Raw genomic sequence first — 56,636 nt, forward strand, 5'->3', positions numbered from 1 at the left:
GCGGATCACCGTGCCGTCCGGGTTCACGACCTTCAGCGGCAGGCCGAGGCCGTTGTACTCCGCCCGCGCCTCGCGGCCGTCCGGACGGACCACCCGTGTGAGGTTGCCCGGCTCGTCGTACTCGAACGTCGTCGTGTGGCCCAGGGGGTCCGTCGTGGACAGCAGGCGGTTCTAGCGGTCCCGGCGGTGGTGGGTCGTCGCGCCCAGTGGGTCGGTCTCCGCCACCACCTGCCAGGCGTCGTTCACCAAGTAGCGTCGTGTGTGGCCCTCGGCCGTCGTAGCCGTCGTCGTCCTCAGGCCCGTTGCCGCGTCCGGGTCGCCGTACGTCAGGCGCAGCGCCATGTGACCCGCCGAGCCGCCTTCCGCGACGCAGCGGTCCTGGTCGTCGTACTCGTACGTGTAACTGCGGTCGTTCGTGTCCGTCCAGGAGGTGACGCGGCCGGCCTCGTCGTACGTGAAGCGGAGCGGCAGGCCGGAGGAGTTGACGACCTCCGTGAGGTTGCCGTCCGTGTAGCCGAAGCGCCTCAGTTCCTCGCCGGTCGCGGTCAGGTGATACGCCGTGACGCGGCCGGATTCCGTCGTGATGCGGACACCCTGGCCACCGCTCGTGTGGACGCCCAGCGGGGTGCCCACGGTGTCGTACTCGACGGTGATCCAGTTGCCGTTGCGGTCGTCGACCTGTTCGAGGACCGCGAGGCCGGGGCCTTGGTCGGCGAAGTGCCAGGTGCGGTGGGTTCGGGGGTCGGTGATGGTGTAGTCGTCGTCCACGCGGGCCAGGGGGAGGCGGGGGCCGTGGCTGGGCAGGGTGGGCAGGCCGGGGGCGGGGTGGGGGTAGGACAGCAGGAGGCCGTCCTCCGTGATGTGGACGACTCCCTCCGCGTCGATCTCCAGGCGCTGGTCCAGGGTGGAGGACCAGGAGGGGCCGAACCAGCGGCCCAGGTGGTAGCCCGACTCGACGCGCCGGGTCAGGAGCAGGGGGAGTGTGCCGGGGAGGGTGACGTCCGTCTGGGGCAGGTACATCTTGCCCGTGGCGAGGTCGATCGGGTCGGTGCCCTTGCTCTCCACCGCCTCGCCGGTACGGGAGGGCTGCTGCGGGTCCTCGTTCACCCGGTCCCGGGCCGTCTTCCCCCACGCCGAGGCCGTCCGTGCCGACGAGCTGGGGCAGCAGGCGTCCGCCGAACTCGGAGGGGTCCTTGCGGGCCTCGTCCCACATGAACCAGCGCACACCACCGAAATCCGCCGTGAGGGGCGCGCCACCCTGGTCCACCGGTACGAGCACCGCGGTACGCCGGAACTCGCCGAGCAGCACGGCGAACCGGTGGCGTTCCCGCTCAGGGGCGTCCGTGGTCCCCGGTGGGCCGGGTACGGCCATGTCCGTGTAGTCGTACAGCCGTGACCTGCGTATACGCCCCCCGTCCTCAACCATGGACGGGATCGTCACAGTGCCTGACGGCAGTCGCAACGCGATGCCCGACTGACCGATCAAGTCCGGCCGTCCCGCCGCACAGCACAGCGCCCGGACCCAAAGGCCCGGGCGCTGGGTGGAGCCCAAGGTCACGTCACGGGAGTGCGTGGACGTGGGGTCCGACCGTGTTCGACCATGCGTTGCCCGCCGTCGCGTCCCAGTTCGTGGACCAGGTCATGGCGCCCCGGAGCGCGGGGTACGTCTTGGACGGCTTGAAGGTGCCGCAGTTCGTGGCCGCCGTCAGGCAGTCCAGGGCGTTGTCGACCACCGTCGGGGAGACGTAGCCGCTGCCCGCCGCGCGGGTGGAGGCGGGGACGCCGAGGCCGACCTGGGACGGGGAGAGACCGCCCTCCAGCTGGATGCAGGCGAGGGCCGTCAGGAAGTCGACCGTGCCCTGGCTGTAGACCTTGCCGTCGCAGCCGAGCATGGAGCCGCTGTTGTAGTACTGCGTGTTGACGACCGTCAGGATGTCCTTGATGTTCAGGGCCGTCTGGAAGTACGTGTTCGACGTGGACTGCATGTCGATCGTCTGGGGGGCCATCGTGATGATCAGCGAGGAGCCCGCCTTGGACGACAGCGAGCGCAGCGCCTGCGTCATGTAGGTCGCGTTCAGGCCGTTCTCCAGGTCGATGTCGACGCCGTCGAAGCCGTACGTCTGCATCAGGGAGTAGACCGAGTTGGCGAAGTTGGCGGCCGAGGACGCGTCGTTGACCGACACCGAGCCCTTCTCGCCGCCGACCGAGATGACGACCTTCTTGCCGGCCGCCTGCTTGGCCTTGATGTCGGCCTTGAACTGGTCGACGGTGTAGCCGTTCAGGCCGGCGGAGTCCAGGGTGAAGGAGACGGCTCCCGGGGTCGACGTGGCGTCGGCGAAGGCCACCGCGATGATGTCGTAGGACGACGGGACGTCCGAGAGCTTCTGGACCGTGGCGCCGTTGTTGAAGTTCTGCCAGTAGCCGGTCACCGCGTGCTTGGGCAGGGAGCCGCCGCCTCCGCCGCCCGTGCCGGAGGCCGTCGTGCCCGTCACCGTCGCGGACTTGGCCGACTCGCCGGCCGCGTTGGTCGCCGTGACCTGGAAGGAGTACGACGTGGACGCGGTGAGGCCGGTCACCGTCGCGGACGTGCCGGTCACGGCGGTGACCTTCGTGCCGTTCCGGTAGACGTTGTAGCCCGTCGCGCCCGACACCGCCGACCAGGACAGGGAGACCGCGGAGGACGTCGTACCGGTCACGGAGAGGCCGGCCGGGGCCGCCGGGACCGTCGGGGCCGGGTCGCCGCCTCCGCCGCCGTCGGGGCCGTAGACCGAGAGGTCGTCGGCGTAGTAGGCCGCCTGGCCGTACCAGCCGTGGGTGTAGACCGTGACCGAGGTCGTGGACGAGCCCGTCGTGAACGTCGTAGACAACTGCTTCCAGGAGGCCGAGTCGGGGGTCCAGGTCGAGACGTCCGTCGTGCCGGTGCCCGTCACGCCCAGGTAGGAGTAGCCGCCCTGGACCCACGCGCTCAGCGTGTACGTCGAGTTCGGCTTGACCGCGACCGCCTGGGTGCACTGGGCGTTGTCCTGGCCGGCCGGGGTCGCCTTCAGGGCCGCTGTGCCCCCGTGCACCGGGGACGTGACCGTCGTGCCGCTGCCGGCCGTACACGTCCAGTTGGCCAGGCCCGACTCGAAGCCCGCGTTCTTCACGTTGTTGACGTCCGCGGCGGACGCGGGGCCGGCCGTGGCGAGGCCCGCGACCGAGAGGGCCAGGGCGGTGGCGGCGGACCATGCCGCGAGCCGCCGTCCGCGGGGTCTGGGTGTGCCTGGTGCGCGGTCCACTGGAGCCTCCGTGGGGAGTGGGCGGTGAGGGGAGGAGAGGGGCGGTGGCCACCGCTTGCGCCCTTAAGTTGGTCCAGACCAATCCGGGTGTCAAGAGGTCCAGACCAAAACCGTCTTCGATCGGCGGCTCAACCTGTCCAGGTTTGGCGGGACTTGCTACGGGAGAGTTCCACACCGGCTTCACAAACGCTGTTCTCCGGCCATACGCCCGTGGATACAGTGCTCAGGTAGTCACGCAATGAAGTCGTCCTGGCGCACGGGAGTGACACCGGTGGGCCGGGCGGGTGTGAAGAGCGGGGAGCTGCGCGTGCCAACTGCCATTGCCGTGACCAGTGCCGACATGGCGCTGCCGGCGCAGGACGAGCGGACCATGCCCGCCGTCGTGCTGGCCGGCCTCGACCACAAGCCGCTGGACCAGGCCCTCACCGAAGTCAACACCCTCACCGAGCAGTACGGCTATGTGGTCGTCGTCTGCTCACAGGCCACCCCGGAGCCGGTCGTACGGCGGCTCCACACCCTGCGCTCGCTGCTGGAGAGCGACCGCATCGCCCTGTTCCGGCCGGAGCTTCCGCCCCTCGGCATCGCCGTCCTGGCCCGGCAGCTGCGCCAGCTCGCCTCCTGCGACCTGAGTCCGGGCGTCCTCGCCTCCGCCGGCCGGCTGCTCACCCACTACATCCACGCCGGCGCCGTCCTCGGCTCCGTCGCCAAGCTGGACCGGGTCCCCGTCGGCCTCAAGGCGCACGCCAGGTCCTGGATGCCGGGCAGCCAGTTCGCCGTCCTCGCCCACCCCGAGCCCCAGCTCGTCAAGGTGGCCCCCGACGCCGTGCTCAAGGGGCCCGAGTTCAGCACCTGGATGCTGGTCGCCAAGGGCCAGTTGCAGAGCGACTGGGCCGCCGGGCTCGGCACCCGGTGGGGTGTGCACGGGCTGCGCGAGGTCCCGCTGCCCGCCGAGTCCCCGGTGTGGTGGGGGACCGGCCGCGTGGTCGAGTTCTGCGGCTACCTCGCCGACCTGTCCGTGCTCTACCAACTGGTCACCTCCGTACGGCAGACCAGCTGTCACTGGTGCGGCCTGGACGTCATCGGCGACCGCTGCGTCTTCTGCTCCGCCATCCCGCCCGCGTACGGGACACCCCGCGCCCTGGAACAGCGAACGCCCGCCTGACCTGCGCGAACCTGACCCGTCCCGCTCGACCGATTCCCCCAATGAGGTTGCACGGTTCATGAACTCCCGTCAGCGCCGCGGCGTGATACTCCTGATCCTGTCGGTCCTGTGCGCGCTGGGCGCGTTCGCCGGCGTGCTCTCCGTCATCCACGACGCGAACTCCAAGGTCGGGCCCGAGGTCGCCGCCTACCGGGTCAGGTCCGAGGTGAAGCCGTACACCGCCCTGGACACGGGCCAGTTCGAGAAGATCGAGATGCCGAAGCGGTGGCTGTCCGGCAACGCCGTCACCGACCTCCGGCAGATCCGCGGCAAGATCGCCGTGACCACCCTGCACGCCGGCTCCCTGCTCCAGACCGACATGATCGTGGACCGGCCCGCCCTCCAGCCCGGCCAGCAGGAGGTCGCCATCATGATCGACGCGGCGACCGGCGTGGCGGGCAAGATCACCCCGGGGTCGCGGGTCAACGTCTATGCCACCTTCGAGGGAAAGAAGGAGGGCGACCCCGACCAGTCGAAGATCATCGTGACCAACGCCCGCGTCATCGACGTCGGCCGGATCACCGCCCTCGAACCCGACCGCGACAAGGACCGGCAGCCCACCGAGGCCGTCCCCATCACCTTCGCGCTGTCCACCATCGACGCCCAGCGCGTCACCTACGCCGAGTCCTTCGCCCAGCGCGTCCGGCTCGCGCTCGTGGCCCCCGGCAGCGAGACCAGCGTCCCCGACAAGGACCGCACCTACGAACTCGCGACGGACAAGTGAGAGGCGGCCATGCCCACCAGGATCCTCCCGGCCGGCGCGGACCCGGACGCCGTCCGCTCCCTCACCACCCTGCTCAGCCAGCTCCCCGACGCCGAGCCGCAGCCCCCGGTGACCGACTCCACCCAACTGGTCGACACCCTCGCCCGGCTCGCCGCCGAGTCGGTCGACGAACTGCCCGAGGTCGTGGTCGTCCACGAACGGATCGGCCCGGTCCCGGCCCTGGAACTGATCCGCGAGGTCGCCCTGCGCTTCCCGGCCGTCGGCGTCATCCTCGTCACCACCGACGCGAGCCCCGGCCTGTTCGCCGCAGCCATGGACTCCGGCGCCCGCGGCCTGGTCGCGCTCCCGCTGTCGTACGAGGAGCTCGCCAACCGCGTGCAGGCCGTCGCCCAGTGGTCGACGGGGGTACGACGGCACCTCGGGCACGGCGCCGAGGTGCTCGCCGGGGCCGGCGGCACCGTCGTCACCGTCAGCGGCGCCAAGGGAGGGGTGGGCGCGACACTGACCGCCATCCAGCTCGCCCTCGCCGCCCAGGCCTCCGGCCGCGCCACCGCCCTGGTCGACCTCGACCTCCAGACCGGCGACATCGCCTCCTACCTGGACATCCAGTTCCGCCGGTCGGTGGCCGACCTGGCCGCCATCACCGACATCTCGCCCCGCGTCCTCGCCGACGCCGTCTTCCGCCACGACACCGGGCTCGCCCTGCTCCTCGCGCCCGGCGAGGGCGAACGCGGCGAGGAGGTCACCGACCGCGCCACCCGCCAGCTCGTCAGCGCCCTGCGCTCCCGCTACGAGGTCGTCGTCGTCGACTGCGGCGCCCAGCTCAGCGGGGCCGGCGCGGCGGCCGTCGAGATGGCCGACACCGCGCTGCTCGTCACCACCCCGGACGTCATCGCCGTACGCGCCGCCAAACGGACCGTACGGATGTGGGACCGGCTCCAGATCCGCAAGGCCGAGGAGACGACCGTGGTCGTCAACCGGCACACGCGCAGTACGGAGATCCAGCCCGCGCTGGTGCAGCGCATCACCGGGACGGCGCTGGCGCGTACGGCCGTCCCCGCCAACTTCAAGGAGCTGCAAGGCGTCGTGGACGCCGGGCGGGTCCACGAACTCGACGCCAGGAGCACGGTCAAACAGGCGCTGTGGGGGCTCGCGGGCGAGCTGGGGCTGGTGAAGGCCGCGGAGGGAGCCTCCCACCGCGGGAGCGGACGCGGTTCCGTGAGCCTGCGGCGGCGGAAGGAGTGAACCCCTGATGAGAAGGCCGGACGGGGACCGGGGACAGGTGAGCGTCGAGTTCCTGGGCATGACCCCGCTGATCGTCCTGACGCTGGTGCTCATGTGGCAGGCCGTGCTCGTGGGATACACCTTCACGCTCGCCGGGAATGCTGCCGACGAGGCGGTGCGGGCGGGAACGGCCGCACCACGGGGAGGCGCGCGCCAGGCCGCGTGCACGGAGGCGGGGATGAAGCACCTGTCGGGAGCGTGGAAGGGGGACGCGTCGGTGCAGTGCAGCGCGTCCGGCTACGTCACGGCCGATGTCTCCCTCAAGGTCCCGGTCCTCTTCCCGGGCGTGATCTCCTTCCCCGCCACCGTGCACGGCCACGCCGGCGCCGTCGAGGAGGTGAAGGACTGAGATGCCGTACCGCCCGGGACGCGACCGGGGCCAGGTCGCCATCGAGTACCTGGGGTTCATCCCGGTGCTGCTGATCGTCGGGCTGGCCGGAATCCAGCTCGGCGCCGTCGCCTACGCCGCCGAGCAGGCCGGTACGGCGGCCAGAGCGGGGGCGCGGGCGGCCTCGCTTGACCAGTCGTACGCCCAGGCCTGCGCCGACGCGGTGAGCGGCGGCCTGAAGGTGTCCTGCTCCTCCGCCCCGGGGGGTGACTCGGTCACCGTCACCGCGACCGTCCACATCCCCACCATCGTCTGGGACCTCGGCTCCGCCACCAAGTCCGCCACCATGCCGCTCGACCACTGACCGAGGAGAGGCGACCCCATGAGTCTGCGGGCACGCATCAGCACCCCGGAGGAGCACGGCAGCCGGGGCGAGGACGGGCACCTCGTCGCCTCCTACCGGGCCAAGCTGCTGGAGGAGATCGACCTCGCGGAGATGAGTGCGCTGGCCGCCGCCGAACGCCGGGCGCGGCTGGAGCGGGTGCTCGGGCACATCATCAGCCGCGAGGGCCCGGTGCTGTCGACGGTCGAGCGCTCCCAGCTGATCCGCCGGGTCGTGGACGAGGCGCTGGGCCTCGGCATCCTGGAGCCGCTGCTGGAGGACGCGTCGATCACGGAGATCATGGTCAACGGCCCGGACGCCATCTTCGTGGAGCGCGGCGGCCGGGTCGAACAGCTCCCCCTCCGGTTCGTCTCCGCCGACCAGCTCATGCAGACCATCGAGCGGATCGTGTCGACGGTCAACCGCCGCGTGGACGAGTCGAACCCGATGGTGGACGCCCGCCTGCCCTCCGGCGAGCGGGTCAACGTCATCATCCCGCCGCTGTCCCTGACCGGCCCCATCCTCACCATCCGCCGCTTCCCGCGCTCCTTCACCCTCCAGGAGCTGATCGGCTTCGGCTCGCTGGACGAGCACATGGTGTACCTGCTGGCGGGCCTGGTGCAGGCGAAGTTCAACATCATCGTCTCCGGCGCGACCGGCACCGGGAAGACCACGCTGCTGAACGCCCTGTCCGGGCTGATCCCGGCGCACGAGCGCATCATCACCATCGAGGACTCCGCCGAACTCCAGCTCCAGCAGACCCATGTGGTCCGCCTGGAGGCCCGCCCGCCGAACGTGGAGGGCAAGGGCCAGGTCACCATCCGGGACCTGGTCCGCAACTCCCTGCGGATGCGCCCCGACCGCATCGTGGTCGGCGAGGTCCGCGGCGGCGAGTCCCTCGACATGCTCCAGGCGATGTCCACGGGCCACGACGGCTCGCTGGCGACCGTGCACGCCAACAGTGCCGAGGACGCGCTGACCCGGTTGCAGACCCTGGCCTCCATGTCCGACGTCGAGGTGCCCTTCGTCGCCCTGCACGACCAGATCAACAGCGCGGTCGACGTCATCGTCCAGCTCACCCGGTTCGCCGACGGCGCCCGCCGGATCACCGAGATCGCACTGCTCGACAGCCACGGCGGGGAGCCGTACCGGCTGGCGACCGTGGCGCGCTTCGACGCCCGGCCCATGACCCCGGACGGCCGCGTGTACGGCGACTTCCGGTACTTCCCGCTGCCCCGCCGTACCGCCGACCGCCTCTACATGGCGAGCCAGCCCGTCCCGCAGGCCTTCGGCGTCGCCCGCTCCGCCGACCAGCTCGCCACCCGAGAAGCCAGGTAGGACCCAGGACCATGGAACTGCACACCCTCGTCCAGCTCACCACCGGTGTGACGCTGCTGACCTGCGTCCTGGCGGTGGCCGGCGTGCACGCCTACGCCTCCGGCCGGGCCCGGCGCGCCGCCCTCGTGGACCGCCTCGCGCACACCGGCGCGCCGCCCGCGACCGGCCGCACACGCCGCTTCCGCGACCTGGACCGGCGGCTGCGCCGCACCCGCCTCGGCCGCTGGCTGGAGCGGCGCCTGGCGGCCACCGGCCTGGACGTCACACCGGGGGAGTTCTTCGCCGCCGTGCTCGCGACGGTGGCCGCGCTCTGGCTGATCGGCCAGGCCACCCTGGCCCCGTTCTTCGGACCGCTCGCGGGCCTGCTGGGCGTCTGGGCGGCGGTCCAGTTCCTCAACTGGCAGCGGCAGAAGCGCATCGAACGCTTCATCAACCAACTCCCGGAACTGGCCCGCATCCTGGCCAACGCGACCCAGGCCGGCCTCGCCCTGCGCACCGCGATCGGCATGGCGGCGGAGGAGCTGGAGGCCCCGGCCGGCGAGGAACTGGCCAAGGTCGCCGACCAGCTGGCCGTCGGCCACTCCCTGGACGACGCCCTCGGCGAGCTGGCCGACCGCCTCCCCTCCCGTGAACTGGTCGTGCTCGTCACCACGCTGGTCCTGTCGAACCGGGCGGGCGGCCAGGTGGTCTCCGCGCTCCGCAACCTGACCGAGACGCTGGAGGAGCGCAAGGAGACCCGGCGCGAGATCCGCACCCAGCTCTCCCAGGTGACCATGACGTCGTACGCCGTGCCCGTCCTCGGGGTCGGCGCGTTGTTCCTGATGAACGGGGTCAAGGACGGCGCGCTGGACCGCATGACCGGCTCACCGGTCGGCCAGGCGTGCGTGATCGTCGCGTTCGCCATGTACACCGTCGGCTTCGTCCTCATCCGCCGCATGAGCCGGATCGACGTCTGAGGGAGGTGACCCGATGGCATACCTGCTCGCCCTGCTGATGGGCCTCGGCGTCTGGGGCGTCTTCGCCGGCATCCGCATGTACCGCGCGGACGCCCGGCTCCCCGGCGACCTCGCCGTCGCCCTGGAGGTCGGCGCCACCCGCACCGGCGCGGTCGGCTCGGTCGTCGACCGCATGGGCATGCGCTACGCCCCCGCCGTGCTGCGCCTGATGGGCCCGCGCCTGGTGGCCAGGTACCGCCGGAAGATCGACCTCGCGGGCAACCCCGGCGGCCTGACCATCGACCGCTACGCCGCCCGCCGCGCGGTCTACGGCGCCCTCGGCGGCGTCGGCTTCCTGGTGTTCCTCCTGCGCGGCCAGTGGTTCGTGGCCGTCCTGCTCCTCCTGTTCGGCGCGTTCTGGACGGAGGTCGGCCTCTGGTCGGCGATCCGGGTCCGCAAGGACGTCATCGAGCGCACCCTGCCGGACTTCCTCGACGTCCTCGCCGTCGTGGTCAGCGCGGGGCTCGGCTTCCGGCAGGCCCTGGACCGGGTCGCCTCCCGCTACGAGGGACCGTGGGCCGACGAACTGCGCATCACCCTGCGCCAGATGGACCTCGGCATGAGCCGCCGCGAGGCCTTCGCGGAGCTGCGGCGGCGCAACGACTCCGAGCAGGTGGCCATGTTCGTCACGGCGTTGCAGCAGGGCGAGGAACTGGGCGCGCCCATCGTGGACACGCTGGTCTCCCTGGCGAAGGACATGCGCCGCACCGACGCCCAGAACGCCCGCCGCAAGGCCGCGCGGGCGGTGCCGAAGGCCACGCTGATGATCACCACGTTCATGGTCCCGGCGACGATGCTCCTGCTGGGCGCGGGCCTGCTCCTCGGCTCCGGCGTGGACTTCGGCTCGCTCACGGGGGAGTGAGGACGGCCGTGACGGTGACGGGCTCGACGGTGCTGAGGGGGCGTACGGGCCGGGGCGTGCACGCGGGGCTGGCGCGGGCCGGGGCGTGGCTGCGGGCGGTCGGGCGGAGGCGGGATCCGGGGGCGGCCGGGTCGAAGCGGGATCCGGGGGCGGCCGGTGCCGAGGCGGAGGTCCCACCGCACCCGTCGGCAGCGGCCACGGTGACGGCGGCGCCCCCGGCCGAGCCCTCCGAGAAGCTCCAGATCCGTGCCCTCCAGGCCATGTGCCGCCAGGTCTTCGGCTTCCGCCTGGCGATGATCGTCCTGTCGGCCCCCGCCGCCCTGCTCAACGCGGCCCCCGGTCTGGGGGCCCGCCTGGTCGGCGCGGCCGTGGTCGTCACCTTCATGGTGTCCTACGTCCTCTTCCGCGACTGGGAACGCTTCGGCCCCCTCCTGCTGCGCCACCCCAGCCTCCTGGCCGCCGACACCCTCTTCGGCTCCTTCCTCCTCATCTCGGCCGGCCCGGACACCACCCTCGCCTACGTCAGCGTCTGCACCCCGCTCCTGGCCGGCCTGGTCTACGGCTGGCGCGGCGCCGCCTGCTTCGCCTCGCTCCAGTCCCTGATCCTGCTCCTGGTCCACGCCACGCTGAAGGCCGACCGCCACGCGCCCGTCGCCGAGGCCCTCCTCCTCCCCGGCCTCTGCGTCATCGCCGGTGCCATGGGCTCGACCCTGCGCAACCTGATGCTCCGCTTCGGCGCCGCGACCCAGGCCCTGACGACGGTCCAGGCCCGTCTCGCGGCGGCGGAGGCGGTGAGCGCGGAACGCGCCCGGCTGGCCCGCGAGATGCACGACTCCGTGGCCAAGACCCTGTACGGCGTCGCCCTGGCGGCGGACGGCCTGGCGGCCACGGCGTCGGCCGCGGCCCCCGACCCGGCCCGCATCAGGGAACAGGCGGAACTGGTGTCCCGCTCGGCGCGCAGGGCGGCGGCGGAGTCCCGGGAACTGCTGACGGACCTGCGCCGGGACCGGCCGGACGCGCCGGACGGCATCCCGCTCTGGCGGGAACTGGCACACCGGGCGACGGACTTCACGAGACGCACGGGCCTGGAGGTCACGTGCGGCTGGGAAGGGCGGGAGGGGGACGGCGGGGCGCGCGAGGGCGACGGCGGGGCGAGCGACGAGGACGGCGGGGCGAGGGACGGGACCGGCCTCCCCGCGCTCCCCGCTCTCCCGGCCCCCCTGGCCCGCCACGTCCTCTCCATCGTCACGGAGGCACTGGAGAACGCCCACCGGCACGCGTCCGCGACCCGCGTGGACGTACGGGCGGCGGTCGACGGCCACCTGCTCCGCGTCACGGTCCGCGACGACGGCAGGGGCCTCCCGCCGGGCACCACACTCGAAGAGCTGCGTGGTTCGGGCCACTTCGGCCTGCTCGGCATGGTCGAGCGGGCAGCGCAGGCCGGCGCCCGGATCCGCATCGGAAGGGGCCACCACGAGCGAGGCACGGAGGTCCGCCTGGAGGTCCCGTTGCCGACAGCGCCAACCGGATCCCGACATGCCTGAGAGGAGGCACATGCGCCCCGGACGACCATCACAGCCGTTCCCGCCGCCGGCGCCGGCGTCCCCGCCGCTGCGGCTGCTGGTCGCCGACGACAACCCCGTCGTCCGCGCCGGTCTGACGGCCCTGCTCTCGGGTCACCCGGACACCACGGTGGTGGCGGAGGCGAGGGACGGGCGGGAGGCGTACGAGGCGGCGGTCCGGCACCGGCCGGACGTCATCCTCCTCGACGTCCGCATGCCCGGAGTCGACGGAATCTCGGCGTTGCCCCACCTGGTGGGGCTGGCCCCCGTCATGATGCTCACCTACAGCCACGAGACGGAGACCGTGCGGGAGGCGCTGCGGCTGGGGGCGGGGGGATACCTGGTGCACGGCGAGTTCACGACGGAGCAGTTGGTGAGGGCGGTACGGGACGTACGGGAGGGGCGCCCGCATGTGACGCCGGGGGCGGCGAGGGCGTTGCTGTCGGAGCTGCGAGGGGATGCACCTGCACACGAGCCCGCACAACTACCCGTCACTGAGCCATCTTTATCCCCCCAAACCCTTTCGCAACTGCAACCATCTGTGGGACAGTCGTTCCGGTCACGGTTCCGGCTGAGCAGCAGGGAGGCGGAGATCATGGACCTCATCGCGTCCGGCATGACCAACCAGCAGATCGCCGCCGCCTGCTTCATCAGCGAGAAGACGGTCAAGAACCACATCAACCGCATCTTCGCCAAGCTCCACAGCACGACGAGGTCCCAGGCGACGGCGAAGTGGCTGGGGGTGGCCTGACATGCCACGACGGAAAACAACCCCCCACCCCGAATGGGCCTGGGGTTGGGCCCTGGGGCCCTCTGGCGGGGGCTGCTCCGAGCTTTACGTTTCCGGAAGCCGAAGCGAAGCCGGAGGGGAGCGTCATGAGCGACTGGATGCTGAAGTTGATGGTGGCGATGCAGCGCCGCACCGACGACAAGGGACAGACCGCCGTCGAGTACCTCGGGATCATCGCGGTGGTTGTGGCGATCGTGCTGGCGGTTACGGGTACCAGCATCGGTCAGTCGATCCTGCAAAAGATTCTTTCAAAGATCAACGAAATTACTTGATGCCTTTTCAGAGGCAGCGGGATGACGGGCAGGCCTTCCCCATCTACATCACGGTGGTGGCGGGCCTGCTCTTTCTTGCGTTCGCCTATCTCGCGGTCGGCCAAGCCGCGGTGAACCGAAGCGGCGCACAGACTGCGGCTGATGCGGCAGCCCTGGCAGCGGCTCAGGACGTACGTGATCAACTCGCGGGCCAGTGGGTGAAGGACGTGGCGGATCCCACCAAATGGCAGGACATCTTCGACGGAGACGCGGACATAGCCGACCCGTGCGGGCGTGCCGAACAACTCGCCGCACAGAACGATGCGCATCTCGATCACTGCTACCCGCTCGCGCATCGCAAGTACAAGGCGGAAGTCACGACCAACAAATCCGTTGGTGATTCCGTTGTGCCTACAACAGAAAACATCAAGTCGACGGCTTCTGCCACGGCCGAGATCCAGCCGCTCTGTACATTCAAGCCATTGGGTGGCGACGCGGAAGACGACAAGCTGCCTGAACTCGACTGTGACGGCAAGGTATGGGAGCTGGAGCCGAACGACCCGGCAGGGCTGCCCAAGCCCGAAGACCTCTTCGACGTCCACCTGGCCGACTGACATGCGAACGACGAGGGAAGAAGGAAGCGGAGCGATGAGCATTCGGTGCACCGCGATGGCCCGTAAGGGCGTGATCGCACTGACCCTCGTGGTCGGCTTCACCGTCGGTGTCACCGGCTGCGGTGGTAGCGGGGACGATGCCAAGAAGCCTCACGCGTCGACTTCCGTCTCCAAGGGCGGGGGATCGGACCCGAGTACGCAAGAAGGAGAGTCCACGGCTCCTTTGGCCGAGCTCAAGGGTACTGAGGGACTGCTTCTCCAGATCACTTCGGTGCAGCGTGACTCGGGCGGCTTCGTCACGGTGAACGGCGACCTGAAGAACGACGGAGCGAAATCCGTAGTCGTGCCGCCGCAGATGAGCGGCGATGAAACGGAGATCGTCAAGCACGGTCTGTCCCTGGGCGGCGCCACCCTCGTCGACCCCAAGGGGAAAAAGCGCTACTACGTACTACGCGACACAGAGGGCCGCCCCCTCACCACGACGGGCCTCGGCACTCTCCAGGGGGGACAGTCCCTGCCGGTGTTCATGCAATTCCCCTCCCCACCCCCCAACACCACCGAGGTGACCCTTCAACTGCCCACCTTCGCCAGTGCTTCCGTCAAGATCTCCGGGTGAGGCCCAAGTGATCACCGCGTCCCGGATCGCCCTCACGGCCGCTGTTCTGTTGTTCGTCGTGAATCTGCCCGCCACCCCCGCGATCGCGGACGACACCGGTCCCAGTGAACCCCCCGGTACCGAACCCTCCGCCGCCGCCCCGGTGAAGGTCGACCCCACGGATCCGGATCTGAAGCTTCCGGAAGGGGCCACGCTGGCCGAGGCCAAGGTGTTGGACATCAAGTCGGTCGTGGAGGACCAGAGCGGGGACGAACGGCGCGAGGACACCAACGCCGACGTGACCTTCGCCCTCCAGGCCGAAGTGCTGTTCGACAAGGACAGCGCCAAGCTCGGCGCGGAGGCGAAGGCCCGTATCGCCGGCATCGCCGAGGAGATCAGGAAGCAGAACGCGACCCAGGTCCGCGTCTTCGGCTTCACCGACAACCTCGGCTCCTCCGCCCACGGCGACACCCTCTCCAAACAGCGCGCCAACGCCGTACAGGCCGTACTGGACCAGGACCTGAACGCCCCGTCCATCACCTTCGACGTCCGCGGCTACGGCGAGCAGTACCCGATCGCCGACAACTCCACCGAGGCCGGCCGGAAGAAGAACCGCCGGGTGGAGGTGTCCTTCCCCCGTGTCCGGCAGTGAGGCGGCACCCGGCTAGCACCCCGGGTCCACCCCCGTCTCCGTCTCCACCTCCACCCGCGCTCCCGGCCGCAGCCCCCACCCCGCCATCGCCCCCGCCTCCGCCTCCAGTACGTGCCGTGCCCGCGGGCGCGGCAGGCCCAGGCGGCCGGGGCGCATCGTGCGGACGGCGATGACGGTCAGGCGGCGGTCCAGGTAGGCGACGTCGATCGGGATCCGCATCCCGAACGTGTGCACCCCACTGGCCGGCGACAGCAGCAGCGCCCCGTCGACCGTGTCCCGGCCCAGGAGCCCCTTCGTCCGCGCCCGGTAGGAGGCCGCGATCTCCAGGGGGACGGGGACGGCGGCCTGCCCCCCGCCCGAGCCCGCCCGCACGATCAGCCGTCCCCGTCCGTCCCGCCAGCGCCGCCCCATGCCCCTACCTCCCACGCCCAGCCACCCGTGTCGTCAACTCGCCCGGCCACACAAACGCGTTGTCCTTTGCCGTCCTCCCCACTAGGAAGGGCTCCATGACAGGACTCGGTGTCGTATTCCGCCCCCAGCTTCCTCCCGAGCGGCTGCGGGCCGTCGCCCGCCTCGCTGATGACGTGGGGCTCGAAGAACTGTGGCTGTGGGAGGACTGCTTCCTGGAGGGCGGGGTGTCCACGGCCGCCGCCGCGCTCGCCTGGACCGAGCGGGTGCGGGTCGGCATCGGACTGCTGCCCGTGCCGCTCAGGAACGTGGCCGTCACCGCCATGGAGGCCGCCTCGCTGGAGCGCATGTTCCCCGGCCGGGCCATCCTGACCGTGGGGCACGGGGTGCAGGACTGGATGGGCCAGGTGGGCGCGCGGGCCGCCTCCCCGCTGGGCCTCCTCGGTGAACATCTCGACGCCCTGCGCGCCCTGCTGCGCGGGGAGCGCCTCAGCGTGCGCGGGCGGTACGTCCGATTGGACGACGTCGCCCTCGACTGGCCCCCGGGGCGCCCGGTCGACGTCCTCGCGGGCGCCACCGGACCCCGTACGCTCCGGCTCTCCGGCGAGAAGGCCGACGGCACCCTGCTCACCGCCACCACCTCGGCGGACGGCGTACGGCGGGCCAGGAAGCTCGTCGAGGAGGGGCGGCGGGCGGCCGGACGTGACGGTTCGCACCGGATCGTGGTCTATCTGCTGGCCGCCACGGGCGCCGGTGCCGACGCCCGGCTGCGCGCCGAACTCGCCGCCGAGGGGGTGGAGGCGGGGGCGGACGTGGGGGTCGCCGGCGACGCGGGCGCGGTCGCCGAGGCGGTACGGCGGCTGGCCGGGGCCGGTGCGGACACCGTCGTCCTCCAGCCGACGGCGGACGAGCCCGACCCGGAGGGCTTCGTGCGCTTCGCCGCGCGGGAGGTCCGCCCGCTGGTGCCCTGAGCGGACGGCGCGGGACAGGGAGTCGCCGCAGGTCAGAGGCGTTGTCAGTGGCGGGTGTCACACTGCCCTGCATGACCGACCGACGCGAGCTGGACAAGACCGGTGACCGCGAGACCGCCGCGCCCGACCCGGATCTCCCCGTGGGTCTGCGGGCCGTCACGGACCAGGACCTGGAGGCCCTCTTCGCCTACGAGCACGACCCCGAAGCCGTCCGGCGGTCGAGGTTCACCCCCCGGCCGCGGGACGCCTTCTTCCGGCACTGGCGGGAGCGGGTGCTCGGTGACCCCGACTGCCTGGTGCGGACGGTCACCGTCGGCGGGGAGGCCGCCGGGAGCGTCGTGTCCTGGACGCAGGACGGGCGGCGGTTCGTCGGCTACTGGCTCGGGCGGCCGTACTGGGGCCGCGGGATCGGGACGCGCGCGCTCGGCCGGTTCCTGGAGCTGGAGCCGGTGCGTCCGCTGTACGCGGACCCCTTCGCCGGCAACACCGCCTCCGTGCGGCTCCTGGAGAGGCACGGCTTCGAGCGGACCGGCACGGTCCGCCACGGGACGGACGAGCACGTCATGCTGGTCCTCACGGCGCCGTCCGGGCAGAGCTGAGAGCGGTCCCGGCCCGGGGTGCGGAAAAACAGCGGGACCCGGCGGGGGTCCCGCTGGGATCATGGCCGTATGACTCCGCAGCGTTCCTTCGAGGACCTCGTGGCCGAGGGTGCCGCCGTACCGACCGAGGGGTGGGACTTCTCGTGGTTCGAGGGCCGGGCCACGGAGGAGCGGCCGTCGTGGGGGTATGCCCGGTCGGCGGGGGAGCGGCTGGCCGGCGCCGAGGCCGTGCTGGACGTCCAGACCGGCGGCGGGGAGGTGCTGGACTTCGCGCTGAGCCGGGCCGAGCCCGCCCGGCCGGTGCTGGTCGCGGCCACCGAGGGGTGGCCGCCGAACGTGGCGAAGGCCACCGCCCTGCTGCGGCCCCGGGGCGTCGTGGTGGTCGCCTCCCCGGACGACGCACCGCTGCCGTTCGCGGACGGCGCGTTCGACCTGGTGCTCAGCCGGCACCCGGTGCGGCCGTACTGGGCGGAGATCGCCCGGGTGCTGCGGCCCGGCGGGACGTACTTCGCCCAGCACGTGGGGCCGAGCAGCGTCTTCGAGCTGGTCGAGTACTTCCTCGGGCCGCAGCCGGAGGAGACGCGCGCCGGCCGTGACCCCGAGCGGGAGCGGGCCGACGCCGAGGCGGCGGGCCTGGAGGTGACCGGGGTGCGGGCGGAGCGGCTGCGGATGGAGTTCCACGACATCGCCGCCGTCGTCCACTTCCTGCGCAAGGTGGTGTGGATGGTCCCGGACTTCACGGTCGAGGCGTACGAGCCGCGGCTGCGCGCGCTGCACGAACGGATCGAGCGGGAGGGGCCGTTCGTCGCGCACAGCGCCCGGCACCTCTTCGACGTACGCAAGCCGGGTCGTCGGCCGTAGTCCGACCGGAGTTCGCCCGGGGTTTCCACATCGTTATCGAGCGTGGTTCACATCGGTCGCCTCGATCACGTAAGTTCAGACCAAGGTTATTCGCGTGAGCAAAGCTGCGCGGGCGGTACCGCGCAGTGGAGGGGGCTGCGCGGTGCCGTGGAGCCGTGCGGTCCCGGCTCGGGGGCGTAGCGGAGGCGTCAAGTCCACCCTTCGCCGACGGCGTCGCCCGTCCGGGGGGACCTGGGGCAACTCGCCAATGAACCCCAAGATGGCCTAATCCTTACGAATCCATTCGTATCCGACCGGATTTCCCTGGAATTCCGCTGTGAACTGGCCATGAAGCCCCCATGAATCTCGCATTCCGCGACCACCGGGGCGTCGCCGGATGATTCCGGAGAGTAGTTGTGGCCCGCCGATGCGCCCACCATCCCTCACGAAGGGTTATGGTGGAAACCCCCCCTCGGGCCGGTCCGTCTCCCCCCCCCCACGGACCGGCCCGTTTTTCTTCCCCGCTCCGGGAACCCGTTCAGGGAACGCGCCACGGGAACCCGCTCGGGGAAGCCCGCCAGGGGGGCCCGCTCCGGGAACCTCACGGCCCCGGTCCGCCGTCCCCACTGACGGGGCGGGCCATGACCAACCCCCGAGCAGCGGTAGGCTCAACGGCTCCGGCACCCCATCCCCCGCGCCCAACCCCCGGAGGGTCACGTGAACCTGCGCGACAAGCTGCGCGGTCTGCTCGTCAGGCTCTACGCACGCCGGGTGGAAGGCCACCTGGACCACGCTCAGGTGCCCAAGCACATCGGCGTCATCATGGACGGCAACCGCCGCTGGGCGAAGGCGTCCGGCTCCAGCACCGTCCACGGGCACCGGGCCGGTGCCGAGAAGATCGAGGAGTTCCTCGGCTGGTGCACCGAGACCGACGTCGAGGTCGTCACCCTGTGGCTGCTGTCCACCGACAACTTCGACCGGCCGCAGGAGGAACTCGTCCCCCTGCTCGGCATCATCGAGGACGTCGTCCGCACCCTCGCCGCCGACGGCCGCTGGCGGGTGCACCACGTCGGCACGATGGACCTGCTGCCCGCGCAGATGCAGACGGCCCTGAAGGAGGCCGAGGAGGCCACCGCCCACATCGACGGGATACTCGTCAACGTGGCCATCGGTTACGGCGGCCGGCAGGAGATCGCCGACGCCGTGCGCTCCATGCTGCTCGACGCGCAGGACAAGGGTGTGTCCATGGAGGACCTCGCCGAGTCCGTGGACATCGACATGATCGGCCGTCACCTGTACACCGGCGCCCAGCCCGACCCGGACCTGGTGATCCGCACCAGCGGGGAACAGCGGCTGTCCGGATTCATGCTCTGGCAGACCGCTCATTCGGAGTACTACTTCTGCGAGGTCTTCTGGCCGGCCTTCCGGAAGGTCGACTTCCTGCGCGCCCTGCGCGACTACGCCGCACGTCACCGCCGCTACGGCGGCTGACCCGCCGGCCCCGCCCCGTCGCCGCTCGGTGACGGGGCGTTGTCGTTTACCCCGATTGGCGGGAACGTAACGAGGAGTTCACCGGCGCGCTGGTGGCCGCATTTGCATGGCCGCGCATCATCGAGGGCATAGACCAAGCAGGTCGACGCCCGAACCACGGGCGTCGGATCTCAGCGGGCGGCACGGGGTCGCCCGCCCGGGAGGCCCTTTGCACCAGCCCGACCGTGCGGTCGCCGCACGGAAGCAGCCGCGGAGGGCCGGTTCACGGCCCGCCGTGCGCGGGGGCCGGACACCGGTCCAGCATCACTTCGTCGCTCCCCGACCTCATCCGAGGGGGTACGTCCTTCCGTGGTGACCAGCACAAAGCGCCACAAGCCCGACCGGCGCACGTATGTTCTCGACACCAGCGTCCTGCTGGCCGACCCGAACGCCCTGGCCCGCTTCGACGAGCACGAGGTCGTGCTCCCCATCGTGGTGGTCACGGAGCTGGAGGCCAAGCGGCACCATCCGGAGCTCGGCTACTTCGCCCGCCAGGCGCTGCGCCTGCTGGACGACTACCGGGTGAAGCACGGTCGCCTCGACGCCCCCATCCCGATCGGGGAACTGGGCGGGACGGTCCGGGTCGAGCTCAACCACTCGGACCCCAGCGTGCTGCCCACCGGCTACCGCCTGGGGGACAACGACTCGCGCATCCTCGCGGTGGCCAGGAACCTCCAGGCCGAGGGGTTCGACGTCACCGTCGTGTCGAAGGACCTGCCGCTCAGGATCAAGGCGTCCTCGGTCGGCCTGCTCGCCGAGGAGTACCGGGCCGAACTGGCCATCACGGAGAACTCCGGCTGGACCGGGATGACCGAACTCACCCTGCCGGGCGAGCAGGTGGACGTCCTCTTCGAGGAAGGGCACGTGTACGTCCCGGAGGCGGCCGACCTCCCCGTGCACACCGGCCTGACCATCCAGTCCGAGCGCGGCAAGGCGCTCGGCCGGGTCACCGCCGAGGGCAACGTCCGGCTGGTGCGCGGCGACCGGGAGGCGTTCGGCATCAAGGGCCGTAGCGCCGAGCAGCGCATCGCCCTCGACCTGCTGCTCGACCCGGACGTCGGCATCGTCTCGATGGGCGGCCGGGCCGGCACCGGCAAGTCGGCGCTGGCGCTGTGCGCGGGCCTGGAGGCGGTCCTGGAGCGCCGCCAGCACCAGAAGGTGATGGTCTTCCGGCCGCTGTACGCGGTCGGCGGGCAGGAGCTGGGCTATCTGCCGGGCACCGAGGCGGAGAAGATGAGCCCGTGGGCCCAGGCCGTCTTCGACACCCTGTCGGCGGTCACCAGCCGGGAGGTCATCGAGGAGGTCACCGCGCGCGGGATGCTGGAGGTGCTCCCGCTCACCCACATCCGCGGGCGCTCGCTGCACGACGCGTTCGTGATCGTGGACGAGGCGCAGTCCCTGGAGAGGAACGTCCTGCTGACTGTTCTGTCCCGGATCGGCGCGAATTCGCGTGTCGTTCTCACGCATGACGTGGCACAGCGGGACAACCTGCGCGTAGGCCGCTATGACGGTGTGGTCGCCGTGGTGGAGAAGCTGAAGGGGCACCCGCTCTTCGCGCACGTCACGCTGACGCGTTCCGAGAGGTCCCAGATTGCGGCACTTGTGACCGAAATGCTGGAGGACGGACACATCTGACGCATCTGGTGTGCGGCTGACGGCTGTTGGCGCCGTCCGGCAAAGGCCATGAGCCTAGCCGGGCGGCGCCTTCGTGCGTGGAGTTTTCCTGAAATCCCCAGGGCCAAACAGGATGTGAGCTTTCACACGCAACGCAGAATTGCCACGCGGCGTCCGGTTACGGCAGAGTCTCGTTTCTGTCAGGCCCCGCATACGACACAGCTGTACCCCCAGCGGTACGGCGCCACCTGAGCACCACCAACTCCATAGAGTTCGTCGTATGCCGCCCGAGCACCACACGGCGCTCCCTCCGGGGGAGTTGCCCACCGGGCCCGCGCCTCCGTGACCCCGCAGTTGGGAGGCCAGTGTCAGGGGCACGATCGCGTCCGCCAGGGTCACCGAAGCGGGCGATGCTGGAAGGAAACCGTGTGAGCCGGATTTCGGTCCGGGGATTCGCAGTGGCCTCCGCCACCGCGGTCACCGCTGTCGGAAGCGTCGTCGGCGTTGCCTCGGGCAGCACCGCGCAGACCAACGACGCCGAGGCGACGGCAGCCGACACCACGCTCCTCGCCGACATACCCGCGGGTCAGCAGGCGCAGGTGCAGACCGCGTCCCTGACGCAGCAGGCCGACGCGCAGGCCATCGCCGCGGACGTGAGCGCCAAGAAGGACGCCGAGGAAGCGGCCCGCAAGGCCGCCGCCGAGACCGCGATCGCCAAGAAGGAGCTCGCCGAGAAGGCGGCCAAGGAGGCGAAGGAGCGCGCCGAGGCGAAGGCCGCGGCCAGCCGTGGGACCGACGTCCGCGACTCCTCCAGCTTCCCGGTCCAGAGCAACTACACCGTGGCGCAGATCCAGGCGATGGCGCGCCAGATGGTGGGCGGCGGCCAGTTCCAGTGCTTCAGCAACATCGTGGACCACGAGTCGAGCTGGAACTACCGCGCGGTGAACGCCTCCTCCGGTGCCTACGGTCTCTTCCAGGCCCTGCCCGGCTCCAAGATGTCCTCCGTCGGCGCCGACTGGCAGACCAACCCGGCCACCCAGATCAAGTGGGGCCTCAACTACATGAACAGCCGGTACGGCAGCCCGTGCCAGGCCTGGTCGTTCTGGCAGGCCAACCACTGGTACTGAGCGCTCCGCCGGCGCAGCCCCTTCGCCGGTGCTCTCTCAACCCCGCGCAGCCCCTCCCCGTCCTCAGGGGAGGGGCTTTCGCCCTGTACGGTCGTATCCGAACGACTCCAGCGGGGGAGTGGTGGCAAGCACCCGGGGACGCGGGGGAAGAGGACGGATCATGTCGCGAGTGCCAGGGTGGCTCGGCCGGCTGGGGGCCGGTCTCACCGAGATGAGCGAGCGCCTGGACGAGCGCCGCGCCGAGGTGGAGAAGGAACACGACGAGCCCGCCGAGCCCGCCGATCCGGGGCCGGACGACGCGCCTGCCGCCACGGCGGTGCCCGTCCGCCGGCCCGCGGCGCGGTCCGGTCCCCGCCCCGATCCGGCCGAAGCGGTGCCGTGGGGCGTCCGGGTCGCCGCCGAGGCGGGCTGGCGGCTGCTGGTGCTGGCCGGCACGGTCTGGGTGCTGATGCGGGTCATCAGCGCCATCCAGCTCGTGGTGTTCGCCTTCGTCATCGCCCTGCTGGTCACCGCGCTGCTCCAGCCGACGGTCGCCCGGCTCACCCGGCGCGGGGTGCCGCGCGGCCCGGCCACCGCGCTCACCGCCATCAGCGGCTTCGTCGTCATCGGCCTGATGGGCTGGTTCGTGACCTGGCAGGTCATGGAGAACATCGACACGCTCTCCAACCAGATCCAGAGCGGCATCGACGACCTGCGCAACTGGCTGCTGAAGAGCCCGTTCCACGTCACCGACAAGCAGATCAACCAGATCGCCAAGAACCTCCGGGAGGCGATCGGAGCCAACGCCGACCAGATAACGTCCGCCGGTCTGGAGGGCGTCCAGGTCATCGTGGAGGCCCTCACCGGCATCCTGCTGGTGTTCTTCTCGACGCTGTTCCTGCTCTACGACGGCAAGCGCATCTGGCAGTGGTTCCTGAGGCTGGTGCCCGCCGCCGCCCGCCCGGGCGTGGCCGGCGCCGGCCCGCGCGCCTGGCGCACCCTGACGGCCTATGTGCGCGGCACGGTCCTGGTCGCCCTCATCGACGCCATCTTCATCGGCATCGGCATCTACTTCCTGGACGTGCCGATGGCCGTCCCGCTGGCCGTCTTCATCTTCCTGTTCTCGTTCATCCCGCTGGTCGGCGCGGTCGCCTCCGGCGCGCTCGCGGTGATCGTGGCGCTGGTCACCCAGGGCGTCTTCACGGCCGTCATGACCCTCGTCGTCGTCCTCGCGGTCCAGCAGATCGAGGGGCACGTCCTCCAGCCGTTCATCCTGGGCCGGGCGGTCCGGGTCCACCCGCTGGCGGTCGTCCTGACCGTGGCCGCCGGCGGCATGGTGGCCGGCATCGGCGGCGCGGTGGTGGCCGTACCCCTGGTGGCGGTGACGAACACGGTGGTGGGGTACCTGCGGCAGTATTCGCAGGAGGTCCAGCGGCACGCCCCCGCCGAGCCGGTGGCAGAAGCGGTGGAAGAGGCGGTGGACCGGAACGCGGAGGACCCCGCCCACCAGGGGTGAGCGGGGTCCTCGACGTACGGCCTATTCGGCCAGCACGGCTTCGGCGTCGAGGGTGACGCCGACCGCCTGCACCACGGAGGCGATCTTGAACGCCTCCTGGACGGTCTCGCGCTCCACGCCGGCCTTGCGCAGCACCTGCTCGTGCGAGTCCAGGCACATGCCGCAGCCGTTGATCGCGGAGACCGCGAACGACCAGAGCTCGAAGTCGACCTTCTCCACGCCCGGGTTGCCGATGACGTTCATCCGCAGGCCCGCGCGCAGGGTGCCGTACTCGTGGTCGGACAGCAGGTGCCGGGTGCGGTAGAAGACGTTGTTCATCGCCATGATGGCGGCGGCCGACTTGGCGGCCTGGTACGCCTCCGGCGAGAGGTTCGCCTTCGCCTCCGGCTCCAGCTCACGCAGCACGATCGGGGAACGGGAGGCGATGGCGGTCGCCAGCACCGTGCCCCACAGCTGCTGGGCCGGCAGCTCCGAGTTGCCGATGACCGAGCCCAGGTTGAGCTTCAGGTCCTTGGCGTAGTCCGGGATACGGGACTTCAGGGAGTCGAGCGACACGGGTCACTCACCAGCCAGCAGCGCGACCGGGTCGAGGGTCTGCTCGCCCTTGGTCCAGTTGCACGGGCACAGCTCGTCGGTCTGGAGGGCGTCCAGGACCCGCAGGACCTCCTTGGGGTTCCGGCCCACGGAACCGGCGGTGACCATCGTGAACTGGATCTCGTGGTTCGGGTCGACGATGAAGACGGCGCGCTGCGCGAAGCCGTCCTCGCCCTCGATGCCGAGGTCGCGCATCAGCTCGTGCTTGGAGTCCGCCATCATCGGGAACGGCAGGTCGGTCAGGTCCGGGTGGTCCTTGCGCCAGGCGTGGTGGACGAACTCGGAGTCACCCGAGAAGCCGAGGATCTGGGCGTCGCGGTCGGCGAACTCGTCGTTCAGCTTCCCGAACGCGGCGATCTCGGTCGGGCACACGAACGTGAAGTCCTTGGGCCAGGCGAAGACCACGAGCCACTTGCCCTCGTAGGACTTGTGGTGGATCTGCTCGAACTCCTTGCCCTTCTCCAGCGAGACGCAGGCGGTCAGTTCGAACTCGGGGAACTTGTCACCGACAGTGAGCACGCGCTCTCCTTGCAGCGAAGAAACGTCCCTTTTGGGGTGTTTCCCATGGGTTGGACGTGGTCGATGTTGGCACAGGGAGCATTGATTAGTGAAATAGCTACACTCGGTCGAGTTGATCGGAGGTTGTTATCAGTGACCGTGAGTAACGGCAAACGCAGGCAGCCGAGCCTGGCGCAGCTGCGGGCGTTCGCCGCCGTGGCCGAGCACCTGCACTTCCGGGACGCGGCGGCGGCCATCGGGATGAGCCAGCCCGCCCTGTCGGGTGCGGTCTCGACCCTGGAGGAGACCCTCGGTGTGACCCTCCTTGAGCGTACGACCCGCAAGGTGCTGCTCTCGCCCGCGGGGGAGCGGCTGGCCGTGCGGGCCAAGGCGGTGCTGGACGCGGTGGGCGCGCTGATGGAGGAGGCCGAGGCGGTCCGGGCGCCCTTCACGGGCGCGCTGCGCCTCGGGGTGATCCCCACCGTGGCTCCGTACCTGCTGCCGACCGTGCTGCGGCTCGTCCACGACCGCTACCCGCACCTCGACCTCCAGGTGCACGAGGAGCAGACCGCCAACCTGGTCGAGGGCCTGAACTCCGGGCGGCTCGACCTGCTGTTGCTGGCCGTGCCGCTCGGCGTCCCCGGAGTCGTGGAACTCCCCCTCTTCGACGAGGACTTCGTGCTCGTCACCCCGCTCGACCACTGGCTCGGCGGCCGGGAGGGCATCCCGCGCGAGGCGCTGAAGGAGCTGAACCTGCTCCTGCTGGACGAGGGTCACTGCCTGCGCGACCAGGCGCTGGACATCTGCCGGGAGGCCGGCCGCGAGGACGCGCCGGTCACCACCACGGCCGCCGGCCTGTCCACGCTGGTCCAGTTGGTGGCCGGCGGCCTCGGCTGCACGCTGCTCCCGCGCACCGCGCTGAAGCTGGAGACCACCCGCAGCAGCCAACTGCTGACCGGGTACTTCGCCGAGCCCGCCCCGAGCCGCCGGGTCGCGTTCGCGATGCGCGCCGGCGCGGCGCGCTCCGCGGAGTACGCGGAGCTGGCGGGCGCCCTGCGGGAGGCGTTGCGGGCCTTGCCCGTGAGGGTGCTGGCGGGGTGAGCGCCCGGTAGGGGCGCGGGGAATCCCGTCGACCGGCCACGACGGCGCCGCGGCCGGTCGACGGGATTCACTCGGTACGCAGGCCCTCCGGCCGCATCATCCTCACCAGCGGCGGCAGGCTCAGCGCGGTGACCGCGAGGACCACCGCCGCGCCGGCGCCGGTCAGGGACAGCACGCTCGGCCAGTCGACGGAGACCGGGGTCGCCGCCAGCTTCAGCAGGACCGTACCGAGGGTCAGGCCCACCGCGGCGGCCAGCAGCAGGCCGAGCGTGATCGGCACGGCCGTCTGCCACAGCACCGACAGGCCGAGTGTGCGGCGCCGGGTGCCGAAGGCGAGCAGGGACGACAGCAGCTTGCGCCGCTCGCGCAACTGCTCCAGCTGGGAGACCAGCAGGCTCGCCCCGATCAGCGCCAGCACACAGACCGCGCCGAGGAACAGTCCGGTGCGCAGGGAGGCGTACTGGTCGGACTGGACGGTCGTCGCCCAACGCCAGGCACTGGCGAGGCGGTCCACCCGTGCGGCCGTGTTCCGCACGTACTCGTCCGCGTACGGCACGGACAGGTCGAGGCGGACGAAGACCTCGTGGTACAGCGTCGACCTGGCCCCGGCGGGCAGCGCGGACGGGGTCAGCAGCAGACCGGTGACATCGGACCGGAGCGAGTCCTTGCGGGCGGTCACCTGCCGCAGACCGGCCGGCACCGTCCAGGGGATCTCCCGCCCGCGCTCGCTGGAGTAGGTGGCGTCGATGAAGCCGTGCCGGCCCGGCCGCATGAGGGCCCGCGTGGCGGCGTCGTCGGCCGTACTGGGCAGGACGAAGACGTCGCCGTCCCGGCAGGACGGCAGGCGGACCAGTTCGCGCAGCGCGGTGCAGTCGCCGACGGTGAGGCTCGCCGTGGTGCCGGGGTCGCGGCGCTTGTCGCCGAGTCCGCCGTGGGAGAGGGCCACCGACGCCCGCACGCCCTTGGTGTGGGCCAGCTCGGCGGCGGCCTGCGGCAGCCGGGAGCGGTCCGACAGGTCGACCTCCATCGAGGCCCGGTGGGGATCGCGGCCGGTGTTCTTGGTGTACTGGCCCTCCAGGCCCGCGAACAGCATCTGCAACGCGATCGCCCCGGCCACCGCCACCGCGATGCCGTTGACCATGCGGGCGGCCGTACCGCTGCTCAACTGAAGGCGTCGAACGGCCAGTTGCCAGGAGACCGAGCCCGCGCCGAGCCGGCTGACGAACGCCTCCACCAGCCAGGGCAGCAGCGCGGTGACGCCGACCAGGACCAGCAGCACACCGCCGGTGACGAGGTACTGGTTGAAGTCGCCGTGCGAGCGGCCCTGGCCGATCATCGGGTACAGCATCGCGAGGCCCGCCAGCGGCAGCAGCAGCCGCCACCACAGGCGCCGCCGGGCCTGCTTGGCCGTGCGCACCACGCCGAGCGGTTCCACGACCACCCCGCGCATGGCGAACAGCGTCACCAGCACCGCCGCCGCCGGGACCGCCACCGCGACCAGCGCGGCCAGTGCGGGGGACGGGTCGAGGTAGCTGGGGAAGAAGCTTTCCCCCCTGACCTCCACCGAGCCCGCCGCCTGCCGTCCGATCAGGAAGAACACCGTGCCGACGGCCAGTCCGAGCAGCGACCCGGCCAGCGCCTCGCCCGCCGCGATCCTGCGGGTCATCCGGCTGTCGGAGCCCACCAGCCGCAACGCGGCCAGCCTGCGGTCGCGCCGCTCGCCGCCGAACCGTACGGCCGCGGCGATGAAGACGGCGACCGGTGTCAGCAGGGCGACGAACACGACCAGCGTCATCAGCAGGAGCACCGGGTCGGCCCGCTCGGTCGTCGGGTGCGGATCGCCGAACGCGGTCAGCCGCACCACCCGCGAGCTGTTCTTGGTCACCTTCAGGCCCTCGGCACCGGCGTAGTAGGCCAGTTCGTGCGAGCCGACCAGCCCGGGTTCGCCGATCGTGCCGGTGATCCGGAACGGCAGCCGTTCCCGCAGGAGCTTGCCCCCGTCCGAGGAGAGCAGCTCCTTCAGCGCGGGCGAGGCCACCATCTCGCCCTCCTTCGGGAAGCGGTCGAGGCCGGGCGGCAGCGGCGCCCGCGCGCCCTCGGGCTCCAGCAGCCGGCCCCGGATGCCCTTGGAGTGCCACTCGGTGTCGGTCGTGCCGACCAGCACGGTGTTCTCGCCCCTGGGCGGCACGGCCGCGCCGTAGGTGAGGTCCTGGCGGGCATCTTCGCGCTGGTGCCGGGCCGTCAGCACGTTCGGCAGCGCCGTCGTGAGCAGCAGCAGGGCCACGCCCAGGCCGACGCCGACCGCCGTCAGCAGCATCCGGACCCAGCCCTCGCGTCCGCCGGTGAGGGCGAACCGGGCCCCCATGCCCAGGTCCCTGCACCACTGCCGGACGCTCATATGGCGCGCTCCATGTCGCGGGACCTGCCGTCGCGTACGACGATCTCGCGGTCGGAGTAGGCGGCCACCCGGGCCTCGTGCGTGACCAGGACCACGGCGGCGTTGGTGGAGCGGGCCGCGTCGGTCAGCAGCTCCATCACGCGTTCGCCGTTGAGGGAGTCGAGCGCGCCGGTCGGCTCGTCGGCGAACAGCACCCGGGGCCCGGTGACCAGCGCCCGCGCCACCGCGACCCGCTGGCCCTGGCCGCCGGAGACCTCGCCGGGCCGCTTGCCCTTGAGGTCGTCCACCTCCAGGCGCTCCATCCAGCTCAGCGCGGCCCGTTCGGCCTCCTTGCGGTGCGTGCCGTTCAGGCGCAGCGGCAGCGCCACGTTCTCCACGCAGGTCAGCTCCGGGACGAGCTGCCCGAACTGGAAGACGAAGCCGAACTCGCTGCGGCGCAGGGCGCTGCGTCCGGCGTCGCTCATGCCGGCCAGTTCGCGGCCGTCGTAGGTGATGGAGCCGGAGTCGGGCGGCACGATACCGGCCAGGCAGTGCAGCAGCGTGGACTTGCCGGAGCCGGAGGGGCCCATGACGGCGACGACCTCGCCGGGGTGGATGGAGAACGCGGCGCCGTCGAGCGCGACCGTGGGGCCGTAGGACTTGCGCAGGTTCTCGGCGGCGAGCAGGGTGCCGGGCGGGGGAGTCACTTGGCCACCACCTCCGCGCGGAGCCTGTCGAGGCGCGCGGCGGTCAGTTCCAGCCAGCGCAGATCGGCCTCCAGGTGGAACAGGGCGTGGTCGCAGATCAGCTGGTCCGCGAGGTCGCCCTTGCGCTTGCGGTCGGTCAGGATCCGCATGCTGCGCAGGTGTTCGGCCCGCTGCGTGTCGAGGATGTCGGCCGCGTCGCGGTGGGTGAGCAGGGCGAGGACGACCTTGGTGTAGAGGGTCGACTGGAGGTACTCCTCCGGCTTCTCCGGCGTGGCGAGCCAGTGCTCGACATCGGTGACTCCGGCGTCGGTGATGGCGTACCGCTTGCGCTCGGGGCCGCCGCCGGCCTCGATCCCGTCGACTTCCACGAGGCCGTGCTTCAGCAGCCGGGACATCGTGGAATAGACCTGGCCGTAGTGCAGCGGCCGGTCGTGACCGAACTTCTCGTCGAAGGCCCGCTTGAGGTCGTAGCCGTGGCGCGGGCCGGACTCCAGGAGTCCCAGAAGGGTGTGACCGATGGACATGGCAGCACAGTACACACGGTGTATACGCAGGGTGTATACGCGCTGTGCAGGGAGTGTGGCGGGCGGTACGGCCCCGCAGGTGGGGGCCGATTGTCACGGTTCCGACACAGGCGGCCGGCCCCGCCGCGGCAGCGGTCCGGTGTCCTTCGGCAGGCGCCCCGCCTCCGCGAGGGCGCGCCGCAGCAGGAACTCGATCTGCGCGTTCGCCGACCGCAGCTCGTCCCCGGCCCACCGGGCCAGTGCCTCGTACACCAGCGGGTCCAGCCGCAGCAGCACCTGCTTGCGCTGCTGCGGCCGGCGCTTCGGGGCCCCCGAAGGGTCCTTCACCGGATCCGTCACTGGTAGAGCGTCCCCGTGTTGAGGACCGGCTGGGGGGCCCGGTCCCCGCACAGCACCACCATCAGGTTCGACACCATCGCCGCCTTCCGTTCCTCGTCCAGCTCCACGATGTCCGCGTCCGCGATCCGGGCCAGCGCCGCCTCGACCATGCCGACCGCGCCGTCCACGATCTGCCGGCGGGCCGCGACGACCGCCCCCGCCTGCTGTCGCTGGAGCATCGCCGAGGCGATCTCGGGAGCGTACGCGAGATGCGTGAAGCGGGACTCGATGATCCGCACCCCGGCCGCCTCCACCCGCGCCTGGAGCTCGACGGCCAGCTTCTCGGTGATCTCCTCTGCGTTGCCGCGCAGCGACAGGCCGTCCTCCTCGTGGGCGTCGTACGGGTACTCGATGGCGATGTGCCGCACGGCCGTCTCGGTCTGGGTGGCGACGAACTCGGCGAAGTCGTCCACCTCGAAGGTGGCCTGCGCGGTGTCCTGGACCTTCCACACCACGACCGCGGCCAGTTCGATCGGGTTGCCGTAGGCGTCGTTGACCTTCAGTACGGCGGTCTCGTGGTTGCGCACCCGGGTGGAGATCCGGGTCCGGGAGGTGAAGGGGTTCACCCAGCGCAGGCCGTCCTGCCGGATCGTGCCCCGGTAGCGCCCGAAGAGCTGGACGACCCGGGCCTCGCCCGGCGCGACCGTGTTCAGTCCGCGCATCCCGATGGCGGACGCCAGCAGGACGACGACGCCGGCGGCGACGAGCCCGCCCTCGGCCCCGCCGGAGGGGGCCGCCGTGGAGGCCGCGAACAGCGCGACCGCGGCGCCGAGTCCGATCAGGCCGAGCAGCAGGGCGAGTCCGCCGCCGATGCTGTGGGCGGTGAACTCCCGCACCCGTGGCGCGGGCATCTCGGGGACGTCGGCGGTGGCGGCCGGCTCGGATATGGACATAGGGGACCCCCGCTTGTCGTAGTGCCTATCTTGGCTCTAGCTAAGTGATATCACTTTACCTCGCGGAGCAACCCTGGGCCAGTGACAGCCGTCGGTTCCGATGGGGCGGGTGCTGATTGTCACGTCCGTAAAAGAACGGATCGGACGCCCTTTGTCATATAGAGGGGTGTTAGCTTTCGGAGCTGACCCCGAGACGGAAGCGAGCGTAGGGACCCATGGGACGAGCGGAAGAGAGACGAGCGCGACAGCGCGGCGGCCACCGCGCGGCACCCAAGCGCCGCCGCTCCGCGCCCACGCCCTCGGCGGCCACCGCGTCCGGCGCCTCCGGCGGCGGGCCCGCGTCCGGCAAGCCCGCCAAGAGCCTCATACGCCGGATCTTCGGCTGGAAGAAGATCCTCGGGACCTTCTTCGGCGTGTGCCTGCTCGGCATCCTGGGCTTCATCGGCCTGTACCTGTACGTGGACATCCCCCAGGGCAACGCCGCCGCCCAGCAGCAGAGCAACGTCTACAAGTTCAGTGACGGAACGATCCTGGCCCGCAAGGGCGAGGTCAACCGCGAGATCGTCGACCTGTCCAAGGTGCCCCGCAAGGTCCAGCTGACCTTCGTCGCCGCCGAGAACAAGAGCTTCTACCACGACTCCGGCGTCGACCTGCGCGGCACCGCCCGCGGCCTGATCAACACGGTGTCCGGCAAGGGCAAGCAGGGCGGCTCCACGATCACCCAGCAGTACGTCAAGAACTACTACCTGAACCAGGACCAGACCGTCACGCGCAAGCTGAAGGAGCTGGTCATCTCGCTCAAGGTGGACCGCGAGAAGTCCAAGGACGACATCCTCGCCGGTTACATCAACACCAGCTACTACGGCCGCAACGCCTACGGCATCCAGGCCGCCGCCCAGGCGTACTACCACGTGGACGCCCAGGACCTCAGCGTCGCGCAGGGCGCCTACCTCGCCGCCCTGCTCCAGGCCCCCAGCCAGTACGACTGGGCCGTCGCCACCAAGACCGGCAAGCGGCTGGTCACCCAGCGCTGGAACTACGTCCTGGACAACATGGTCGAGGAGGGCTGGCTCTCCAAGAGCGACCGGGACGGCCTGCACTTCCCCTACCCGAAGGAGCCCAAGGGCGCCCCGGGCCTCGGCGGGCAGAAGGGCTACCTGGTCGAACTCGCCAACCAGCAGCTGGAGCAGCAGCTCATGGCGCAGGAGGGCCTGACCCAGTCCCAGGCGGAGAACGCCGTCGTCGACAAGGGCTGGACCATCACCCTCAACATCGACCGGAAGAAGCAGGCCGCGCTGGAGAAGGCCGTCAAGACCCAGCTGACCGCCAAGCTCGACCCGAAGAAGCGCAAGGTCGACGGCGCCATCCAGGCCGGCGCCGTCTCCGTCGACCCCAAGACCGGCAGGATCGTCGCGCTCTACGGCGGCCAGGACTACTACAAGCACTACTTCGACAACGCCGCCCGCCGGGACTACCAGCCGGCCTCCACGTTCAAGCCGGTCATCCTCGCCGCCGCCCTGGAGCAGAACGCCACCACCCAGGACGGCAAGCCGATCACCGCGAGCACTGTCTACGACGGCACCAGCCGCCGCCAGGTCCTGGACCACGGCGCCCAGGTCGGCTTCGCCCCGCCGAACGAGGACGACGTCGACTACGACAAGATCACCGTGCAGCAGGCGATGAACAAGTCCGTCAACTCGGTCTTCGCGCAGATGGGCGTGGACGTCGGCATGGACAAGGTCATGAGCACGGCGGGCAAGCTCGGCATGAACACCAAGGGCATGCAGGCGGTGCCCGCCCAGACCCTCGGCTCCATGGGCGCCAGCCCGCTGGAGATGGCCGGGATCTACGCCACCTTCGCCAACCACGGCTACAAGGTCACCCCGACGGTCATCAAGTCCGCGGAGAACAAGGGCCGTACGGTCGACATGCCGAACCCGGTCGGCGGCTCGGTGATCAGCCGTACGGCCGCCGACACGGTCACCTCGGTGCTCACCGGCGTGGTCGACGACGGTACGGCCAAGCAGTCCGTGGCGAGCAACGCGCTGCGCGACGGCCAGCAGGTGGCGGGCAAGACCGGTACCTCCGACGAGAACAAGTCGGCCTGGTTCACCGGCTACACGCCGACCCTGGTCACCTCCGTCGGCCTGTTCGGCGAGGACCCGAAGACCAAGGCCCACGTCTCCATGAAGGGCGCGACCGGCCTGCTCCCGCCGCCCGGCCGGATCAACGGCGGCGGCTACCCGGCGCAGATCTGGGCCGCGTACACCTTCGGCGTCACGGACAAGGCGAAGTTCGACCTGAACACCACGCAGGGCGCGGCCGTCGAGCCGACCGAGACGCCGACCTGGACGCACACCCCGACCCAGACGCCGTCGCAGACGCCGACCGAGACGCCGTCGCAGACGTCGCAGTCGCCGACCGAGACCCCGTCGCAGACGCCGACCCAGACCCCCAGCCAGACGCCCACCCAGACCCCGAGCCAGACCCCGACGAGCCCGCCGCCGACGACGTCGACCAGCCCGGAGAACCCGCTCGACCCGGAGAACGTCCCGTAGCCCCACGACAGGACACGACGGCGAAGGGCGCCCGGTCACACCGGGCGCCCTTCGCATGTCGCGGGGTTCGGCGGCCGTTCAGCCGCGGTTCAGCTCGAACCACACCACCTTGCCGGTGCTCAGCCGGGTCGCGCCCCAGCGCCGGGCCAGCCTGTTGACCAGGTACAGACCGCGCCCGCCCTCGTCCGTGGCCCGCGCCTGCCGCAGGCGCGGCAGCTGCGGCACGTCGTCGCCGACCTCGCAGCGCAGCACGTCCGTGCGCAGCAGCCGCAGCGTCACCGGCCGCGACGCGTACCGCACGGCGTTCGTCACGACCTCGCTGACCAGCAGCTCCACCGAGTCCGTCAGGTCCTCCAGGTCCCAGCGGGCGAGCGCGCGCCGGGCCAGCCGGCGGGCCTGGCCCGGGGCGGAGTCCTCCGGCTCCAGCGTCCAGTAGGCGACATCGCTCGGCGCGATCCCGTCGAAACGGGCGGCGAGCAGCGCGATGTCGTCGTCCCGGTCGCCCGGTCCGAGCATGTCCAGCACCTCGTCGCACAGCGCTTCCAGCGGCGGCGGATGGTCCGGACCGGTCAGCCGCGCGGTCGCGGCCAGCTTCTCCCGCAACTGCTCTATGCCGGTCCACACGTCCCGCAGCCGGGACTCCACCAGGCCGTCGGTGTACAGCAGCAGGGTGCCTCCGGCGGGTGCCTCCAGCTCCACCGCCTCGAAGTCGACCCCGCCGACCCCGATCGGCGCGCCCGACGGCACCCGCAGGACCTCGGCGTGGCCGCCCAGGTGCAGCAGCACGGGCGGCGGATGACCGGCGTTGGCGATCGTGATGCGGTGCGTCACCGGGTCGTAGACCGCGTACAGGCAGGTCGCCATGCGGTCGGTGCCCAGGCGCTGCGCCTGCTCGTCCAGGTGGTGCAGCACCTCCTGCGGCGGCAGATCGAGCCCGGCCAGCGTCTGCGCGGTGGTGCGCAGCTGGCCCATGATCGCCGCCGAGGTCATCGAGTGGCCCATCACATCGCCGACGACCAGCGCCACCCGGCTGCCGGGCAGCGGGATCGCGTCGTACCAGTCGCCGCCGACCCGCGCGGTCTCCGCCGCCGGCAGATAGCGGGAGGCCAGCCGGACACCGGTCGGCCGGGGCAGCGTCTCGGGCAGCATGGTGCGCTGCAACTCGTCGGCGATGTACGCCTCGCGGCCGTACAGCACCGCCTTGTCGATGCCGAGCGCGCTGTGCGTGGCCAGCTGCGCGGCCACCAGCAGATCGTCCGCCTCGAACGCGAGCCGGTCCGGGCGGCGCAGGAACAGGGCCGCGCCGATCACCCGGCGCCGGCCGCGCAGCGGCGCGAGGATCGCGTGCCGCTCGCCCGGTACGACCGCCTCACCGCCCTCGCCGAGCAGTTCGGGCAGCGCGTCCCGGGCGGCGGGCGCGTCGGCGAACACGGGGCGCACCCCGCGCAGCACCTCGTTCAGCGCGCCGCCCGGCCGCACCTCGCACAGCTCGGTGGTGAGCGCCGACAGGTCCGACAGCACGGACGGCTCCGGCTCGAACGCCGGCGGCAGCAGCACCCCGTCGGTGTCCCGCTCCGGGGGTATCCGGTCGGTACGGCGCAATCGCAGCACCACCGGACCGCTGGGCCGTTCGTCGCCGACCGGCAGCGGCTCGCGCAGGTAGACCAGTATCGCGTCGGAGAACGTCGGCACGGTGGCCCGGCACAGCCCCATGACGATCTCGTCGAGGTCGAGCCCGCGGGCGATCCGCCGGGTGGCCGCGCCCACGAACCTGAGCCGGTCCCCGTCGCGCCGCATGGGCATCGGCCGCCCCGGCGGCAGGGCCTGCCCGGTACGGCGTTCCTGACCGCCCGGCGACCGCTCCTGCGCGGCGCCGGGCTGCGCCGGGATGCCCTCCGGCGCGGGGCGCGGGCGGTGGGCGTCGGGTTCGGTGCCGGCGGGCTGGGCGTGCTCGGGGCCGTTGACTGGGGGCTCCTTCCCCTGGCCGACCGCGGGTTCCTTCCCCTTGCCACAGGGTGTGGCGGTGCCCGCTGCGGACGGCGTTCCGTCGGCCCGGGCCTGTACGGGTAAGGCCGGATCGCCGAGCTGCGTCGAAGGCTTCTGGGGCTGCTGCTGGGTACGCAGCAGTGCCCCGCGGGACTCCGCGGGGTCGACGCCCGGCTGGGGGCGTTCGAAGGAGGTGGGCTGCTCCGTCACGCGTGTCGCATCCATCCGTCCGGGGCTGTGCGCCGGGTACGCCGGGCGCGCAGTTGGTCCCGCCGACATCCCGATACCCGCAATACGTGCCCCAGGAACGGAATTTCCGCCGTGTCGCGGGCAGGCGCTGTGCCGGTGGCGAGATCCGCGCGGCCGGCGGCCCGGTCGCCGCACGCCTTCGTGGTGGTGCCCTGGTACCCCTCGCTCACGTCCTGCCGCCCCTCGGTGACGATCGGTCAAGCCCGGCGCATGCCCCTGAAGTTGCTCTTCCACGCCCTTGCGGAGGACGATCCTACGGTTCTTGTCTGGGGGCGTATCAAGGCTCTCACGAGGATACGCGCGCGGGTGTGCGGTCCCAGTCCTCGGGGAGGGAAGGTACCGTCCAGGACGGATCCGGGCGCCAGCGCGGCCAGCCGTCGCCGAACGGCGGCCCCCACGCGCGGATCACCTCCACCGCCTCCCGGCCGGCCGCCCGCACCTGCTCGGCGGTGGCCGCGTCCATCAGCCCGTCCCGCTGGGCCTGCGCGAACTCGTCCTCGTCGCGCCAGTGCCAACTGCGGTCCGGCTGCACGGTGATGTCCAGGAAGTGGTCCTCGGAGTCCACCCCGCCCGCCCACCGGACCAGCGGCTCCTCCAGGTTCACGTACCAGTTCTTGAACCGCCAGCCCGGCTCCCAGAACAGCCACACCGACCAGGGCCGGCCGGGCTGGGCCAGCTTCAGCACGCCCGTGCCGAACCAGCGGTCCCGCTGGACCGTGCGCGGCTTGGTGTACCGGGACTCCAGCGGCTCCAGGTGCACGGGCGTGCCGTCGGCCAGGACCGGCTTCACGCACTCGGTGCCGGGGGCCAGCCACACCGCCAGCAGGTCCGCGTCGTCGCGTACGACGGTGACCGGCCGCGCGATGTGGTACCGCTCGCCGCCGTTCGCCCGATAGCGCCACAGGATGTGCGTCCCCGGGGTCCAGTAGGTCGCCGCCGGCCCCGCCGCCACTCGTGTCATCGCTCCGTCGTCCGTCATGGACAGATATTAGGTGCCACGGGCACACGACGCTGCGGCGCGGGTCACGGCGGTACCCGGGTGGCCGGAATGGTTCGCTCCTGGTTACGGGCGCGTCATCCGCAGGACATCCAGCGCCTCGTCCAGCTGCTCCAGCGTCAGGTCGCCCCGCTCCACGTACCCGCTCTCCAGGACGACTTGACGGATCGTCTTGCGCTCGGCGAGGGACTTCTTGGCGACCTTCGCGGCCTCCTCGTACCCGATGTACTTGTTCAGCGGGGTCACCACCGACGGGGACGACTCGGCGTACTCGCGGGCGCGTTCGCGGTCGGCGGTGATGCCGTCGACGGTCCGGTCGGCCAGCAGCCGCGAGACGTTGGCGAGCAGCCGGACCGACTCCAGGACGTTCTTGGCGATGACCGGGAGCATGACGTTCAGTTCGAAGTTGCCGGCGGCGCCCGCGGTGGCGATGGTGGCGTCGTTCCCGACGACCTGCGCGGCGACCATCAGCACGGCCTCCGGGACCACCGGGTTCACCTTGCCCGGCATGATCGAGGAGCCGGGCTGGAGGTCGGGCAGCCGGATCTCGGCGAGACCGGTGCGCGGCCCGGAGGACATCCAGCGCAGATCGTTGGCGATCTTCGTCAGGCCGACCGCGATGGTCCTCAGCTGTCCGCTGGTCTCCACGACGCCGTCCCGGGCGCCCTGCGCCTCGAAGTGGTCGCGGGCCTCGGTCAGCGGCAGCCCGGTCACCCGGGCGACCTCCTCGATGACGGCGGCGGAGAACCCGGGCGGGGTGTTGATGCCGGTGCCGACGGCCGTGCCGCCCAGCGGGAGCTCGGCGAGGCGCGGAAGGGAGGCCCTGAGCCGCTCGACGCCGTACCGCACCTGGGCCGCGTACCCGCCGAACTCCTGCCCGAGCGTCACCGGCGTCGCGTCCATCAGGTGCGTCCGCCCCGACTTCACCACGTCCGCGAACTCCGCGGACTTGCGCTCCAGGGACGCTGCAAGGTGCTCCAGGGCCGGGATCAGGTCATGGGTGACGGCCGCGGTGGCCGCGATGTGGATGGACGACGGGAAGACGTCGTTGGACGACTGCGAGGCGTTCACGTGGTCGTTGGGGTGCACGTCCCGGCCGAGCCGCTCGGTCGCCAGCGTCGCGATGACCTCGTTGGTGTTCATGTTGGACGAGGTCCCCGAGCCCGTCTGGAACACGTCCACCGGGAAGTGCTCGTCCCACTTCCCCGCGGCGACCTCGCCGGCCGCGTCCTGGATCGCCTGCGCGACCTCCTTGTCCAGCACGCCCAGCTCGGCGTTCACCTTCGCCGCCGCCGCCTTGATGCGGGCCAGCGCCTCGATGTGCGCCCGCTCGATGCGCTGTCCGGAGACCGGGAAGTTCTCCACGGCGCGCTGCGTCTGGGCCCGCCACTTGGCGTGGGCCGGGACCCGGACCTCGCCCATGGAGTCATGTTCGATGCGGTATTCGCTCATGTCCCGTACAGCGGTCGCGGGGACCGGAATGTTCCGGGAATTGGGCCGGGCGGGTGGCCGGCTCGCTGATGACGGGTCAGGGCCCGCCACGGCGCCCGTACTCGATCGCCCCCGGGACCGCCCCCGGGACCGGTCCCGGTCCCGGGGGCGACGGCGGGAGGGGGTCAGACCAGGCCGGGACCCCGCACCGGAATGCTCGTGAACGTCGGCTGCGGGGCCGGGTCGGTGAAGAAGTCGTTCCCCTTGTCGTCCACCACGATGAACGCCGGGAAGTCCTCGACCTCGATCCTCCAGACCGCCTCCATGCCCAGCTCCTCGTACTCCAGGACCTCCACCTTCTTGATGCAGTCCTGGGCGAGACGGGCGGCCGGGCCGCCGATGGAGCCGAGGTAGAAACCGCCGTGGGCGGCACACGCGTCGGTGACCTGCTTGCTGCGGTTGCCCTTGGCGAGCATCACCCTGGAGCCGCCCGCCGCCTGGAACTGCTCCACGTAGGAGTCCATGCGGCCGGCCGTGGTCGGGCCGAAGGAACCGGAGGCGTAGCCCTCGGGCGTCTTCGCCGGGCCGGCGTAGTACACCGGGTGGTCCTTCAGGTACTGCGGCATCTCCTCGCCCGCGTCCAGCCGCTCCTTGATCTTGGCGTGGGCGATGTCCCGGGCCACGACCAGCGGGCCGGTCAGCGACAGCCGCGTCTTGACCGGGTACTTGGTCAGCTCGGCGAGGATCGTGTCCATCGGCTGGTTGAGGTCGATCCTGACGACGTCGCCCTCTTCCAGGTGCTCGTCCGTGGTGTCCGGCAGGAAGCGCGCCGGGTCGGTCTCCAGCTGCTCCAGGAAGACGCCCTCGGCGGTGATCTTCGCGACCGCCTGGCGGTCGGCGGAGCAGGAGACGGCGATGGCGACCGGGCAGGACGCGCCGTGCCGGGGCAGGCGGACCACGCGGACGTCGTGGCAGAAGTACTTGCCGCCGAACTGCGCGCCGATACCGATCTTCTGGGTCAGCTCGAAGACCTTCTCCTCCAGCTCCTTGTCCCGGAAGCCGTGGCCGAGCGGCGACCCCTCGGCCGGCAAGGTGTCCAGGTAGTGCGCGGAGGCGTACTTCGCGGTCTTCAGCGCGTACTCGGCGCTGGTGCCGCCGACGACGATCGCCAGGTGGTACGGCGGGCAGGCGGCCGTGCCGAGCGAGCGGATCTTCTCCTCCAGGAACTTCATCATGGAGGCCTCGTTCAGGACGGCCTTCGTCTCCTGGTACAGGAAGGACTTGTTGGCGCTGCCGCCGCCCTTCGCCATGAACAGGAACTTGTAGGCGCCGCCGTCGGTGGCGTACAGCTCGATCTGGGCCGGCAGGTTGGAGCCGGTGTTCTTCTCCTCCCACATGGTGAGCGGAGCCATCTGCGAGTAGCGCAGGTTCAGCTTGGTGTAGGCGTCGTAGATGCCGTGGGACAGGTGCTTCTCGTCCTCGCCGGCCGTCAGCACGTTCTGGCCGCGCTTGCCCATGACGATCGCCGTGCCGGTGTCCTGGCACATGGGCAGCACGCCGGCCGCCGCGATGTTCGCGTTCTTCAGCAGGTCGAGCGCGACGAACTTGTCGTTGCCCGACGCCTCCGGGTCGTCGATGATCCGGCGGAGCTGGGCGAGGTGGGCCGGGCGCAGGTAGTGCTGGATGTCGTGGATGGCCTCCTCGGCCAGCTTGCGCAGCGCCTCCGGCTCCACCTTGAGGAACGTCCGCCCGTCCGGCCCCTCGACGGTGGAAACGCCTTCGGAGGTCACCAGCCGGTAGGGGGTGGTGTCCTCTCCTTGGGGGAGCAGATCGGTGTATGCGAACGCTGGGCGGGGTGGGGGGGAAGTATGCGGCATCTCAGCCCATTCCTCACTCTGACGGACGGCCGCCCGCCGACGCTGGCGGGCCTCCCCAGCGTAGAACCTGCCTCCGACGGCGAACCTGTGAGGTAAGGCTCAGTCGGGGGTGTCGCGATCTATCGTGTGTGGGTACGCTGCCCTCGTGGACCTTCAGAAGCACACCGCACCCACCCCCGCCACCGAGCTGCGCGCCTCCGACGCCGACCGCGACCGGGTCGCCGACATCCTCCGCGAGGCCCTGGCCGAGGGCCGGCTGACCGCCGACGAGCACGCCGAGCGCGTGGACGGGGTGCTGCACGCCAAGACGGTGGGTGAGCTGGAGGTCTTCATCCGGGACCTGCCCGCCGCCCACCAGCGCCCCACCGCCCCCGCCTACACGCCGGTGCCGCCCCGGCCCACCCCGGGCGCGATCCCGGTGGAGGCCGACGCGAACGTGGTGGCGGTGTTCAGCAGCGCCATGCGCCGGGGCCGCTGGCGGGCCGGACGCCGGCTGCACGCGTACGCCGTCTTCGGCAGCGTCGAGATCGACCTCAGCGAGGCGATCTTCGAGTACCAGCAGGTGGTCATCAAGGCGGTCTCCGTCTTCGGCGACGTCCAGATCCGCGTCCCGGAGAACATCTCGCTGCGCGGCACCGGCGGTGGCGTGCTGGGCAACTTCGAGGTGAGCCCGCTGGACTCCGTCGACTCCGACGCGCCGGTGGTCTACGTCGACGGCTGGGCCGTCCTCGGCAACGTGGAGGCGCGGCCCAAGCGGGGCAGGCGGGTGGCGGACATCCTCGATCGCGTCCATGACAAGGTGGACCGCAAGCTGCGCAAACACCTGGGGCACTGACCCGGGGGCGCGCACGGCCGCGCCGCGCGCCAGCGGTCCGGAACGCTGTGCATAGGCGCGCGCACAGCGGGTAGGCCTTGCTGCATCGTCTCTCGCTCGCGAAGCCGTCGTCAGGAGTAGACCGTGCTGCAACCGCCGCATTCGTCCCTGCAGGTCGCTGCCGTTCCGGCCCAGCGGGTGCCGACGCGGGACAGGGACCAAGACGCCCCCTGGCACACCGAGGCGGTGTGCCGACGCGACGAGGCCGGCCTGTTCTTCGCCCCGTCGAAGGAACCGACCGCCGCCCGGCTGTCCCGCGAAGAGGCGGCCAAGCGGGTCTGCTCCCGCTGTCCGGTCATGGTCGAGTGTCGCGAACACGCCCTCCTCCAGCCCGAGCCCTACGGCGTCTGGGGCGGCCTCACGGCGGCCGAACGCCGAGTGGTCCTGGCGAGGCGCCGCCGCAGGGAGCTGGAACTGAAGAAGGCGGCGCGGGCGTCGGCAGACCGCATGGCGGGCTGAGACACCTGGACGAGGAGCGCCCTCACCGCACCGAGGGCGCTTCCCCGCCTGGGGGCGCGGGGCTGCGCGAAGAACCACGGACAACCCGCAGCCGCCGGCGCTCCGCGCGCCCCGGCGCTCCACGCGCCCCCTCCGAGCGGGCGGCCTTACTTGGCCCGGTCGAAGTCGATCGCGCTGTAGGCCCGCAGCTTGCTCAGCCGGTGCTCGGAGAAGATCCTCCGCACCGTCCCCGACTTCGACCGCATCACGATCGACTCGGTCAGCGCGGTCTCCGACCGGTACCGGACCCCCCGCAGCAACTCCCCGTCGGTGATCCCGGTGGCGACGAAGAACACGTTCTCCCCGGACACCAGGTCGTCCGTCGTGAGCACCCGGTCCAGATCGTGCCCCGCGTCGATCGCCCGCTGCCGCTCCTCGTCGTCCTTCGGCCACAGCTTGCCCTGGATGGTCCCACCCAGGCACTTCACGGCGCAGGCCGAGATGATGCCCTCCGGGGTGCCGCCGATGCCGAGCAGCAGGTCGACGCCGGTGCCCTCGCGCAGCGCGTACACCGAGCCGGCCACGTCGCCGTCGGAGATCAGCTTGATGCGCGCGCCGGCGTCCCGGACCTCGCGGATCAGACCCTCGTGCCGCGGCCGGTCGAGGATGACGACGGTCACGTCCTCCGGCGAGGACCGCTTGGCCTTGGCGATGCGCCGGATGTTCACCGCGACGGGCGCGTTGATGTCGACGAAGTCCGCCGCTTCGGGGCCGGTGACCAGCTTGTCCATGTAGAACACGGCGGACGGGTCGAACAGCGCGCCGCGCTCGGCGGCGGCGAGGACGGCGATCGCGTTCGGCATGCCCTTGGCCGTCAGCGTGGTGCCGTCGATCGGGTCGACGGCGATGTCGACCTCGGGACCGGTGCCGTCGCCCACGTGCTCCCCGTTGAAGAGCATCGGGGCCTCGTCCTTCTCGCCCTCGCCGATGACGACCACGCCGTTCATCGACACGGTGGAGACCAGGGTCCGCATGGCGCGCACCGCGGCACCGTCGGCGCCGTTCTTGTCCCCGCGCCCGACCCAGCGGCCCGCGGCCATCGCGGCGGCTTCGGTCACCCGGACGAGTTCCAGGGCGAGGTTGCGGTCGGGAGCCTCCGAGGGGACGTCCAGCTCGGACGGCAGGTGGTGGTTTTCGGTCATCGGAGCGCACCTTTCTGATACGACGACGGCCGGATGAGGGTCTTGGACCCGACTCTATCGTTGAGCAGACAAAATGAGCAGGGGACCCCACGGATGAGCGCTTGGGGCACCTGCGACGATAGGGGGCGTGGCAGGTACGAACGGCAGGCAGAAGACGGCCCGGGACATGATCCTCTCCCTGGTCGTGATCGCTATCGTGGGATTGGTCGTCTACTTCATCGCCATCCCGCACGACGATCACGCTCCCGAGCTCAAGCGGGTCGACTACCGGGTCGAGCTGATCACGGCCCGCCGGGCGGCGAGCTACCCGGTGGCCGCGCCCGAGGGCCTGCCGAGTACCTGGAAGGCGACCTCCGTACGCTTCCAGGGCGAGAAGTCCGACCGCTGGCACCTCGGCTTCCAGACCCCGGACGGCCAGTACGTCCAGGTCGAGCAGTCCACGCAGAAGCCCGCCGACTTCATCGACCAGGCCAGCCAGGGCGCGTCGGCGACCGAGCGGACCGAGGAGATCGGCGGCCGTACCTGGACCCGCTACAGCGGCGGCCGGTACGACGCCCTGGTGCTCAAGGACACGCCCGGCTCCACGACGGTGGTGGCCGGCACCGGCTCCCCCGAGGAGCTGAGGACGATGGCGGCGGCGCTGAAGACGGGGTGACCGTCCGGTCCCGGCGCACGCGAGGACACGCGAAGAGGCCCCCGGCGGTGCTGGGGGCCTCTTCGCGTGCTCGCGGGGGCTCTTGCCGTGCCCGCGCGGCTCAGACGGTCGTGACGACGTCCTCGTAGGCCAGGCGCGGGGAGCGCGGGTACCAGGCGTCCGGGCCCGGCTTGCCGATGTTGACGACCATCAGCGGGGTGTGGTCGTCGTCCAGGAACTCCTTGCGGAGGCCCTCGTGGTCGAAGCCGGTCATCGGGCCGGCGGCGAGACCGGCGGCGCGGACGCCGACGATGAAGTAGGCGGCCTGGAGCGCGGCGTTCAGCGTGGCGGAGCCCTCGCGGGCCGGGCGCTCGGCGAAGAAGACGTCCTTGGCCTGCGGGAAGGCCGGGAACAGGGCCGGCAGCTCCTCGTGGAACTCGTTGTCCGCGGAGAGGATCGCGACCAGCGGGGCGGCGGCGGTCTTGGCCCGGTTGCCCTCGGCCATGTGCTGCACCAGGCGCTCACGGGCCTCGGCCGAGCGGACCAGGGTGATGCGCAGCGGGGTCTGGTTGAAGGCGGTGGGGCCGTACTTGACCAGGTCGTAGATCGCCTGCACCTGCTCCTCGGTCACCGGCTCGTCGGTGAAGGTGTTCGCGGTACGAGCCTCGCGGAACAGCAGGTCCTGGGCGGCGGGGTCAAGAACGAGAGACATGGTGACTTTCCTCGGGGGCGCGTCCGGCCCGGGGTGCCGGACCGGCTGACGTCACCGACCCTACGACAAGTGAGGTTTAACCTTCAACTAAATCGGGGGTGCGGTGACTCGCTTCACACCCCGGCCCCGCACCCCTACTCGCCGTCCCCCTCCGCTCCCCCTTCCTCCTCCTCGGCCAGCGCCGCGTCCAGCCGGGCCCGGGCCCCCGCCAGCCAGCGCCGGCACACCTTGGCCAGCTCCTCGCCGCGCTCCCACAGCGCCAGGGACTCCTCCAGCGACGTACCGCCCGCCTCCAGCCGCCGTACGACCTCGACCAGCTCGTCACGCGCCTGCTCGTACGACAGCGCCTCGTCCACCTTGCTCGTCATTCGCCCACCTTCACTGTGAATTCACCCTCGGCGACACGGGCACGCAGCGCCTCGCCCGCCGTCACCTCGGCCGGATCGCGCACCACGTGCCCGTCCGCCCGTTGCAACACCGCGTAACCGCGCCGGAGCGTCGCCGCGGGGGAGAGGGCCACCACGCGCGCGTGCGTGTGCGTCAGCTCCGATTCCGCGCGGTCCAGCAGGTGCCCCAGGGTCCGCCGGCCCCGGTCGAGCAGCGCGGCCACATGGTCGGCCCGCTCGTCGATCATCCGGTGCGGATCCTCCATCGAGGGCCGGGCCAGCGCGTGCGCCAGCCCCCGCTCCTCCCGGTCCAGATACGCGTTCGCGCAGCGCCGCGCCCGGTCCCGCAGCATCCGCACCCGCTCCAGCTCCTCGCCGACGTCCGGCACGACCTTCTTCGCCGCGTCGGTCGGCGTGGAGGCGCGCAGGTCGGCGACATGGTCCAGCAGCGGATTGTCCGGCTCGTGCCCGATCGCGGAGACCACGGGCGTACGGCACTCGGCCACGGCCCGCACCAGCTGCTCGTCGGAGAAGGGCAGCAGGTCCTCCACGCTGCCGCCGCCGCGCGCGACGATGATCACGTCCACCTCGTCGATCGCGTCGAGCTCCTTCACGGCCTGCACGACCTGCGGGACCGCGTGCACGCCCTGCACCGGGACGTTGCGCACCTCGAAGCGGACGGCGGGCCAGCGGTGCCGGGCGTTCTCCAGCACGTCCCGCTCCGCGGCGGAGGCCCGGCCGCACACCAGCCCGATGAGCTGCGGCAGGAACGGCAGCGGCTTCTTCCGCTCCGGCGCGAACAGGCCCTCGGCCGCGAGGGCCTTCTTCAGCTGCTCCAGCCGGGCCAGCAGCTCGCCGACACCGACCGGCCTTATCTCGGCGGCGCGCAGGGAGAGCTGGCCGCGGGGGGCGTACCACTCGGGCTTCGCCAGGACGACGACCCGGGCGCCCTCGCCCACGACGTCCGCGACCGCGTCGAAGACCTGGCGGTAGCAGGTGACGCTCACGGAGATGTCGTACGACGGGTCGCGCAGCGTCAGGAACACGACGCCGGCGCCGGGACGGCGGGACAGCTGCGTGATCTGCCCCTCGACCCACACCGCGCCGAGCCGGTCGATCCAGCCGCCGATCAGCCGGGAGACCTCGCCCACGGGGAGCGGGGTGTCGGGAGAGGTGTTCACAGCCATGGCGTCGAGCGTAGTGGTCGCCACCGACAGTCCGGCTACGCGCCGTAGGGCTACGCGCCGCGCGGTAGGACCGCGGACCGTTTCCGGCTGCGACTGCCGTCACGGCCGATCGCGCGGTTCCCCGCACCCCCGGGGCGCTGCGCCGGTCAGCCGATCGACGGCTCCCGCCGCCCCCGCTGACCCACCAGCACCAGCAAGCCGGTCGCCAGCCAAGCGGCACCGACGAGCTGCGCCGGCCCCGCCGCCTCCGCGATGACCGCCACCGTGATCGCCGCGCCGAGCACCGGGACCAGCACGTGCCGCCACCAGCTCCACCGCCCGAGCCGCACCACGAAATACCCCACCACGCTCGCGTGCAGCAGCGTGAACGCGGACAGGGCCCCGATGTCCACCACCGACACCAGCTTGTCCAGGCCGTCGTCCCGCCGCGCCGCCCACCCGGCCGCGACCAGCGTGATCACCGCCGCGCACAGCAGAGCCACCCGCGGCACACCGCCGTCCGTGCGGGACAGGGCCCGCGGCAGCCTCCGGTCGCGGCCCATCGCGAACAGCAGCCGCCCGGCCGCCGCCTGCCCGGCGAGCGCTGCGAACGCCGCCCCGATCGCCTTGCTCGCGGCCACCAGATCGTGCAGCCACGTCCCGACGGCGGAGTCCACCGCGTCGTAGAAGGCCGAACCCTGTGCCCCGGGATCCCGTGCGAGCCGCGCGGACGTCGTCGGCTCCAGCAGCGCGACCAGATACGTCTGCGCCACGAACAGCACCCCGGCCAGCGCCAGGCAGAACAGCAGTGCCCGCGCCACCTTCGCGGAGCCCCCGGTGACCTCCTCGGCGAACGTGGCGATCGCGTCGAAACCCAGGTAGGACAGGACCGCCACGGACACCGCGCCGATCACCGCCGACAGCGCGAACGCGCCCTGCGTGCCGTCCCCGGTCAGCGGCGACAGCACCCCCCGCTGTGCCCCGTCCCGCGCCAGCACCACGACCGCCGACACCACGAACACCAGCAGGACCACGATCTCCAGGGCCAGGACGAGGAAGCCCACGCGCGCGGCGGCCCGTACGCCCCACAGGTTGAGGAGCGTGGTGACGACCACGGCCAGCGCCGTCCACACCCACCGGGACACCTCGGGGACCAGCGCGTTCATCGCGATGCCGGAGAAGAGGTAGGCCACCGCGGGGATGAGCACGTAGTCGAGCATCGCCATCCAGCCCGCGACGAACCCGGCCCCCCTCCCGAGCCCCGCGCGCGCGTAGGCGAAGACCGACCCGGCCCGCGGTACGACCCGCACCATCTGCGCGTAGCTGAAAGCGGTGAACGCCATGGCGACCGTGGCCACCACGTACACCAGCGCCACCGCACCGTGCGACGTCGCGTCGAGCGTGCCGAACACCCCGACCGGTGCCATCGGCGCGATGAACAGCAGCCCGTAGACCACGAGGTCCCGGAAGCCGAGGCTGCGCCGCAACCGCTGGTGCGCGTCGGTCGTGGAGGCTGTCGTTCCGGTGTCGGACATACGCACCAGTCTTCCCCCGCGCGGCCCTGGGCACGCGATCTCGGCGCCCCGGACCCGGCCTTACGATGGGACCCATGACCGCTTCCTCTGGCCGCCGTGTCCTGCTCGCCGCCCCCCGGGGCTACTGCGCCGGCGTGGACCGCGCCGTGATCGCCGTCGAGAAGGCCCTGGAACAGTACGGGGCCCCGATCTACGTCCGGCACGAGATCGTCCACAACAAGTACGTCGTGCAGACCCTGGAGAAGAAGGGCGCGATCTTCGTCGAGCGCACGGAGGAGGTGCCGCCCGGCAGCATCGTCATGTTCTCCGCGCACGGCGTCGCCCCCGTCGTGCACGAGGAGGCCCGCCAGGGCCGGCTCGCCACCATCGACGCCACCTGCCCCCTCGTCACCAAGGTCCACAAGGAAGCCGTCCGGTACGCCAAGGAGGACTACGACATCCTCCTGATCGGCCACGAGGGCCACGAGGAGGTCATCGGCACCTCCGGCGAGGCCCCCGACCACATCCAGCTCGTCGACGGCCCCGAGGACGTCGCCAAGGTCGAGGTCCGCGACCCGTCCAAGGTCGTCTGGCTCTCCCAGACCACCCTCTCCGTGGACGAGACCATGGAGACCGTCGACGCCCTGAAGACGAAGTTCCCCGGGCTCGTCTCCCCGCCCAGCGACGACATCTGCTACGCCACGCAGAACCGGCAGCTCGCCGTGAAGCAGATGGGCGCCGACGCCGAACTGGTCATCGTCGTCGGCTCGCGCAACTCCTCCAACTCCAAGCGGCTGGTCGAGGTCGCCAAGCTCGCCGGCGCCCGCGAGGCCTACCTGGTGGACTTCGCCGACGAGATCGACGAGGCATGGCTGGAGGGCGTGACGACCGTCGGCGTCACCTCCGGCGCCTCCGTGCCCGACGTCCTGGTCGAGCAGGTACTCCAGTGGCTCGCCGAGCGCGGCTACGGCGACGTGGAGATCGTCAAGGCCGCCGAGGAGTCGATCACCTTCTCGCTGCCCAAGGAACTCCGCCGCGACCTGCGCGAAGAGGCGGCGGCGCTGGTCGCCGAGCGCGGCGGGAGCGGCACCTCCGTGGCGTGACCGTCAGTGGTCCGTCGTAACGTGGTGCCATGCAGATCTTCGGCGTGGACATCGGCGGATCCGGCATCAAGGGCGCCCCAGTGGATCTGGACCGGGGCGACCTGGCCCAGGAGCGCTGCAAGGTGCTCACCCCGCACCCGGCGACGCCCGACGGCGTGGCGGACGGGGTCAGACAGGTGGTGGACCACTTCGGGTGGACGGGCCCGGTCGGCCTGACCTTCCCCGGCGTGGTCACCGGCGGCGCCACGGTCCGTACGGCGGCGAACGTCGACAAGAGCTGGATCGACACGGACGCGCGCGCGTTGTTCAGCGGCCGGCTCGGCGGCCTGCCGGTGACCGTGGTCAACGACGCGGACGCGGCGGGCGTCGCCGAGATGGAGTTCGGCGCCGGCCGGGGCCGCAAGGGCACCGTCATCCTGCTCACCTTCGGCACGGGCATCGGAAGCGCCGTCTTCGTGGACGGCGTCCTGCTCCCCAACAGCGAGCTGGGCCACCTGGAGCTGGACGGCCACGACGCCGAGAAGCGCGCCTCCAGCAAGGCCAAGGAGGACCACGACCTCAGCTGGGAGCAGTGGGCGCACCGCGTCCAGAAGTACCTGGCCCACGTGGAGATGCTGTTCTCGCCGGAGCTGTTCATCATCGGCGGCGGGGTCAGCCGCAAGGCGAACAAGTTCCTGCACCTCATCGAGGGCGTCAAGGCCGAGATCGTGCCCGCCCAGCTGGAGAACAACGCGGGGATCGTGGGCGCGGCGATGAGAGCGGCCCAGCGCGCCTAGGTGCGCCGTCCCGGGGCGGGGCCGGCGGCGTCAGCTCCGTCGCCGGCGCCGTCGTACCCACCGCACCCGGCGGACGAGCACGATCACCCCGGCGGCGAGTGTCCCCGTGTACAGCCAGCCCGCCTGGGTGGCGAGCCCGGTGACCAGCCCCATCAGGCGCCCGAGCAGCCCCCCGCCGCCCTCCGCGACCGGCAGCAGCCCGACGGTGAATGCGATCGGTACGACGACGGGCGCGGTCAGCACGTCCCCGTCGCGCACCCACAGCGCGGTCAGCACACACACCGGCAGGAACAGCACGCCGTAGACCGTCGGGGAGGCGCCGAACAGCAGCTGGTCCAGCCAGCCGAGCAGGAACATGGCCGCGAGGCAGAACAGACCGGTGCCGAGCCCGGTCAGCCGCGGGTTGGGCAGCCGCCCGCCCCCCGCAGCGGGCCGTGCTTCCCGCACCGGCCGCGCGGCCGGTGCGCCACCCGGCGCGGGCCGGCGCGCACCACGGGGCCCACGCCGGACGCCGCCGAGCGCGGGTCCGCCGCCGGGCCCGTGCTCGCCGTCCGCCCGGCGCCGTCCCTGGGCCGGCAGCGGGGCCGACGGGGGCGTGCCGCGTCGCGGTCCGTCGTTCGGGGGTCGCGATCCGTATTGCTCCACAGGGACCAACCTAGGTCTGTTTATGTGCCGAATCGGCCGTGAGACACGCCGATGGCCAGAGCTTGGCCGGGCGATCACCGCTGTCGTGAGGCGGGCGCGCGGGACGCCGTAAACTGGTGGATCGGCCAGTGTCGGTCTCTGGCCCCTGGCAGCCCCTGGCCCACTCAACTACGGGAAGTCGCAACGTGTCGCTCACGATCGGAATCGTCGGCCTGCCCAATGTCGGCAAGTCGACCCTGTTCAACGCCCTGACCAAGAACGACGTGCTGGCGGCCAACTACCCGTTCGCCACGATCGAGCCGAACGTCGGCGTCGTCGGCGTGCCCGACGGCCGCCTCGCCCGGCTCGCCTCGATCTTCAAGTCGGAGCGCATCCTTCCGGCCACGGTCGACTTCGTCGACATCGCCGGCATCGTGCGCGGTGCCTCCGAGGGCGAGGGCCTGGGCAACAAGTTCCTCGCGAACATCCGCGAGTCCGACGCGATCTGCCAGGTCATCCGTGCCTTCAAGGACGAGAACGTCGTCCACGTCGACGGCAAGGTCTCGCCGAAGGACGACATCGAGACGATCAACACCGAGCTGATCCTCGCCGACCTCCAGACCATCGAGAAGGTCCTGCCCCGGCTCCAGAAGGAGTCGCGGATCAAGAAGGACATCGCGCCCAAGGTCAAGGCCGTCGAGGAGGCCAAGGAGATCCTGGAGAAGGGCGACACGCTCTTCGCGCACGGCATCGTCCAGGGCAGCGAGCGGGCCGAGCTCCTGCACGACCTGCACCTGCTCACCACCAAGCCCTTCCTCTACGTCTTCAACGTGGACGAGGACGAGCTGGTGGACGAGGACTTCAAGAACGAGCAGCGCGCCCTGGTCGCCCCCGCCGAGGCGATCTTCCTCAACGCCAAGCTGGAGGCCGACCTCGCCGAGCTGGACGAGGAGGAGGCCCTGGAGCTCCTCCAGTCCGTCGGCCAGGACGAGCCCGGCCTCGCCACCCTCGCCCGCGTCGGCTTCGACACCCTGGGCTTGCAGACGTACCTGACCGCCGGACCCAAGGAGTCCCGCGCCTGGACCATCAAGAAGGGCGCGACGGCCCCCGAGGCGGCCGGTGTCATCCACACCGACTTCCAGAAGGGCTTCATCAAGGCCGAGGTCATCTCCTTCGACGACCTGGTCGAGACCGGCTCGGTCACCGAGGCCCGCGCCAAGGGCAAGGCCCGGATGGAGGGCAAGGACTATGTGATGCGGGACGGGGATGTGGTGGAGTTCAGGTTCAACGTCTGAGCGGATGGAACAACGACACGTCGCTGACGTGGCAAACACGTAGGTCAGGAGGGGCTGGACTCTTGAGGGCCGGCCCCTTCGTCGATTCCGTACTGGATATTCTGACGTATGGTCAGCGGCTGATCGGGCGCCGTGAACGGTGGATCGGGGTACCACGCGAATGACCCGGACCGCGAGTTGTTCAAGAGGTGGTCGTGGCGAGGGTCGCCGTGGAGGCGATCTACGGGAGTCTTCGACCAGGTACGCCTCAAGCGCATTCCAGTCGAGTTCCCAGCCCAGGCCGGTGCCGGAGACGCCGTACGTGCGGTCGGCGTCTACCCGCCAGAACTGGGCGTAGAGGATCACCTGGGCGTGGTCGGCCAGGTCGTTGATGATCTCGGCGAAGTGGGCCGAGGGCCATCCCGAGGCGCATTCCTCGGCTGCCCAGTCCTCGAAGGAGTTGCGTCCCAGGTCGATGGGACGCCAGGCGGGGGCGGCGGGCGCAGGCCAGAAGGGGGGCACCCCCCGGAGCGGCTCCTTCTTCTTCTCCGTGCTGGAGCGGCGGATCGCCCGTCGGTCATCGCCCCTCCCCCGATGGTGCGAGAGTGGTACGTTATTGGGTACCACTTGATGGAGAGGTCGGGACATGTCTATAACTGCGAGTGAAGCCCGCAGGGAACTGTTTCCGCTGATCAAGAAGGTCAACGAGAACCACGAGGCCGTTGAGATCGTCTCGAAGCACGGCAACGCCGTACTCGTCTCTGCCGAGGACTATGCGGCGCTGCGCGAGGGCTCGTACCTGTTGCGCTCGCCGGCGAACGCCCGGCGGCTGCTCAAGGCATACGAGAACGCTTTGTCCCACATCAACGTGTCGGAGCGTGAGTTGATCGATCTGGGTCCGTCGGATGCTGGTGCGGGTGTCGGGTGAGGCTTGTCTTCGAGGATCAGGGCTGGGAGGACTACACGTCCTGGCTCAAGAACGACCGGAAGATGCTCGCTCGGATCAACAAGCTCATCGAAGATGTCAGGCGTGATCCCTTCACGGGCATCGGCAAGCCGGAGGCGCTGAAGTATCACCTGCCTGGGGCCTGGTCGCGACGGATCGACGACGAGCACCGCCTCGTCTATCTGGTGGCGGACAAGGAGATCGTCATCCTCGCTGCCCGGTACCACTACTGATCAGTGAGTGTCCGGTGTGCTGGGACGTCACTTCCATGATGGGATAACCCAATTCAAACCTCGCTTTTCGCAAGTGGGAACCCTGTGTTCGACGCACCGCTCGGCTGTGGCTGAGTTCCAGCTTTAACCTCTCGTGTGGCGAAATGGGGAGTCGCTGAATGGCTGATGTTACCTTTTTGAGTCAGGCCGAACCAGTTGATGAGTACGGTCGTGCTCTCTACGCGGTATCGCGATCAATTTTGAGGGCCCATTTTGATGAATTGTCGCAAGCAGACCTCGAAGACCTCAATTGTGATCGGGTGGAGGTAACATTTCGGCAGCTCGCTAAGCTCGCTCGCCTCCACCGCGACAAGGGATCGCGCGGAGATGGGTTTGAGTGGGCCGTTCACGAGGCGATTGTCGGCGGCGAACCACGCGTTACCGATCTGGTTAGCGAAGCGCTCAGGAAGGTGAGTCCTAGGGCATTCGCCGACTTGGACAGACCGACGTCCCTGATGTTCGGGCACGAGCGTGCTCGCCATCTCGGGTTCACTGAGGCCGTTGTCAACAATGCGAGTGGCGATGCGGTGTTGTTGCCTGACGGGTCGGGTCGGCCGTTCGCATTTGGATCCTGGGTGCCGATCGCTGCTCGCGGTGTCGCCGCCGAACCGGATCTGCGGGAACGGATCAAGAAGGTGTGGAAGACCGACCTGTTCCTGAGCAGTACGGAGAAGGCGCGGTTTGCCGCCGCGACTATCAAGAGTAATTGGCATCAACTCGAAGATGGCAAGGGGCTCCGAGTGGCAATTGTTCCGCAGGCCCTGGACCTTTCGGCGGGGTATCAGAGGTGGAAAAGTCTCCATCTGATTGCACTGCCAGACCCGGACGGCTTCATGGGCTTGTTCAACGATGCGTATGAGGCAGTTGCTGAAGCGATTCTGACGGTTGGCAGGCATGATCGCGCCCCCTATTATTATAAGCCGAGCGCGAAGGCCCAGAAGATCCAGGCGCAACTGGAGAAGTATGGGAAGGTGAAGGTGGTCGACATACTTGACGCCCTGAACGAAGCGGCGCAGCAGAATCTGATCAGTGTTGATCGAAAGCTCATGTCGGTGGAAGCTCCGACATGGCTCAATATCAATGAAAAGCGCACGCCCATTATCGCGCCAAGGCCGGCGTTTGAGAAGCTCGACTGATCGCGGAGGTGGTGAAGGTATTGTCCGGTCGATGGTCTCGAAGTCGATTCTGACCTCATCCAGTGGTGCGTCGGTCTGGCCTTTATTGCCTTCATTGGCAGGAAGCTGAACCTCCCGCGTCGCCAGGGAGATCCGCCAGCTGGGGGTGTGCTTACGCTCGGAAGGCGGTCCGGTACTCACTCACCGCCTACCAGCGTCTCCCTCAGGATGCCCTCGATCGGTTGGTGGTGGGCAGATTCTTTGTCGCGATCGCGGTCGCGCGTGCTGGATGTGCTGGGTGACCGGGTCCATGAGCGGCCCTGGAGCGTAATGGCGGGCGCGGGCCTTGCCAGGGGGACGAGCCATCCGCGGGTGACGAGCTCTCGGATGTCGCGGATGGCTTGCTGGTCGCTGGGTCGGCGCGGCGGACCTCCGCGTCCGAGAACGCGGGCAGCAGGGCGTAGGCGACCCGTTCGTCCAAGCCGGTTGCCCAGACGCCTTCGACCAGGCGGGTCCAAGCTCGCGACCTCACGTCGAAACGGCGCTGGGCCTGCTGGCCTGGCGTTGCTGGGCGGTCAGGCACAACCGGATCCAGTGCCGGGTGTCCCGCTCCGGCCTCCAGCGTGGGCCCCCACGTCCTCCAGAGCCTGGCAGTAGGCGTACGTGTTCTGACCCCTGCCGAGCCACTCCTCGATGGAGAAGAAAACGGGGCGGCATCAGAGCCTCGCGGCGCGCGACGGCACGGCAACCACTCAGGGAAGGTCGCAGTCCTCCCTCTCTGGGTGGGGAGCGTGTCCATCGCGCGGCAGGCGCGGGCAGGAGAACCTCTCAGCTCGGCTGGCCCGGCCGCGGCCTCCTCGCCCAGGAGCGGACCGGACGCGCTTCCGGCCCCATCGGGTGCCGGAAGGGGCGCAGTGGATCGACCTCGGCCCAAGGGGTGAGCGCGGTCGCCGGGTCGCCGCGTTCGGGGAGCCAGGGGGCGAGCCGTCGCCAGACCTCGCCGGCGTGGGGCGGGCGGTCGTCCGGTGTCTTGGCGAGAAGTTCGAGTACGAGGGCTTCCAGGCCCTCGGGGGCATCGGGGCGCAGGTCGCGCAGGGGGATCGGCGGGTGGTCGAGGATCAGGCCGGGGAGCATGAGTTCCGAGCGGTGCTCGAAGACGGGCTCGCCGGTGAGCATCTTGTGGAGCAGGCAGCCGAGCGCGTACAGGTCGGTGCGCTGGTCGATCGGTTTGCCCAGAATCTGTTCGGGCGCCATGCACTCCAGGCTGCCCGGCCGCTCGCCTGTGGTGGTGAGCCTGGCGGTGCCGGGTTCGAGGAAGGCGGCGACACCGAAGTCGAGGACTTTGACCACGCCATCGGTACGGATGATGACGTTACGGCCCTTGAGATCTCGGTGGACGACGTCACGAACGTGCACGGAGGCGAGGACCGAGGCGATCTGCACCCCGATCGAAGCTGCCTCCTCGATGCTCAGCTGCTCCTGTTCGGCGATCCGGTCCTCAAGGTCGATGCCGGTCACGTACTGCATGACCAGGAACCGTGTGCCCCGTTCCTCGCCGAGGTCGTAGACGGTTGCGATGCCGGTGTGGTCGAGGCGTGCGGCGGCGCGGGCCTCGCGCCGGAAGCGCTCGGCGTCCCTTGTGCGCTGGTCCTGCGTCAGGCCCGGGGGCGTGTTCATGGTCTTGAGTGCGACATCGCGGCCGAGGTGTTCGTCGTGGGCGAGCCAGACGACTCCCATGCCACCGGATCCGATCTCTCGCTTGATCCGGTAGCGCTTGGCGATCACAGGTCCGATGTCCATGTGCGGGGCGACTCCGTCCGCGTCCGTCTCCGTGTCCCGACGCGTCCGCCGGGCGGGCGCCTCACACAGAGTGTGGCATGAGCACGTTGGTTTCGTGAACTCATCTACTGGAGATAATTATCCATTGACTGAGTTCACAATCACGTGCTCTGATGTGCGACGTACGATCAAGGGGAGTGTGGCGCACCGCGGCCGACGGGTGGCTACCGTTGCTCCGGACCGCCTCGGGAACAAGTGGGGAACACGTGGACGTCTTCAAGGTGCACCAGCGGCTCATCCAGGACTACAAGGAGTACACGTCCGGGTCGGTGGTGATCGACGACCGGCGTATCGACGCCAAGGTATCGAAGTCGCTCGCCGACGGAGACCAATGGCCCGACCCCTACCTCTCCCTCAACCCGAGCTTCGCGCCCGGCGGTTCGGTCGAGGATCTCGCGCGGCCGGAAGGATTGCTCCACCCGGCGTGTGCGGACATCTTCCGGACGGGCAAAGACGAGCGGGGCGCCACCGTTCGCCCGATCCACTTCCACCGGCACCAGCTGGAGGCGATCAAGGCGGCCGACTCGGGGGAGTCGTACGTCTTGACCACCGGCACCGGCTCCGGCAAGAGCCTCGGCTACATCGTGCCGATCGTCCACCGCGTGCTCCGCGAGAAGGAGGCCGGCGCCGCGCCCGGCATCAAGGCGATCATCGTCTACCCCATGAACGCCCTCGCCAACAGCCAGGAGCGGGAGCTGGCGAAGTTCCTCACCGCCGGGTACGGCGAGGGGAACGAGCCGGTCACCTATGCCCGCTACACCGGTCAGGAGAAGGAGGACGAGAAGGAGGCCATCCGCGAGGCCAAGCCCGACATCCTGCTCACCAACTACGTGATGCTGGAGCTGATGCTCACCCGGCCCAAGGAGCGCGAGAAGCTCATCGGGGCGGCCAAGGGGCTGCGCTTCCTCGTCCTCGACGAGCTGCACACCTACCGGGGGCGGCAGGGCGCCGACGTCGCCGTGCTGGTGCGGCGCGTACGCGAGGCATGCGAGTCACCCGGCCTGCAGTGCGTGGGTACGTCCGCGACGATGGCCACCGGCGGCACACCCGCCGCGCGCCGCCGTGAGGTCGCCCGGGTCGCCTCCACCCTCTTCGACACGGAGATCTCCCCGGAGCGGGTCGTAGGCGAGACCCTGGTGCGGGCGACCGGGGACGCCGCGCCAACGCCGTCCGAACTCGCGACGCGGGTACGGGAGAACAACCCGCCGGCCGAGTACGGGCGGCTGGCCGCAGATCCGCTGGCCCGCTGGATTGAGACCACCTTCGGCCTGGTGGAGGCCGAGGACGAGGACGGCAGCAAGCTCCTGGTCCGCGCCGAACCGGTCACCGTGGAGGCCGCCGCTCTGCGCCTGCGCTCCGAGGCGTTCGGCATCGAGGAGACCGATCCGGAGAAGCGCTGGTACGAGGCGTGCGCGGAGGCCATCCGCGCCACGCTCCAGGCCGGGGCGGCCGTCCGCAGCGAGGAAGGCGGCCGTCCGCTGTTCGCCTTCAGGCTGCACCAGTTCCTGTCCAAGGGCGGATCCGTCTACGTCTCCCTGGAGGGAGAGGTCGACCGCCACATCACCCGCACCTACCAGCAGCGCGTCCCGAACGCCCCCGAGAAGCTGCTGCTGCCGCTGTCCTTCTGCCGCGAATGCGGCCAGGAATACCTGATGGTCGCCCGCGATCAGGGCGGCGACGGCAGTATCGCCTTCCGTACGCGCGAGGACGAGGACGACGAGCAGGGGTATCTGTACATCTCGGCCGCCAACCCGTGGCCGGAACAGGTCGGCGACGCCATCGAGCAGCGGCGCTTCCCCGACAGCTGGCTCACCTTCGACGAGCGCAAGGGTGCCCCGGTGCTCACCGCGAGCCGCAGGAAGCGGGCGCCGCAGCCGGTGTGGGTGCGCCCGGACGGCACCGCCGGAGGAAAGGCGAACGGGGGGGTCTACGCGGCGTATCTGCCGGCCCCGTTCCTGTTCTGCCTGGAGTGCGGTGTCGGATACGAGCAGGTCAAGGAGCGGGATTTCGCCAAGCTGATGACCCTCGACCAGGAGGGCCGTTCGACGGCCACCTCCGTCATCAGTGCCTCGATCGTGCGTCACCTCAAGAGCATCCCCGAGGGCGAACTCAAGTCGGACGCACGGAAGTTGCTCACCTTCGTCGACAACC

The 56,636-nt window shown here is 70.7% G+C and carries 53 protein-coding genes and 1 pseudogene (1 of these 54 running past the window's edge); 33 read left to right on the forward strand and 21 right to left on the reverse strand.

Features of this window, described 5'->3' with window-relative positions; translation table 11 throughout:
* A pseudogene (locus IE294_RS35370) lies at nt 1-1,213 on the reverse strand (DUF6531 domain-containing protein); the annotation flags it as partial.
* A 346-nt stretch (nt 1,214-1,559) separates the two neighbouring features.
* The gene (locus IE294_RS35375) at nt 1,560-3,278 is read right to left on the reverse strand and encodes a chitinase (RefSeq protein ID WP_189893032.1); all 1,719 of its coding nucleotides are present in this window, start codon (nt 3,276-3,278) and stop codon (nt 1,560-1,562) included.
* Between the two features lie 340 nt (nt 3,279-3,618).
* On the opposite strand from IE294_RS35375, the gene IE294_RS35380 reads away from it, so the two are divergent.
* The 14 genes from IE294_RS35380 to IE294_RS35445 all read left to right on the forward strand — a co-directional run bounded on the left by IE294_RS35380 (nt 3,619) and on the right by IE294_RS35445 (nt 14,856).
* Nucleotides 3,619-4,440 carry a hypothetical protein gene (locus tag IE294_RS35380; RefSeq protein ID WP_373315902.1) on the forward strand — a complete coding sequence of 274 codons (822 nt, stop codon included), beginning with the start codon at nt 3,619-3,621 and terminating at the stop codon, nt 4,438-4,440.
* 58 nt (nt 4,441-4,498) lie between these two features.
* Nucleotides 4,499-5,203: a Flp pilus assembly protein CpaB gene (gene cpaB, locus IE294_RS35385; RefSeq protein WP_189893036.1), complete on the forward strand. Its 705-nt coding sequence runs from the start codon at nt 4,499-4,501 to the stop codon at nt 5,201-5,203.
* Nucleotides 5,204-5,212: 9 nt separating this feature from the next.
* The gene (locus tag IE294_RS35390) at nt 5,213-6,448 is read left to right on the forward strand and encodes a CpaE/TadZ family protein (protein ID WP_189893039.1); all 1,236 of its coding nucleotides are present in this window, start codon (nt 5,213-5,215) and stop codon (nt 6,446-6,448) included.
* A gap of 7 nt (nt 6,449-6,455) precedes the next feature.
* Entirely contained in the window at nt 6,456-6,836 is a 381-nt protein-coding gene (locus tag IE294_RS35395) for a TadE family protein (protein WP_189893041.1), read from the forward strand.
* Between the two features lies 1 nt (nt 6,837).
* Nucleotides 6,838-7,179 (forward strand): TadE/TadG family type IV pilus assembly protein, encoded by a 342-nt coding sequence (locus IE294_RS35400; protein ID WP_014674671.1) that lies wholly within the window; start codon nt 6,838-6,840, stop codon nt 7,177-7,179.
* A gap of 18 nt (nt 7,180-7,197) precedes the next feature.
* Nucleotides 7,198-8,535 (forward strand): TadA family conjugal transfer-associated ATPase, encoded by a 1,338-nt coding sequence (locus IE294_RS35405; RefSeq protein ID WP_189893042.1) that lies wholly within the window; start codon nt 7,198-7,200, stop codon nt 8,533-8,535.
* An 11-nt stretch (nt 8,536-8,546) separates the two neighbouring features.
* Entirely contained in the window at nt 8,547-9,491 is a 945-nt protein-coding gene (locus IE294_RS35410) for a type II secretion system F family protein (RefSeq protein ID WP_189893044.1), read from the forward strand.
* A 13-nt stretch (nt 9,492-9,504) separates the two neighbouring features.
* Nucleotides 9,505-10,392, forward strand: a complete 888-nt coding sequence (locus IE294_RS35415) for a DUF5936 domain-containing protein (RefSeq protein WP_014674674.1) — start codon at nt 9,505-9,507, stop codon at nt 10,390-10,392.
* 8 nt (nt 10,393-10,400) lie between these two features.
* A complete protein-coding gene (locus tag IE294_RS35420) occupies nt 10,401-11,936 on the forward strand; it encodes a sensor histidine kinase (RefSeq protein ID WP_189893046.1) in 1,536 nt (511 codons plus the stop codon).
* Between the two features lie 10 nt (nt 11,937-11,946).
* Nucleotides 11,947-12,705 (forward strand): response regulator, encoded by a 759-nt coding sequence (locus IE294_RS35425; protein ID WP_189893048.1) that lies wholly within the window; start codon nt 11,947-11,949, stop codon nt 12,703-12,705.
* Between the two features lie 125 nt (nt 12,706-12,830).
* Nucleotides 12,831-13,016, forward strand: coding sequence for a membrane protein (locus IE294_RS35430; RefSeq protein ID WP_014674677.1), 186 nt, complete (start codon nt 12,831-12,833; stop codon nt 13,014-13,016).
* On the forward strand, nt 13,016-13,609 hold the full coding sequence (locus IE294_RS35435) for a pilus assembly protein TadG-related protein (protein ID WP_189893050.1): 594 nt from the start codon (nt 13,016-13,018) through the stop codon (nt 13,607-13,609). The genes IE294_RS35430 and IE294_RS35435 overlap by 1 nt, the downstream gene beginning before the upstream one ends.
* Before the next feature lie 34 nt (nt 13,610-13,643).
* A complete protein-coding gene (locus tag IE294_RS35440; RefSeq protein WP_189893052.1) occupies nt 13,644-14,225 on the forward strand; it encodes a hypothetical protein in 582 nt (193 codons plus the stop codon).
* A 7-nt stretch (nt 14,226-14,232) separates the two neighbouring features.
* On the forward strand, nt 14,233-14,856 hold the full coding sequence (locus IE294_RS35445; RefSeq protein ID WP_189893054.1) for an OmpA family protein: 624 nt from the start codon (nt 14,233-14,235) through the stop codon (nt 14,854-14,856).
* 12 nt (nt 14,857-14,868) lie between these two features.
* Here IE294_RS35445 and IE294_RS35450 read toward each other — a convergent pair whose 3' ends face one another.
* Nucleotides 14,869-15,267, reverse strand: a complete 399-nt coding sequence (locus IE294_RS35450) for a DUF192 domain-containing protein (protein ID WP_189893057.1) — start codon at nt 15,265-15,267, stop codon at nt 14,869-14,871.
* Nucleotides 15,268-15,326: 59 nt separating this feature from the next.
* Between IE294_RS35450 and IE294_RS35455 the strand changes: the two genes are divergently transcribed.
* The 7 genes from IE294_RS35455 (at nt 15,327) to IE294_RS35485 (ending at nt 23,440) form a co-directional block, all read left to right on the forward strand.
* Nucleotides 15,327-16,235, forward strand: a complete 909-nt coding sequence (locus tag IE294_RS35455) for an LLM class flavin-dependent oxidoreductase (protein WP_268252832.1) — start codon at nt 15,327-15,329, stop codon at nt 16,233-16,235.
* A gap of 71 nt (nt 16,236-16,306) precedes the next feature.
* The gene (locus IE294_RS35460; RefSeq protein ID WP_229917632.1) at nt 16,307-16,834 is read left to right on the forward strand and encodes a GNAT family N-acetyltransferase; all 528 of its coding nucleotides are present in this window, start codon (nt 16,307-16,309) and stop codon (nt 16,832-16,834) included.
* A 69-nt stretch (nt 16,835-16,903) separates the two neighbouring features.
* Nucleotides 16,904-17,695 (forward strand): class I SAM-dependent methyltransferase, encoded by a 792-nt coding sequence (locus tag IE294_RS35465; protein ID WP_189893060.1) that lies wholly within the window; start codon nt 16,904-16,906, stop codon nt 17,693-17,695.
* A gap of 696 nt (nt 17,696-18,391) precedes the next feature.
* Complete coding sequence (locus IE294_RS35470) at nt 18,392-19,165, forward strand: isoprenyl transferase (RefSeq protein ID WP_014674685.1); 774 nt, start codon at nt 18,392-18,394, stop codon at nt 19,163-19,165.
* 348 nt (nt 19,166-19,513) lie between these two features.
* Nucleotides 19,514-20,839 carry an RNA 5'-3' helicase PhoH2 gene (gene phoH2 / locus IE294_RS35475; RefSeq protein WP_189893062.1) on the forward strand — a complete coding sequence of 442 codons (1,326 nt, stop codon included), beginning with the start codon at nt 19,514-19,516 and terminating at the stop codon, nt 20,837-20,839.
* Between the two features lie 407 nt (nt 20,840-21,246).
* Nucleotides 21,247-21,945 (forward strand): aggregation-promoting factor C-terminal-like domain-containing protein, encoded by a 699-nt coding sequence (locus tag IE294_RS35480; RefSeq protein WP_449340735.1) that lies wholly within the window; start codon nt 21,247-21,249, stop codon nt 21,943-21,945.
* Between the two features lie 160 nt (nt 21,946-22,105).
* Nucleotides 22,106-23,440, forward strand: a complete 1,335-nt coding sequence (locus IE294_RS35485; RefSeq protein ID WP_189893066.1) for an AI-2E family transporter — start codon at nt 22,106-22,108, stop codon at nt 23,438-23,440.
* A gap of 21 nt (nt 23,441-23,461) precedes the next feature.
* Here IE294_RS35485 and IE294_RS35490 read toward each other — a convergent pair whose 3' ends face one another.
* Both IE294_RS35490 and IE294_RS35495 read right to left on the reverse strand, forming a co-directional pair.
* Nucleotides 23,462-23,995, reverse strand: coding sequence for an alkyl hydroperoxide reductase (locus IE294_RS35490; protein ID WP_014674689.1), 534 nt, complete (start codon nt 23,993-23,995; stop codon nt 23,462-23,464).
* A 3-nt stretch (nt 23,996-23,998) separates the two neighbouring features.
* A complete protein-coding gene (locus IE294_RS35495; protein WP_014674690.1) occupies nt 23,999-24,553 on the reverse strand; it encodes a peroxiredoxin in 555 nt (184 codons plus the stop codon).
* A 132-nt stretch (nt 24,554-24,685) separates the two neighbouring features.
* On the opposite strand from IE294_RS35495, the gene IE294_RS35500 reads away from it, so the two are divergent.
* A complete protein-coding gene (locus IE294_RS35500) occupies nt 24,686-25,633 on the forward strand; it encodes a LysR substrate-binding domain-containing protein (RefSeq protein WP_189893068.1) in 948 nt (315 codons plus the stop codon).
* 67 nt (nt 25,634-25,700) lie between these two features.
* Here IE294_RS35500 and IE294_RS35505 read toward each other — a convergent pair whose 3' ends face one another.
* The 5 genes from IE294_RS35505 to IE294_RS35525 form a co-directional block, all read right to left on the reverse strand.
* Nucleotides 25,701-28,031 carry an ABC transporter permease gene (locus IE294_RS35505; RefSeq protein WP_189893069.1) on the reverse strand — a complete coding sequence of 777 codons (2,331 nt, stop codon included), beginning with the start codon at nt 28,029-28,031 and terminating at the stop codon, nt 25,701-25,703.
* Nucleotides 28,028-28,717, reverse strand: coding sequence for an ABC transporter ATP-binding protein (locus IE294_RS35510; protein WP_189893071.1), 690 nt, complete (start codon nt 28,715-28,717; stop codon nt 28,028-28,030). The genes IE294_RS35505 and IE294_RS35510 overlap by 4 nt, the downstream gene beginning before the upstream one ends.
* The gene (locus tag IE294_RS35515) at nt 28,714-29,241 is read right to left on the reverse strand and encodes a PadR family transcriptional regulator (protein ID WP_189893073.1); all 528 of its coding nucleotides are present in this window, start codon (nt 29,239-29,241) and stop codon (nt 28,714-28,716) included. Before IE294_RS35515 ends, IE294_RS35510 begins: the two co-directional genes overlap by 4 nt.
* A 93-nt stretch (nt 29,242-29,334) precedes the next feature.
* Nucleotides 29,335-29,580 carry a type II toxin-antitoxin system antitoxin gene (locus IE294_RS35520; protein WP_189893075.1) on the reverse strand — a complete coding sequence of 82 codons (246 nt, stop codon included), beginning with the start codon at nt 29,578-29,580 and terminating at the stop codon, nt 29,335-29,337.
* Complete coding sequence (locus tag IE294_RS35525) at nt 29,577-30,512, reverse strand: SPFH domain-containing protein (protein ID WP_189893076.1); 936 nt, start codon at nt 30,510-30,512, stop codon at nt 29,577-29,579. Before IE294_RS35525 ends, IE294_RS35520 begins: the two co-directional genes overlap by 4 nt.
* 215 nt (nt 30,513-30,727) lie before the next feature.
* On the opposite strand from IE294_RS35525, the gene IE294_RS35530 reads away from it, so the two are divergent.
* Nucleotides 30,728-33,070 carry a transglycosylase domain-containing protein gene (locus IE294_RS35530; RefSeq protein ID WP_189893078.1) on the forward strand — a complete coding sequence of 781 codons (2,343 nt, stop codon included), beginning with the start codon at nt 30,728-30,730 and terminating at the stop codon, nt 33,068-33,070.
* 78 nt (nt 33,071-33,148) lie between these two features.
* Here IE294_RS35530 and IE294_RS35535 read toward each other — a convergent pair whose 3' ends face one another.
* From IE294_RS35535 to IE294_RS35550, 4 genes are all read right to left on the reverse strand, one after another.
* Nucleotides 33,149-35,266: a SpoIIE family protein phosphatase gene (locus tag IE294_RS35535; protein ID WP_189893080.1), complete on the reverse strand. Its 2,118-nt coding sequence runs from the start codon at nt 35,264-35,266 to the stop codon at nt 33,149-33,151.
* 325 nt (nt 35,267-35,591) lie between these two features.
* Nucleotides 35,592-36,284 carry a cytidylyl-2-hydroxypropylphosphonate hydrolase gene (gene fomD, locus IE294_RS35540; protein ID WP_189893082.1) on the reverse strand — a complete coding sequence of 231 codons (693 nt, stop codon included), beginning with the start codon at nt 36,282-36,284 and terminating at the stop codon, nt 35,592-35,594.
* Between the two features lie 84 nt (nt 36,285-36,368).
* On the reverse strand, nt 36,369-37,754 hold the full coding sequence (locus IE294_RS35545) for a class II fumarate hydratase (RefSeq protein WP_189893085.1): 1,386 nt from the start codon (nt 37,752-37,754) through the stop codon (nt 36,369-36,371).
* A 164-nt stretch (nt 37,755-37,918) separates the two neighbouring features.
* Nucleotides 37,919-39,610 carry a fumarate hydratase gene (locus IE294_RS35550; protein WP_189893088.1) on the reverse strand — a complete coding sequence of 564 codons (1,692 nt, stop codon included), beginning with the start codon at nt 39,608-39,610 and terminating at the stop codon, nt 37,919-37,921.
* A 145-nt stretch (nt 39,611-39,755) separates the two neighbouring features.
* Here IE294_RS35550 and IE294_RS35555 point away from each other — a divergent pair, with 145 nt between their 5' ends.
* Together IE294_RS35555 and IE294_RS35560 are read left to right on the forward strand one after the other, a co-directional pair.
* Nucleotides 39,756-40,445 (forward strand): DUF1707 SHOCT-like domain-containing protein, encoded by a 690-nt coding sequence (locus IE294_RS35555; RefSeq protein ID WP_189893090.1) that lies wholly within the window; start codon nt 39,756-39,758, stop codon nt 40,443-40,445.
* A gap of 123 nt (nt 40,446-40,568) precedes the next feature.
* On the forward strand, nt 40,569-40,943 hold the full coding sequence (locus IE294_RS35560; RefSeq protein ID WP_041665476.1) for a WhiB family transcriptional regulator: 375 nt from the start codon (nt 40,569-40,571) through the stop codon (nt 40,941-40,943).
* Nucleotides 40,944-41,089: 146 nt separating this feature from the next.
* Here IE294_RS35560 and glpX read toward each other — a convergent pair whose 3' ends face one another.
* Nucleotides 41,090-42,124, reverse strand: coding sequence for a class II fructose-bisphosphatase (gene glpX, locus IE294_RS35565; protein WP_189893092.1), 1,035 nt, complete (start codon nt 42,122-42,124; stop codon nt 41,090-41,092).
* 127 nt (nt 42,125-42,251) lie between these two features.
* On the opposite strand from glpX, the gene IE294_RS35570 reads away from it, so the two are divergent.
* Nucleotides 42,252-42,779: a DUF4245 domain-containing protein gene (locus IE294_RS35570; RefSeq protein WP_189893094.1), complete on the forward strand. Its 528-nt coding sequence runs from the start codon at nt 42,252-42,254 to the stop codon at nt 42,777-42,779.
* Nucleotides 42,780-42,879: 100 nt separating this feature from the next.
* Here the strand turns inward: IE294_RS35570 and IE294_RS35575 are convergent, their stop codons facing one another.
* The 4 genes from IE294_RS35575 to IE294_RS35590 form a co-directional block, all read right to left on the reverse strand.
* Entirely contained in the window at nt 42,880-43,470 is a 591-nt protein-coding gene (locus IE294_RS35575) for a malonic semialdehyde reductase (protein ID WP_189893096.1), read from the reverse strand.
* Between the two features lie 134 nt (nt 43,471-43,604).
* Nucleotides 43,605-43,838, reverse strand: a complete 234-nt coding sequence (locus IE294_RS35580) for an exodeoxyribonuclease VII small subunit (RefSeq protein WP_189893097.1) — start codon at nt 43,836-43,838, stop codon at nt 43,605-43,607.
* Entirely contained in the window at nt 43,835-45,043 is a 1,209-nt protein-coding gene (xseA, locus tag IE294_RS35585) for an exodeoxyribonuclease VII large subunit (protein WP_189893099.1), read from the reverse strand. Before xseA ends, IE294_RS35580 begins: the two co-directional genes overlap by 4 nt.
* 146 nt (nt 45,044-45,189) lie before the next feature.
* The gene (locus tag IE294_RS35590) at nt 45,190-46,557 is read right to left on the reverse strand and encodes an APC family permease (protein WP_189893101.1); all 1,368 of its coding nucleotides are present in this window, start codon (nt 46,555-46,557) and stop codon (nt 45,190-45,192) included.
* Between the two features lie 65 nt (nt 46,558-46,622).
* Between IE294_RS35590 and IE294_RS35595 the strand changes: the two genes are divergently transcribed.
* Together IE294_RS35595 and ppgK are read left to right on the forward strand one after the other, a co-directional pair.
* Nucleotides 46,623-47,639 (forward strand): 4-hydroxy-3-methylbut-2-enyl diphosphate reductase, encoded by a 1,017-nt coding sequence (locus IE294_RS35595; protein WP_189893103.1) that lies wholly within the window; start codon nt 46,623-46,625, stop codon nt 47,637-47,639.
* A gap of 29 nt (nt 47,640-47,668) precedes the next feature.
* A complete protein-coding gene (gene ppgK, locus IE294_RS35600; RefSeq protein WP_189893105.1) occupies nt 47,669-48,415 on the forward strand; it encodes a polyphosphate--glucose phosphotransferase in 747 nt (248 codons plus the stop codon).
* 30 nt (nt 48,416-48,445) lie between these two features.
* On the opposite strand, the gene IE294_RS35605 is transcribed toward ppgK, so the two are convergent.
* Nucleotides 48,446-48,862: a DUF6542 domain-containing protein gene (locus IE294_RS35605; RefSeq protein ID WP_373315901.1), complete on the reverse strand. Its 417-nt coding sequence runs from the start codon at nt 48,860-48,862 to the stop codon at nt 48,446-48,448.
* A 383-nt stretch (nt 48,863-49,245) separates the two neighbouring features.
* On the opposite strand from IE294_RS35605, the gene ychF reads away from it, so the two are divergent.
* From ychF to IE294_RS35625, 4 genes are all read left to right on the forward strand, one after another.
* Nucleotides 49,246-50,334 (forward strand): redox-regulated ATPase YchF, encoded by a 1,089-nt coding sequence (ychF, locus tag IE294_RS35610; protein WP_189893109.1) that lies wholly within the window; start codon nt 49,246-49,248, stop codon nt 50,332-50,334.
* A gap of 625 nt (nt 50,335-50,959) precedes the next feature.
* Nucleotides 50,960-51,241 carry a type II toxin-antitoxin system Phd/YefM family antitoxin gene (locus tag IE294_RS35615; RefSeq protein ID WP_189893111.1) on the forward strand — a complete coding sequence of 94 codons (282 nt, stop codon included), beginning with the start codon at nt 50,960-50,962 and terminating at the stop codon, nt 51,239-51,241.
* Nucleotides 51,238-51,492 (forward strand): Txe/YoeB family addiction module toxin, encoded by a 255-nt coding sequence (locus tag IE294_RS35620; protein ID WP_189893113.1) that lies wholly within the window; start codon nt 51,238-51,240, stop codon nt 51,490-51,492. Before IE294_RS35615 ends, IE294_RS35620 begins: the two co-directional genes overlap by 4 nt.
* 158 nt (nt 51,493-51,650) lie before the next feature.
* On the forward strand, nt 51,651-52,667 hold the full coding sequence (locus IE294_RS35625) for a hypothetical protein (protein WP_189893115.1): 1,017 nt from the start codon (nt 51,651-51,653) through the stop codon (nt 52,665-52,667).
* Between the two features lie 807 nt (nt 52,668-53,474).
* Here IE294_RS35625 and IE294_RS35630 read toward each other — a convergent pair.
* Complete coding sequence (locus IE294_RS35630; protein ID WP_189893117.1) at nt 53,475-54,446, reverse strand: serine/threonine-protein kinase; 972 nt, start codon at nt 54,444-54,446, stop codon at nt 53,475-53,477.
* 245 nt (nt 54,447-54,691) lie between these two features.
* On the opposite strand from IE294_RS35630, the gene IE294_RS35635 reads away from it, so the two are divergent.
* A protein-coding gene (locus tag IE294_RS35635) for a DEAD/DEAH box helicase (protein ID WP_189893119.1) crosses the window boundary here: on the forward strand, nt 54,692-56,636 show its 5' end (the start). Its footprint extends 3,329 nt past the window's final position; 1,945 of the gene's 5,274 nt are visible here — the first part of the coding sequence; its start codon is at nt 54,692-54,694; its stop codon lies beyond the right edge, outside the window.

The sequence above is a fragment of the Streptomyces canarius genome (assembly GCF_014650735.1).
Taxonomy (GTDB): domain Bacteria; phylum Actinomycetota; class Actinomycetes; order Streptomycetales; family Streptomycetaceae; genus Streptomyces; species Streptomyces olivaceoviridis.

What these genes read in the sequence shown, in the direction of transcription:
- IE294_RS35380 (WP_373315902.1), top strand. Translation starts at nt 3,619, where the DNA reads ATGGCGCTGCCGGCGCAGGACGAGCGGACCATGCCCGCCGTCGTGCTG.
- cpaB (WP_189893036.1), top strand. Translation starts at nt 4,499, where the DNA reads ATGAACTCCCGTCAGCGCCGCGGCGTGATACTCCTGATCCTGTCGGTC.
- IE294_RS35390 (WP_189893039.1), top strand. Translation starts at nt 5,213, where the DNA reads ATGCCCACCAGGATCCTCCCGGCCGGCGCGGACCCGGACGCCGTCCGC.
- IE294_RS35395 (WP_189893041.1), top strand. Translation starts at nt 6,456, where the DNA reads ATGAGAAGGCCGGACGGGGACCGGGGACAGGTGAGCGTCGAGTTCCTG.
- IE294_RS35400 (WP_014674671.1), top strand. Translation starts at nt 6,838, where the DNA reads ATGCCGTACCGCCCGGGACGCGACCGGGGCCAGGTCGCCATCGAGTAC.
- IE294_RS35405 (WP_189893042.1), top strand. Translation starts at nt 7,198, where the DNA reads ATGAGTCTGCGGGCACGCATCAGCACCCCGGAGGAGCACGGCAGCCGG.
- IE294_RS35410 (WP_189893044.1), top strand. Translation starts at nt 8,547, where the DNA reads ATGGAACTGCACACCCTCGTCCAGCTCACCACCGGTGTGACGCTGCTG.
- IE294_RS35415 (WP_014674674.1), top strand. Translation starts at nt 9,505, where the DNA reads ATGGCATACCTGCTCGCCCTGCTGATGGGCCTCGGCGTCTGGGGCGTC.
- IE294_RS35425 (WP_189893048.1), top strand. Translation starts at nt 11,947, where the DNA reads ATGCGCCCCGGACGACCATCACAGCCGTTCCCGCCGCCGGCGCCGGCG.
- IE294_RS35430 (WP_014674677.1), top strand. Translation starts at nt 12,831, where the DNA reads ATGAGCGACTGGATGCTGAAGTTGATGGTGGCGATGCAGCGCCGCACC.
- IE294_RS35435 (WP_189893050.1), top strand. Translation starts at nt 13,016, where the DNA reads ATGCCTTTTCAGAGGCAGCGGGATGACGGGCAGGCCTTCCCCATCTAC.
- IE294_RS35440 (WP_189893052.1), top strand. Translation starts at nt 13,644, where the DNA reads ATGAGCATTCGGTGCACCGCGATGGCCCGTAAGGGCGTGATCGCACTG.
- IE294_RS35450 (WP_189893057.1), bottom strand. Translation starts at nt 15,267, where the DNA reads ATGGGGCGGCGCTGGCGGGACGGACGGGGACGGCTGATCGTGCGGGCG.
- IE294_RS35460 (WP_229917632.1), top strand. Translation starts at nt 16,307, where the DNA reads ATGACCGACCGACGCGAGCTGGACAAGACCGGTGACCGCGAGACCGCC.
- IE294_RS35465 (WP_189893060.1), top strand. Translation starts at nt 16,904, where the DNA reads ATGACTCCGCAGCGTTCCTTCGAGGACCTCGTGGCCGAGGGTGCCGCC.
- IE294_RS35485 (WP_189893066.1), top strand. Translation starts at nt 22,106, where the DNA reads ATGTCGCGAGTGCCAGGGTGGCTCGGCCGGCTGGGGGCCGGTCTCACC.
- IE294_RS35505 (WP_189893069.1), bottom strand. Translation starts at nt 28,031, where the DNA reads ATGAGCGTCCGGCAGTGGTGCAGGGACCTGGGCATGGGGGCCCGGTTC.
- IE294_RS35515 (WP_189893073.1), bottom strand. Translation starts at nt 29,241, where the DNA reads ATGTCCATCGGTCACACCCTTCTGGGACTCCTGGAGTCCGGCCCGCGC.
- IE294_RS35525 (WP_189893076.1), bottom strand. Translation starts at nt 30,512, where the DNA reads ATGTCCATATCCGAGCCGGCCGCCACCGCCGACGTCCCCGAGATGCCC.
- IE294_RS35530 (WP_189893078.1), top strand. Translation starts at nt 30,728, where the DNA reads ATGGGACGAGCGGAAGAGAGACGAGCGCGACAGCGCGGCGGCCACCGC.
- fomD (WP_189893082.1), bottom strand. Translation starts at nt 36,284, where the DNA reads ATGACGGACGACGGAGCGATGACACGAGTGGCGGCGGGGCCGGCGGCG.
- IE294_RS35545 (WP_189893085.1), bottom strand. Translation starts at nt 37,754, where the DNA reads ATGAGCGAATACCGCATCGAACATGACTCCATGGGCGAGGTCCGGGTC.
- IE294_RS35550 (WP_189893088.1), bottom strand. Translation starts at nt 39,610, where the DNA reads ATGCCGCATACTTCCCCCCCACCCCGCCCAGCGTTCGCATACACCGAT.
- glpX (WP_189893092.1), bottom strand. Translation starts at nt 42,124, where the DNA reads ATGACCGAAAACCACCACCTGCCGTCCGAGCTGGACGTCCCCTCGGAG.
- IE294_RS35575 (WP_189893096.1), bottom strand. Translation starts at nt 43,470, where the DNA reads ATGTCTCTCGTTCTTGACCCCGCCGCCCAGGACCTGCTGTTCCGCGAG.
- IE294_RS35580 (WP_189893097.1), bottom strand. Translation starts at nt 43,838, where the DNA reads ATGACGAGCAAGGTGGACGAGGCGCTGTCGTACGAGCAGGCGCGTGAC.
- xseA (WP_189893099.1), bottom strand. Translation starts at nt 45,043, where the DNA reads ATGGCTGTGAACACCTCTCCCGACACCCCGCTCCCCGTGGGCGAGGTC.
- IE294_RS35590 (WP_189893101.1), bottom strand. Translation starts at nt 46,557, where the DNA reads ATGTCCGACACCGGAACGACAGCCTCCACGACCGACGCGCACCAGCGG.
- IE294_RS35595 (WP_189893103.1), top strand. Translation starts at nt 46,623, where the DNA reads ATGGGACCCATGACCGCTTCCTCTGGCCGCCGTGTCCTGCTCGCCGCC.
- ppgK (WP_189893105.1), top strand. Translation starts at nt 47,669, where the DNA reads ATGCAGATCTTCGGCGTGGACATCGGCGGATCCGGCATCAAGGGCGCC.
- IE294_RS35615 (WP_189893111.1), top strand. Translation starts at nt 50,960, where the DNA reads ATGTCTATAACTGCGAGTGAAGCCCGCAGGGAACTGTTTCCGCTGATC.
- IE294_RS35625 (WP_189893115.1), top strand. Translation starts at nt 51,651, where the DNA reads ATGGCTGATGTTACCTTTTTGAGTCAGGCCGAACCAGTTGATGAGTAC.
- IE294_RS35630 (WP_189893117.1), bottom strand. Translation starts at nt 54,446, where the DNA reads ATGGACATCGGACCTGTGATCGCCAAGCGCTACCGGATCAAGCGAGAG.